Genomic DNA, 57,671 nt, shown 5'->3' with positions numbered 1-57,671 from the left:
CCGCCATGCTCACCACCAACATGGGCTCGAACACACCCAGCGCCAGTGTAACATTACTCTCGAATTCCCTATCCTGGTTATCTGCAGCACGCTCAAGCATTTCCTCGAGCTGACCACTCTTCTCCCCCGAGGCGATCATATATAACATCATCGCCGGGAATAGCTTAGTGTTAGTCAACGCTGCGCCTAGGCTAGTTCCTTCCCGTACGCGTGCCGTGGCATCATCCACCGCCGCTCGCACCCGCACATTTTGCAATACTTCGCTGGCAATGCGCATCCCATCTAACAAAGGCACTGAACTGGCGGATAAAATACTCAGGGTACGCGCAAACCGTGCGGTATTGAGTCCTTTACTCACTCGGCCAATCACCGGCATTTTCAGCAAAAACGTATGGTATTTCATCTTGAAAATCGGTGACTTGAGTAGACGCTGGAACACCATCAGCAGAATACCGATCGCCAAGATAACAAACAGACCATAGTGCTGGACAAAGTCTGAGGCGGCAATTAAGAAGCGGGTTGTAGCGGGTAACTCGGCGCCCATATGCTCAAATTGGCCAACCACTTTTGGCACAACGGCGGCCAATAACACCGACACCACCCCAATGGCCACTATCGTCAGCATAATGGGATAAATCATCGCCTGTTGCAGTTTGGACTTCAGCTGCTGACGACGTTCGGTGTAATCGGCTAAGCGATTCAGCACCACTTCTAAGTGGCCGGATTTTTCACCCGAGGCCACCATGGCGCGGTACAAGTCATCGAAAATATGCGGAAATTCGGCAAGAGAGTCGGCCAGACTATAGCCTTCCACCACGCGGGAGCGCACTGCCATGATCATGCTGGCGAGACGCGCCTTCTCACATTGCTGGCCCACCGCCTTGAGACATTCCTCAATCGGTAAACCCGCAGCGACCAGTGTGGCGATTTGACGGGTGATCAGCGCTAATTCCGCCACCGAAATCCCGCGTTTAAAGGGCGAGAATCCCGCACCTTTCGCCTTAGCCTCCTTTTCGGTGACCGGCAGAATGTCCAGCGGCATCAAGCGTTGGTCACGCAGCTGACTACGGGCATGTCTGGCGGTATCCGCCTCAATCACCCCTTTTAGCTGTTTTCCCTTGGCGTCCAGCGCCTTATATTCAAATGCTGGCATAGCTTACTCCTCGCGGGTCACCCTCAGGACTTCTTCCAGAGTGGTGATACCTGAGAGCACCTTGCTCATGCCATCGTGGCGAATACTTGGCACCGACTGGCGGATATATTTCTCAATCGCCAGTTCGCCACGTCCACCGTGGATCAGCTCGCGCACATTATCATCGACCAGCAATAACTCATGGATACCCGTACGACCACGGTAGCCACTGCTACCACAGGCCTTACAGCCATTGGCGCGGTAAATATGGCGCTGATCATCCGCAGTAATACCCAGCAGCTCACGCTCACGCTCATCGGGCACATGTTCTGTTTTACATTTTGGACAAAGAGTACGAATTAAGCGCTGGGCTAATACCCCAAGCAAACTCGATGAGACTAAGAAAGGCTCTACGCCCATGTCCTGCAAACGGGTAATCGCGCCAGAGGCCGTGTTGGTATGCAGGGTTGAAATCACTAAGTGACCAGTCAAAGACGCCTGCACCGCAATTTGGGCGGTTTCTAGGTCACGGATTTCCCCGATCATTACCACATCCGGGTCTTGACGCAGAATCGCCCGTAGACCACGGGCGAAGGTCATGTCCGCCTTAGTATTCACTTGGGTTTGACCTATACCTTCTAATTCGTATTCGATAGGATCTTCAACGGTTAAGATATTGGTATCTTTAGAGTTAATTTCTGTAAGACCCGCGTACAGCGTGGTACTCTTACCCGAACCCGTAGGGCCAGTCACCAGAATAATGCCGTGTGGACGACGGATAAGCTCATCGAACTGGGCACGGATACTGTCGGTCATACCCAGTTGTTTTAAGTCCAAATTACCGGCATTTTTATCTAACAGACGCAGCACCACCCGCTCGCCATGGCTTGATGGCATGGTCGATACCCGCACGTCCACCGCACGACCCGCAATCCGCAGCGAAATACGGCCGTCCTGCGGTACACGTTTCTCGGCGATATCGAGGCGCGCCATTACCTTAATCCGTGACACCAACAGAGATGACAACTTACGATTCGGTTTAAGCACTTCCTTCAGCACACCGTCGATACGGAAACGCACGACCAATTGCTTCTCGTAGGTTTCGATATGGATATCCGAGGCCTCTTCTTTAATCGCTTCAGATAACAAGGCGTTAATCAGCTTGATAATAGGCGCATCATCATCGCCTTCGAGCAGATCTTCGGTTTGTGGCAACTCTTCAGCGAGGGTAAATAAATCCATCTCGTTGCCAATATCTTCCATCAGCTGCTGCGCTTCAGAGGAGTTGGCTTGATAAGCCTGAGTTAATTTCGCCTCAAACTTGCTTGGCTCGAGCAACACTAAAGGCAAATCCACCCCTGAGTAGCGGCGCGCTTCGAGCATGGCCGCTAATGGGGTTTTGGCGGTATAAAACAGGTTCAAGGCGCCATCATCGCCATAGGCTAAAATCACTTCATGGCGGTGGGCAAAGGCAAAGGGTAAACGCTCTTTGCTGCTAGAGCGAAATACCTCATCACCTTCGGCTTCAAGACCTAGTTCGTTAGAAACTAGGCTTAAATCCTCGACTTGGGTTACTTGTATTTCACTCATTGTGTTTTGTCTTTGTTCTTGTTTTCATCCAGCGACTTGAGGGTCGAGTCCGTTTTACGCATCTGAGTTTCTAACCCTTTGCCTTCTTTGTAACGATCCAAAATATCGTTTACTTCCGGTGGCACGTACTCAGACTGATTCCATTCTTCCAAGATTGGCACTTGAGTATTTGGCATCAAGTTCACGCCACGCTCTTGCTGCTCAAGTTGTAATGCTCTGAAATAATTGTATTTACGGCCTGCAATTCCTTCCATAGTCACACCATCACGAATAATAGTGGGCTTGATAAAGATCATCAGGTTCTTTTTGGTCTTCTTACTAGAAGACGACTTGAATAGATGGCCAAGTACCGGAATATCACCGAGGAATGGCACTTTCTGCACGCTTTCTTGGACTTCTTCGTTAATCAAACCACCGAGCACCACGATTTGTCCTGAGTCGGCCATTACAGTGGTGGTTAAACGGCGAGTCGCGAAGGAGATATCTACACCCGTGTTACCGTTTACGCCCGAGACTTCTTGCTCAATCGCAAGCTTAACCGCGTTGCCTTCGTTGATCTGCGGCACCACTTTTAACTTCACCCCAACCTCTTTCCGTTCAACGGTTTGGAATGGGTTACTGTTGTTTGAGCTGGCGGTAGAACCCGTCAGAATCGGCACTTCGTCACCGACGATAAACGAGGCTTCTTGGTTATCCAACGTCGTAATCGAAGGTGTTGCCAGTACGTTTGAGTTGGTATCGGCCGACACTGCTTGTATTAGGGCGCCAAAGTCGCCCATGGCCACGCCCCACGCCATACCATTCACTTTCCCTAAGGCTTGCGCCAACAAGGTCACATCACCCTTAGTTTTTGGGTTCTGGCCAATCACCTCGCCCGTGCTTGGGTTAGTGATATAGGTTCCTTCTTTATCCTGCGCCTGCCATACACCCGCGCCAATCTCGCCTATGGTTGGGCCTAAGTTATTGAACTGAGTGCCACCATCCGCTTTCGCGGCCCATTGCACCCCAAAGCCGACGTTATCGCCTTCGGCAACTTCCACGATAATGGCTTCTACTAATACTTGGGCGCGGCGAATATCGAGTTGGTTGATCACGCTTTCAATAGTGCGCATTTGATCTGGCTCAGCGCTGATCACTAATGCGTTAGTATCAGTGTGGGCCATAATATTGATTTCATTACGACGTTTGCCACCACCCGCTGCCTGAGCGCTAGGATCTTTTTCACCTTCCAACTTTTGGGCGAAACCGGTTAGCACTTCAACTAAGTCTTCGGCCTTGGCATAACGTAAATAACGTACTTTCGTATTGCCCGTGCTGGCTTGCTCGGCATCGAGACGGTGGATCAGCTCCACCACCCGTTGACGACTCTTTTCATCACCACTGACCACTACGGCGTTAATCCGCTCGTCGGCAACAACCTTAGGCGCTTGTCCGGGAAGCTGCGCTTGGTTAGCTGTCGCGCGGTACAGGGTATCGATAATTCGCACCATTTCGCCAGCAGAAGCATATTCAAGTGGCACGACTTGAACAGAGGTATCACCCTGTTTATCTACACGGCGAATGATTTCAACTAACTTATTAACCACCGCTGCGCGGCCAGATAACATCAATACGTTCGATGGGTCGTAGTTCACTACGTTACCGCCACCGGCGTTATCGTTTAACTGGCGTAATAACGGCGCTAACTGCTTGGCTTCGGTGTTATACAACGCCACGATGCGGGTGACCATTTCATCGCCCAAACCTGGGTCGTTGTCGTTGGCAACACGAATCGCAGCGGTTTTCGCATCTTTGTCTTTAATGACCTTGATGACGTTGTTTTCCATCTCGACGATGGCATAACCGTAAACTTGCAGCACGTTGAGGAAGAATTGGTAATACTGCTCATCGTTGAGCAGATCATAACTGCGCACGTTGATCTTGCCGCGAATGGTCGGGTCAACAATGATGGTTTTATTCAGGTTTTTACCAACAATGTTGATAAATTCTTGGATATCAGTGCCTTTAAAGTTGGCCGCATATTGTTCAGACCAAACAAATTGCGAGGTCAGCATAGTGGCGCCAGCCACAACTCCAGCAATCAGTTTGCGTCGAATCCGTTTGTTATTCATTATTTTACTTTCCTCTAACGCGTGTTATTGCGGCAAACTAAACATGATTTCAACCAATTGTCCTTCCCGTTCCACCATAACAGAAACTTCAGTTAATTCAGGCAATTGGCTCATCATTTCTAACGCCTGACTCATCACAGTCAGGTCGTATCCATTAATCGATTTCGCAAGGTCATTGGGTTTAAAGCCCGCTTGCTTAAAAAGGTTCACATCTTTACCCGGGTTTAGACGGTAACCCACGACGCTTTCGCCCTGTCTGACGGGAGAAATCGCGATGTAATCGGTGATTTTGCTGGGGTCGGCTAAGAGTTCGCTGCGGGATTCGGCCAGCTCTTGGGAAATTTCAGCATTTTTGCGCTGATCCACGCGGCTAACCACCTCGGCTTTTTCACTCTTAGCCTTTTGTAGTTGCTGATTCGCCGGGCTTTGGCTGGTGTAAACCAGACCATCGAGCATCAGGGTCTCATAACGGCCCGCGTTGGTGATGATAATCCGGTCAGCGTAGACTTCTTTTAACGAAGCCGAAGTGCCTTTAATCTTATCGCCTAGGCTGTAGGTTTCTTGGCTGCCGCTGGACTCAATAATCGCGAGGCCTTTTTGATCGGCGGTCGAGGCCACCACACCCGTTAATTGAATCGAGAGTGACGTCTTAGGCGCATCGGTCACAGTCTCAACCACTTCCACTTTCGGTTTATCCGTTTTGGCATCGGCTCTGCCAAACAGTGCAAGCTGCTGTAATCCCGCCAGATCAACTTGCCCAGCCCCTTTACCTGTCGTGGTGACAGCCGTAGGAGACCAAGCCGTTGGGGATGAAGTGCTAGGTACGAGTTTCCATGTAATTTGCGCGGCTAAGAGTAAACACAGAATAAAACCAAACCAGAAAACAACCTGACTCAATGGCTTATGCGGGATACTTGCAGCTTTAGCGATAACTTTATCTAATAAATCCATATTTATGTGGACCCTCAATACAGGTCTCTGTTCTGATTATAAAAATTAGAATGTTCGCCACATGCTAACCTAGGCCGCATTTGGCAACAACCCCATAACAGTATTGCAATTGGCGAAAATTGGCCATTTATGCTAACTTTGCCCGCCTCAAAAGGGTGTGAAGCGCACCACCCTTTAACATAATAGCAATGCGGCTTAGGCATTTTATTGTTCAGCATGTGAACTCATCGATCTTTTATCTTGGAGACACTATGACACAAAGTTCAGGCGACAGTGGCAGCGTTCGACTCGATAAGTGGTTATGGGCCGCACGTTTTTATAAAACCCGTGCCATTGCCAAAGAAATGATCAACGGCGGCAAAGTACATTACAACGGTGCTCGCACCAAATCTAGTAAGAATGCTGAGATAGGTGCCGTCCTTAAGATACGACAGGGATATGACGATAAAGAGATCGTCATAAAAAAATTATCTGAAATGCGACAAAGTGCATCGATTGCGCAGGAATTGTACGAAGAAACGGCCGCCAGTATAGCCAAGCGTGCGGTAAATGCCGAAGCAAGACGATTGAATATTCTCAATAATCCTGCGCCCGACCATAAACCGGATAAAAAGCAACGACGCCAACTTATCCGTTTTAAAGAATGCTAAGAATTACGTAAAAGTTACCTAACAGTGAGATACAAGATGATACAAGATATTTTAAACCGCTACCTGTTCGACAATGCCGATGTGCGTGGCGAACTCGTACAGTTACAAGACAGCTATCAACAGGTGATTGGCTCACACGCTTACCCACCCGTGTTGCAAATCCTGCTGGGTGAATTGCTGGCGGCGACGTCTCTGTTAACTGCCACCTTAAAATTCAGTGGCGATATCAGCGTGCAGCTGCAGGGCAACGGCCCAGTATCACTGGCGGTGATCAATGGAAATAACCAGCAGCAATTACGCGGTATTGCCCGCTGGGAAGGCGAGTTAGCCGACGATGCTAGCCTCGCCGATCTGTTTGGCCAAGGTTATATGGTTATCACCCTGACGCCAGATGAAGGCGAGCGTTACCAAGGCGTGGTCGCCCTCGACAAACCAACCTTAGCCGCCTGTGTCGAAGACTACTTTAACCAATCAGAGCAATTACCTACTGCACTCTGGTTATTTGCCGACGGTAAGCAAGCTGCGGGTATGTTCCTGCAAGTCTTGCCAAGCCAAGAAGACCACAATGCCGACTTCGAGCATTTGTGTCAGCTGACCGCGACCATCAAGGCAGAAGAGTTATTCACCTTAGATGCGCAGGACGTCTTGCACCGCTTATATCACCAAGAAGAAGTGCGTCTGTTCGATCCTATCGAAGTCAGCTTCAAGTGTACTTGCTCACGTGAGCGCAGCGCAGCCGCGATCAAAACCATTGATCAAGCCGAAGTCGAAGCCATTCTGGCCGAAGACGGTAAGGTCGAAATGGGTTGTGAGTACTGCAATGCCAAATACGTATTCGATGGTATTGATATCGCAGCTATTTATGCCAACGGCACGGCTTCAAATACCCAGCAGTAAGTCAAAATTGACTGTTAAAAGGGCACCTTAGGGTGCCCTTTTTTGTACCGCCTCAATGATCCAGCTCACACTTTACCCGCGGATAGGATACAATCGGCACACTTTGTCCCCTAGCACGCCTCGGGCGATAAATAAAAACAAATCGGCAGACGATCGATAAAAAAATAACCTTACAAATACAAGTCAATGGAGACCTCACTATGGCGGATGGATTAAACCGCGTTCATTACAACCCCTCAACAGCACAACTGGTCGAATTTGCCCTGCTACGCGGCGAAGGTGAATTGACTGCAAACGGCGCACTGGTCGCTAAAACCGGTACCCGCACCGGTCGCTCTCCTGGCGATCGTTTTATCGTAAAAGAAGACAGTTCAGCGGCTGACATCGAATGGGGACCCGTCAACCAAGCATTTGAACCCGGTGCTTTTGAAGGATTATGGGCGCGCGTAGAAGCATTCCTCGCCGATAAAGAGTTGTTTGTATCTGACCTCGAAGTCGGTGCAGACCCAGAACATTACCAGCCAGTGCGCGTGACGACTCAATACGCTTGGCACCAACTGTTCGCCCGCAACCTTTTTATCATCCCAGAAGAATTTAACCGTCAAGACAAGCCTGTATGGCAAATCATCAACGCGCCAGACTTCGTCTGTGTTCCTGAGCGTGATGGCACCAATTCAGATGCGGCGGTGATCTTAAACTTTGCCGAGCGCAAAGTGTTGCTAGCGGGCCTGAAATACGCTGGCGAAATGAAGAAGTCGATGTTCTCTGTACAAAACTTCCTGCTGCCAGCCCAAGGCGTATTGCCAATGCACTGCTCGGCTAACGTAGGTAAAGACGGCGACACTACCCTATTCTTCGGTCTGTCAGGCACGGGTAAAACCACCCTGTCTGCTGATCCAAAACGCTTCCTGATCGGTGACGATGAGCACGGCTGGGCACCGGGCGGCGTATTCAACATCGAAGGCGGTTGCTACGCCAAGTGTATCGACCTGAGCCAAAAGAACGAGCCTGTGATTTGGGATGCGATTCGCTTCGGTACTGTGCTGGAAAACGTGGTAATGGACGAGCACCGCGTGCCTAACTACAAAGACAGCAGCCTGACGGAAAACACCCGTGCGGCTTACCCACTCGAGCATATCGCTCAGCGTAAAGAAGACAACCGTGGCGCCGAGCCACACGCTGTGGTGTTCTTAACCTGCGACGTGTCTGGCGTATTACCACCAGTTTCTATCCTGAGTAAAGAGCAAGCGGCTTACCACTTCCTCTCTGGCTACACAGCTAAAGTCGGTTCGACTGAAATCGGTTCAACCTCGGCGATTCAGTCCACCTTCTCTACCTGCTTCGGCGCACCTTTCTTCCCACGTCCTGCGGGCGTGTATGCGGAGCTGCTGATGAAGCGTATCGAGTCATTCGGTAGCCAAGTGTACTTAGTGAACACTGGCTGGACTGGCGGCCCACACGGTATTGGTAAACGTTTCGACATCCCAACGACTCGCGCCATTGTCGATGCGATTGTCAGCGGTGAACTGAAAAACGTCGACACCGTACACTTAGAGACGCTGAATCTGGCCGTGCCTGTGGCGGTACCGGGTGTAGACACTAACCTACTCAACCCAGTGAATACTTGGAGCGATAAGGCACTGTACGCCGAATACGCCCAAAAACTGGCCGAAGCCTTCACTAAGAACTTCGCTAAGTACCAAGTGTCTGATGCCATCCGTAACGCTGGCCCAAAGGCATAGGCGCAGCGGATTCATTTAGATAATGTAATCAAACACATTGTTGAGTAAAAAAGCGCGGGTTCAGCGATGAACCCGCGCTTTTTATTTGCCTGTTGATTTGATGACTAAGAGCCAACCGCACTAAAGTCACTGCGGTAGATTTTTATGTGTTTTATTTCTTATCGATTAGTTAAACCAAGCTTAAATTAATGCTGCGTTTTTATAATCATCGATAACAATCATCATTTTTAGGAAGCGACACCCAAATGGAAAACCATAAACCTGTCACTGGATTCCAGCGATTTCTCAATGGCGTCGAAGTCGTCGGCAATAAGCTGCCCGATCCGGCGGTGTTATTTGCGATGTTTCTGGGCTTAGTCTGGCTGATCTCCTGGGGATTATCGGGTGTCAGTTTTGATGAAATCGACCCTCGAACAGGCAACCCCATTCAAGTCGTGAATATGCTCGAAGGCGGCGCACTGACTGCATTTACCTCGAACATAGTCTCCACTTTTGTGACTTTTCCGCCGCTGGGTGTCGTGCTAGTTGCTATGCTGGGGCTTGGCGTGGCTGAGCATACTGGCTTTATTAATGCCGGACTGCGCTCGATTTTATCTGTTACCCCCAAGATGTTACTCACCCCGGTATTGATCGCCGTGGGTATCCTGAGCCATGTCGCGGTAGATGCGGGTTATGTACTGGTTATCCCACTCGGCGCGGTGATCTTCTATGCCGCGGGCCGTCATCCCCTAGCCGGTATTGCCGCCGCTTTCGCGGGCGTATCCGGCGGTTTTTCTGCGACCGTGGGCGTGCCTTCGAGCCTTGACCCTATGTTAGCGGGCTTAACTCAGGCTGCGGCAAGATTATCCGCCGATCCCGCAGCGGCCACATTAACGATTAACCCACTGAATAATATCTTCTTTACGTCGGCTTCAGCCGTGTTAATCATCTTAGTTGGTTGGTTCTTAACGGATAAAGTGATTGAGCCGCGCCTAAAAAACACCGCGGTGAATGGCGATCCCAGCACACTCCCAACGCTTGATGAGCTGGCGCCCCATGAGCGCCGAGGTCTCAAATTCGCCATGGGCGCCATGTTGTTATGTGCCTTAGGGCTAGTGTTTACCGCCTATGGTGACAACTCTGCCTGGCGTGGTACCGATGGCGCGCTAACCAGTGCCTCGGCTCCCTTAATGCGCTCCATTGTGGCGATTATTTTTGTGTTCTTCCTCGTGCCAGGCATAGTCTATGGCTATGTTGCGGGCACGGCGAATAACCACAGGGCCATTATTCAAGGCATGAGTAAGTCCATGAGCGGCATGGGTTATTACATCGTCATGGCCTTCTTCTGCGCCCAGTTTATTTATGCCTTTGGTCAATCCAATTTAGGCGCATTAATGGCGATTAAAGGCGCGTTGGCGTTGAAAGAATTGGCCCTTCCTATGGGCGTGACTTTGGTGGGGATAGTGTTTCTCACGGCGTTCGTCAATCTATTAGTCGGCTCGGCGTCGGCCAAATGGGCTTTGATTGGAGCCATCATGGTACCCATGTTAATGGAACTAGGCGTATCGCCCGATCTGACCCAAGCCGCTTACCGCGTGGGCGACTCGTCGACCAATATCATCACTCCGCTGATGCCTTATTTTCCGTTGATTGTGGTGTTTTGCCAAAAATACGTTAAGGAATCAGGCATTGGCACTCTAGTGGCACTGATGTTGCCGTTTTCAATCAGTTTTCTCCTGCTTTGGAGCGGTTTCTTATTGGCTTACTGGGCCCTAGGTCTACCACTAGGAATTGGCAGCTCGCTGACCTTCCCCGCACTATCTTAGCCTTAGTATAAATATCGCTTGGCTGAGATCGTCGGCTGAGCGACTACAGATAAACAAAAATGGCGCCAACTAGATAAGAGCTGACGCCATTTTTATATCTATTGAATCAAACGATTGGGCTTACTTAGTATCCGATCTTAATACTAACTCGACACGGCGATTCTGCTGCTGCCCCGCCTCATCACTGTTGCTAGCAACGGGAGCATGTTCACCTATGCCTACGGCTTCCAATTGTTGAGTTTGAATACCATGACTCGTGGTCAATAACTTCACAATCGCCACCGCGCGGCGTTGGGATAGACCTTGGTTATAGGCTTGATTACCTTTGTCATCGGTATGACCCACCACATAAAATGCACGCTTAGGATTTGCCTTTAAGTAACTGGCAAGCACCTCGACAACGGGCTGCGCCTCGGGCAATAACTGGTCGCTATCGTACTCGAATAACAACCCTTCTAAGGCAACATGGCCCTTAGCTTCAATTTGGTCGGTCAGCGCCTCAAGATTGATCCCCACGCGGTCATCCTTAAGCTCAGTCTCCTCTAACACCCGCAAGTCGGTCCATAACCCGCCGATATAACCTATGGTATAAGTGCTCACATGCACATTCCCCTCGGGGCGCGTTAAGGTATACCAAGCATAAAACTGGCTGTCTTCGTTACCAATATTCACTAGAGAATCGATAGCTCTGATAAACCTGTCCTCCCTACCACAGGCCTTTCCCTGACACTCAAATTGCGTCTCAAATCCGAGTTTAGTCAATGCCACCTTGTAGTTAGTGAACACCTCATAACCCGAATATTCCTTTGGTATTGAATAGCCATTTTGAGTCAACTTACCCGCACGCTCCACCAGCACAGGCTTATTGCTTGCATCCATTGAAGACACAAATACTGTGCTCGCAAAGCCTTGGCGTTTAAAGTCCTGGATATAGCTTCCCTTTAAGCGGCTGATAAGCGGATGATCCTCGGCGCCATTCGTATCCTTCTTTTGATTATCTTTAAACTCGATTTGCTTAGGCGCTTGCTGTAAAAATGCGGCATTAACCGTGACTAAATCTAACGGCTCGGGGATCACCTCGAGCGTCGTAATATGAAGACCCGCAGAATCATTCATAACTGCCGCTTGTATAGCGGTATAAAACTCTTTTTGCTCATTCTTCACTCGAGCAAACAAGTAACCACTTTCAACACCAATAACGCCATCCAACAGGGCAATTTTCTCTCGCAATAGGCGAGAATCACCACATGCCTCAAGCAGACACTCGAATAGGACTTCGCCACCAAGCTTTTTAATCTGTTCACGGTAATTATCGAGAATATGCGCAGGGCTGTATTCGGGCGCTAATTTGTATTTTTGCTGATGGACCTGACCGAAGATAGGCTTAAAACGATAGTCAGACCTTTGTTCACCCGCGCTGATAATAAAGGGATATTCTGCATAATGGCGCGTCAATTCATCCTTTAATTTCGCCGTAGGAAAAGGCGTGAATAACCCCTCATCCGCCGCCATTAACGACAAAGGCAACAGGCTCGTCGAAATAGCCAATAACCCCGCTAAATAACTCCGCTTAGAAACACGCATCAATATTACCCTCCATAGAAATACTGCCGCGAAAAGTAACACTAAACTGATTGCGCAATAACAAATATGAAACAAGTTAATACTTTAGCGTGATTGAGGCGATGGGTTGTACAGGCAAAAATAGCTGTCGAAAATGCAGACTGATTTAAAAACAGCCGCATTTTGACCGGAAGGATGCCAAACGTTGTCGTGAAAGGGATTTCACATCAAGCCGCATGTTTTATCACAAGCGGCGTCGATTTTTATCCACTCAGACCGATACTCACGCCCTTCTTAGTCACCTTGGCTCATGCTATTTGGCTTGGCCACGAATAACACTGCAATACGTTGAATACTCGACGTTATCAGATGACTCCGCGCTAACTCAGTGCAATGGAAATTGCCGAATTGATGTAAGGACACAAGATGTTTAAACCTAAACTGCTCTCTTTGCTGATCGCCACCAGTTTGCTGACGGCATGTTCTGGCTCAGACGATAAAGATGACACCACCACGACGCCAGAGCCGACGCCTCCAACTGAATACGCCCATAAAGTCACAGGTCAGGTCACTTATATCGGCGCTATCGCCGGGGCCAACGTGTGCGTGGATCTCAACCAAGACTTAAGCTGCTCAGAGGGTGAACCGAGCACCACTACAGGCACTGACGGTAAGTATCAAATCGATTGGAAAAGCGCGACCGAAAAACCTAACTATTACCTGCTGGCCGACTGGATTGATAACGCGCCTTCATCGGCACGCTCAGCATTGACGGTGAGCTCCGCCGCTGCTCACACCAACGCCACCACAGGTGGCATGAATATCGTTGCCCTGCCCGATCATGCGGGTCATATCAACGCGCTGACTAATATTGAGTTTTCACGCTATCGCAAGATGATTGAGGCAGACTTAACGCCACAGCAAGTGATTGAGTTCCGCGCCAAACTCAAAAACCTATACGCCACTGGATTTAAACAAGTCGAAGCCGATTTATTTAGTCTTTCGCCCGAAATCACCCTGCAACCCACATTTATCGACACCCTGCTGTTACACGATTACCTGTTAAACCTCACCAACGAGCGCACGGTGGAAATTTTGGCGGCTATCGAAGTGTTAATCGCCGCATTTGAAGCCTTCGAGAATTTAATCCTAGGGTACGGCTTTGGCACTGAGGCTTATCTGCAAACCAATCCGATTGCCGTCACCAATAAGGTGGAGAGCACCTTAGTGCACTTCGGCTATATGGAGGCGCCGGTTGATCGTAAGGCGATGAACAGCACTGACTGGGATACAGTGTTTAGCAGCATGCTCAATCATACCGACGAATCTCATGTGCTCAATATCGCCACCGTTCGCAACAGCCACTTTGTCAGCTTAGATTATGGTACTGCTGACCAAACTCTTACTGGGGTATTTTCAGGTGACGCTGTGATGATCTTCGACAACACGTCGGGAGAGGAGGTCCCTACCGAATGCTGGAATGAGCCAATGAAAAAATGGATCAATGCCTCGCGTAACGACCAAGGGTATGTCCTGAAAGAACCTGTGATTGAAGGTAACAAAATAAAGACCGTTTATGCCGGCACTGAAGTCCCTGTCGAAATGAATTTCCATAAGTATCAAAACACGGCCGCTGACTGGCAGGATTTGCTGGCAAACCTCCCAAGCGACCTTAAGCTGGCGTCACTCAGTTGGCCTTCGCAAATCTATCGCATGGATATAAAACAAACGGCTGATGTGCTTTGCCGCGAAGAAGATCCCATCACCTATGAAACGGGCGTTGAAACCGCGAGCCAGCTTTCCTCTAGCGTGATCGTGGAACTGTTGTGGCCCTTCGCTTACCCCGAGAGTTACGTTGAGGACTCAACGAATAAATTCACCATTCTCGATAGCTTCGGTCAGCCTGAAAGCCAACATGAATGGAGCATTAGCACCAGTCCGAACGGCGGCAAGCTACTAACTATCACTGAAATTGTGGCGGACCCGATTGCTAGCCAGATGGTGCAACCAAGCTACTACCTTGTGACCTCAAACTTGCTGACTGAAGTTGAGCTAAACACAGCATTTGATACGACTGAAAATAAACAGTTATATCGCTTTACCTACGACCAAAGCTTCAGCAATACCCTGCACAACCACTTTAAGTCGCTAGCAAAGTAAAGCTTACTCCCTCCGCGCCCCTGAGTTGATTCCTCGGGGCGCTTATCTCAACTTAAGTCGCGATGCACCGTAAAGAGCCCATTAGAGGCTGATAAACGCATCTCGCTCATAGTAAAAGATAATCGCTTCAAGCAGTTCCTGTTCACTGGGCTGAGCTTTTTGCTGCTTAAGATTATCAATCACATCCTCGATTTGATCCGTATTTAGCAGGTAACCATAGTCACTGTGGACTAAGCCATCCTCAAAGGCATCGATTTCGGCATCCGATAGCTCCCTCATATTAGCCACTATCGGGAATAATAATGTGGTCAGCTGTAGGGATTCACCGTCATCAAGATCTTGATAAACCAGCCAATAACTTAATCCGGGTTGTTCGATGCACTTTCTTATCCAGCGCTGTAACGACTCGGGCTGGCCGAAAAATGTGCTGATATTCATAATGTCCTCGAATGGCGTTGTCATAGTAAAACCGAGTGAGTCACTAAGTTGCATGGCCATAGAAGCAATTCACCACTCCCAAGATGCATACAAGTAACAGATGGGAGTTCTCGCGACTCAACCCGCCCCAAGAATACGAGAGGACATCTGCGTCCATCAAAGCCAAAATCACAATTCATCAATTCGATGGACAAAAAACCAATCAAATTTAAATAAACATTATTTTACCACATGCATTTTTGAATATTATTCATTTAGACGTCACGTTATTTAGATTTTGGTTATTTTCAAACCAAGGTTGGTGATGTTTCACAAAACCCATAACAGCAACTGTGGTACCTTAAGCGCCCAAAAAACGTGTCAGGGCTGCGCTTTTACGCCAAAAGCGAGGGCGGGCCTGTAAATAGATAACTAGTCTTAAGACACAAAATGCCGCGGTAATTGGGGAGTTTCGCAAGAATGAAGAGCAAGAGTTTATTAGGCAACATTGGTGTGCAAGTGGTTATTGCCATGATTATTGGCGCACTGGTTGGTTTTACCATGGGCGAAAGTGCGAGCATCTTCGCCCCACTGGGTACCATCTTTATCCATTTAATCAAAATGCTAGTGATCCCACTGGTACTGGTGTCTATCATCAGCGGCGCAGCCAGCTTAGGCGATAGCCCCTCGGCGGGTAAGATTGGTGTCGGCACCTTCGGTTTCTTTATTGTCACCTCGGGGATTGCCGTGGCCTTGGCATTAGTCATGGGCAAGGTGTTTACGCCAGGCGCGGGGGTAGACTTTACCGCCCATAGCAGTAGCGGCCTGATGGAAGTCACCGCCGAACACGGCGCACTGCCAGGAGTAATGGACACCTTTATTGGCATGATCCCAACCAATGTGTTCGAGTCATTAACTGGCGGGAATATCCTTCAAATTCTAGTGTTTAGTATATTTTTCGGTATCGCGCTGACCAAGGTCAAAGGCGATGGCGCCAAGCCCATCATGGCAGCGTTAAATACCGTCGTCGACGCCTTTGTGTGGATGATCAACTGTGTGATGGTGATTGCGCCCATTGGGGTATTTGGTTTGATGGCCGATTCCGTCGGCACCTTCGGTTTCGATGCCTTAGAAGTCGTGTTTAAGCTGTTTGCCGTGTTTGTGGCCGCGATTCTGATCTACGGTTTTGTGTTCTTCCCCTTAGTGGTACAGCTGTTTTCTAAGGTATCGGCACGCCAATTTATTTCGGCGATGAAAAAACCTCAGGTGATGGCACTGTCGACAGCATCGTCTATGGCCACGCTGCCAGTGAATATGGAAACCTGTGAAGAAGATCTTAAGGTTTCTAAGGCAACCACCGCCTTTGTGCTGCCTTTAGGTGCCACCATCAATATGAGCGGCAACGCGATTTACTATGGTTTAGTCGCCATGTTCTTCGCGCAAATGTACAACGTCGATCTGTCGATGACCGCCTATGCCGCGATTATCTTTACCTCAACCTTGGGTGCCATTGGCCAAGCGGGTGTCCCCGGTCCGTCATTTTTAGTGGTCGCTGTACTACTGGCCGCAGGGATTCCTATTGATGGTTTACCACTGTTATTCGCCCTCGACCGAGTGTTTGACATGATCCGCACCGCGCTCAACATCACGGGTGATGCCGCCTGCGCCATCATTATGGATAAGTACACCGCAGAGCCAAACTCGAACTAACAGCATAAATACATTGATATACCAAGGCTTGAATAGGCTTACTTATTCAAGCCTTTTTTATACCTAAACCCTCGGGATACCGCATCTTATCCCTCTGATTTTGTATCACTTAATGCAGATTTATGTGATCTTGGCGACGCCTTGGTCTAAGCTCAAACGGCGCCGTCTCGCAATTCGTATTTCTTTATCCGCCAAGCCACACGGACACAGTGCCTTTCTGCGATAATGGCTTGGCTACCATCAGTCCAAAGGAGTGTTGCATTATGTCCGTATTTGCCCCTGCAAGCCCTTTTGCCGACTTTATCTATCGTCATTTCCGTGCCATTCACGCCCTTAAACTCGGCCTCGCCCTGCTGATTGCCGTCACCATTAACGCCATTTGGTCGCCGCCGCATTTTATTTGGAGCATGGTGACCATAGTGATCATTATGATGAGTCTGCCGCAGGTGGGCGGCGCAATTGAAAAGTCCCTGCAACGGGCGGTAGGCACCTGTTTAGGGTCGGCTTATGGCGTGATGTTAGTGGCCACTATCGACAGTTATTGGCTGATTATGGGGCTGCTGATCTTAGGGGTCACGCTGATCTGTTTTATCTCGGCGGGACGCTACAGCTATGCCTATTTGGTGGCGGGATTCACCATTATTATCGTGGTGGGCGATGCGAACCACGACACCTCAGAGGCACTCTGGCGCACGGCGAATATTCTGCTCGGTTGTGTTATCGCCATTCTGGTGTCGCTGTTTATCTTCCCGATTAAGGCCAAGCAGGACTGGCGCAGCCAGCTCGCCAATGCCATAGACAGTATGGCCAAAGTGCTGACCCAACATCTACAGGCTCCCGCCAACCATGATTTAGACTTTCGCGCCGAACTCGAGGCGGCCATGAAGGCGGTATTAACCCAGAAGAAACTGTTTTTCTCCCTCGAGTGGGAAAGCCAAACCCTGAAAAAACATAAAGTGCTGCTGGCAGAATTAGTTAATAAACAGGTGCGGCTGATCACTCTACTCGAGCTATTACCTTTGAGTCGCTGGCAGGAGGCCGACAAAGAGGCATACCACCAAATCAACCGTGTCGCCGCCGAGCTTACGGCTTATCTTCACAGGCTGAGTGAATTTGTTGCGGGCAAAACAGCCACATTGCCCACACTACCAAATTCATTAGAGCAGGAGTTGCAGCACAGATTACAACTCAGCTTAGCCGCCCAAACGCCAAATTCGGCCCCTTTAGCCAATGAAGTCGCGCAGGGATTTGCCCTCACGGGATACGGCTGGCTTATCTATCAACTCGCCATTGCCGTCGAAGCGCTCTACGCCGATATCGAGATTATCGAAATCGCCTATAGCGGACAAACCGTGTTACATAAAACCGCCAAACCTTCATAGACTGTTACCACGGGGCATGGCAGCGAAAATCACTCACCCGAACCAAGATAAACCCTTGGCAGCCCTTGCACTCGCAGGGGCTTAATGAAAAGATACCGCCCTAATAAAAATTCGATGTGTGGACTGTTTTCATGCGCTTGTTTTCCCCTTCCGTTATCGCCATTGCCTGCTTATCGGCGGGTTCACTATTCACCGCCCAGTTAGCCGTTGCCGCGAATACCGAAGTCGCGCAACCCGAAGTGACAACGACTGGAGCTGCCAACGCTGAAGTTGCCAATACTGAAGCCGCTAAAACTGACGCGGTTAACGCCAGCGCCGACAGCAGCGCTTCGCCCGCGGCTGTAGCCACTCCCTCAGCCGCAGTAACAGCAACACCGACTCGCGCCAATACCTTTGTGAATGACACCATTCTCCCGCCAAGCATCACTTGGCACGGAGGCAGCGAAGCCCTGTTACTCAGCGCCGATAACGAATGGGCGACGCCCTTTGAGCAAAGCAACGGCACCGAAAGCCCAAGCTATGACGATACCATTACTTGGCTCGACCGATTGGCGGCCGAAACCACCAAATTGCAGAAAGTCAGCCTAGGCAAGAGCCCTCAAGGGCGCGACATTTGGATGTATGTCGCCAGCAGCGAAGGCATTAACGAATCGGCAAGGCTAAAGCAAAACACTAAGCCGACGATTCTGGTGCAAGCCGGGATCCACGCGGGCGAAATCGACGGTAAAGACGCCGGCATGATGCTGCTGCGGGATATCATAAAAGGCGATAAAAGCGACCTACTCGAAAAGGCTAACTTGCTGTTTGTGCCTATGTTTAGTGTTGATGCCCATGAGCGCAGCGGCGAATTTAACCGCGTAAATCAGCGCGGCCCGGTCAATATGGGTTGGCGCACCAATGCCAATAACCTCAACCTGAACCGCGACTACGCCAAGGCCGACACCTTAGAAATGCAGCATATGCTGCGGGCAATCAATGTGTGGCAACCAGATTTGTATATCGATGTGCATGTCACCGACGGTATCGACTACCAGTACGACATCACCTTCGGCTACAACCTTGCCCAAGGTTTGAGTCCCGCCAGTTTCCGCTGGCTCGAAAATAGCTACCGCCCAGCGGTCGAAGCGGCATTAACCGCCCAAGGTCATATCCCAGGTCCGCTGATTTTTGCCGTCGACAATACCGACATCACTAAAGGCATGTCACTGTGGAACCCTAGCCCACGCTTCTCTAATGGTTATGGTGATGCCCGCCATCTGCCCACCATTTTGATTGAGAACCACAGCTTAAAACCCTTTAAGCAGCGCGTACTTGGCACTTATGTGATGCTAGAGCAAACCTTGAAAACCGTGGGTGACCAAGCGACTAAGTTAAAGAGTGCGATTCAAGAGGATAAATACCGCGCCTCGCCACTGATCACATTAACGTGGAAATCGGCGCCACTGGCTAAAGGCTGGGATTTTAAAGGCATAGATTACAAGCTTGAGCAGAGCCCGATTAGCGGCACCGAGGTAGTGCGCTGGACAGGCGAGCCTAAGCTGTACCCGAACCTAGCTGTGATTGCCGAAACTGTGCCCGATATCAAAGTCACTCGCCCGAGTGCTTACTATATTCCCGCCCAGTGGACACAAGTGATCGACCGCTTAAATCTACACGGTATTCGGATGACACGTTTAAGCAAGCCAACTGAGCTTAAATTGCAGCAATACAGCTTGAGCAATCCGGTGTTTAATACCAAGGCGTTCGAGGGACGACTCACAGTGAAGGCCGACTCGACACTGGCCAAACTGACCACCACCTTGCCCGCGGGCACAGTGAAAATCAGCACAGATCAACCCTTAGGCGATCTGGCGATTTTACTGCTCGAGCCACAATCACCGGACTCGTTACTGCAATGGGGCTTCTTCAACCCTATCTTTACCCGTACCGAATACATTGAGGACTACGCCGTAGAGCCGCTGGCCACCAAGATGCTTAAGGAAGATCCCAAGCTGCAGGCGGAATTTAACAAAGCACTGGAAAACCCAGAGTTTGCCGCCGATCCCGAGGCACGCTTGCGCTGGTTCTATGAGCGCAGCCCTTACTACGATAATCAATATCTTAAGTATCCGGTCTACCGTAGCCGTTAATCCCGCAGTTAAAAACGGCAAGGATTAAGCAGGCTTACGCGCGCTAATGCTATACACCAAGGGCACCTGTTGCCCTTGGTGTTTTAGTACATAACGGCCATCGGCTCGCGCCTTTAGCCCTTCGAAACAGTTATAGGGGCTAAACGCAAACTCGTGGAAGAACTCCAACACTAAGCCCGCCTGCAATAAGGCATTGATCACCTCAGACAAGCTATGCGACCAACACATTAAGGTTTGCTGCTCATCACCGGCGTTCTCGGTATAGGTTCCTTCCTGCTCAATGTCTGGCTCACCGCGATTAAAATAGCTATATCCATCGAATAGCTGCTGCGCCGGATGAAACTCAGCCATATAAAACTGTCCGCCGGGCTTTAAACACGCCGCAATGGTCTGCGCCCAGAGTGTTAAGTCCGGCAACCAAACAATCGCGCCATAGGAGGTAAATACAATATCTTGCGGCTCAATCTTGCCCGCGACGCTGTAGACATCGCTACAGATAAACTCGGCGGACAACTCCGTCTGCAGCGCCAGCTTGCGCGCCTCAGCAATCGCCACCTCGGATAAATCGACCCCAGTCACCTTTGCGCCCATTCGCGCCCACGACAGGGTATCTAAGCCAAAATGACATTGCAGATGCAATAGACTTTTGCCCGCCACCGCAAGCTCACTCAGCTCGATTTCGGTTAAGGATGTGTTGCCACTCAAAAAGCCTTCAACATCATAAAAATCAGAGGTTAAGTGCACTCGAGTGCGGGCATCCCAAGCGATTTTATTGGTCGTTAAGTAATCCATATGAATCCTTTCTGGTTATGCTTTTTATCAAGCTGGAATGTTGGACACACGCTAACTGAATAAGTGAGTAATTTCACCACTCTTTGGGAAAAATCACTCATTCAGCGGACATGTCCGCCTGCGCCCAAGCGGACACATTTACAGTATTTAACTGATAATTAAGGAATTTAAAAGTTGGCATAGGATGTGCTATCTCTCGACATAGCACTTATCGCCATAGACTCCGCACTCTGCAGTTTATCGAGTGTCGATAACAAGGAAGAAGAAAATGTCATTACGCCCTTTTATATTTACCCTCGGATTTGTCGCCGCCTTTACCGTTGGCGTGTCACTCACTGGCTGCATTATCAATGTGAATGCCGCCGGCATGCCGGATTTAGATCACCAGCAACGTGAACTCAGCCTCGATGCTCAAGACCTGCAGGAGCTCGTCGCCGAAACGGGGGCGGGCAGCCTTGAAATTATCGGTGTCGAAGGCCTAACCCAAATTAAGTTAGTCGCTGATATTTATAGTAATGACGATAGCAAAGTCATTCTCACCCTTGAGAAAAAGGCCAACAAAGCCCAGCTTAAGGCCGACTTTGAATCCCATAGCAGCTTTAGCAATTACTCACCCTATATCGACCTTAAGTTACAAGTGCCTGCCGGATTAGCGCTGGACATTGACGATGGTTCGGGTGCGATTTTGATCAACAAGATGACCGCGGATATCAAGGTCAAGGATGGCTCGGGCGAACTGGTTATTCATGGCGGCAATAATGTCAGCATAGACGATGGTTCTGGCGCGATTGAAGTCAGCCAAGTGAACGGCAACCTAGCAATTGTCGATGGATCTGGTGGCATCCAAGTCAATGATATTAAAGGCAGCATCACCATCGATGACGGCTCTGGCGAAATCAACGTCGCCAATGTGCAAAACACAGTCACCATCAACGATGGCTCAGGCGATATCAATGTGGTGAACACTAAGGGCTTAACCATTCTCTCGGCAGGTTCAGGGGATGTGAGCTTCGATAAAATCGATGGCCCAGTAAGCAAACACTAAGCCCGTTAGATTAACAGCGTTACCGCTCAACCAACTTCCCGGCGTAGAGACTGATGTTGCAGTACCCAACCAAATGTCAGTCTTCTACCCACCCCTTTTGCGTTACCGTTCCATGGACATTCTTATGCACTTTATGCCACTAACCCCTTGTAGTGGCATCTTTTTTTACGTCTGAGACTTTCTCAAACTCAACTCAGGTAAGCCTTTGGTAACGTTTTACCTATTTGTTTTTCGGAGCAAAGTTTGACAATGATTATCTAGATAAACTCGCTCGGTGAGCCAGTGCTAGTTTCGGTAATGGTTCGAGTTGCTAATAGGCAACATCACAGCTTCTGGCTATCCTATTCCCTAATTGCCTGCCGCAGGCTTTCGCACTGTTACACCAGTGACTCGCCGTGGATACGTCCTTGTAGGCTCTACTAAAACATCCATGTTTTAGAAGGTCACTGGCGCAACAATGCTTGATTTGGTGCAACCATTGATAGCCGAGTAATACCTGATCTAACCTTCATTATTTCGTAGCCGAGATTAATAATGGATGTATCATTACACTCGCGAACATAGCTCACAATCCATTTTGAGGAATACTTAGAATGGGATATCTATCAGTGCAATCAATCTGACGCAGAATAAAAAACGCCTTAGGATAAACTATATGAACATACGTGGGTAACCCAAGGGGAAAGTAGAAGCTAAGTTGTTTTAAGTTACTATTAGGTATATGTTTCATATAATTAAATAGACATTAATTAGGATCAGAAATGCCGTCATGGTTAACAGCAGAAATAGTAATAGCCATCATGTCAATGTTCGTAGCGATACTGGCTTTGGGAACAACAATTTGGCAAGGTAAAGTCACCCAAACTCATAATAAACTTACAGTAAGACCCTATTTATCATGCCATGTATTAGTTTCGACACATCAAGATAGTGCTGGCGTTTACATCAATAATGATGGAATTGGACCAGCTATAATAAAAGCAGTCTCTTTTGAAAAAAACGGTATTGTTTTAAGCCTTGATGACTTCGATTACAAAGAAATATTTCCACAGCTTAATTTTGGTCATTTCCATTTCAATATTATTGGTATACCTGGATCAATTTTACCAGGACAAATGCAGTGGATTTTTTCAACAACTAAACACAAAGAAAATGCAACACTAATAAAAGACATCCTCAGTAGTTTGAAAGGCACTACATTAAAAATTGAATATGAATCTATTTATAAAGAGTCATTTGTTTTTTGTCAGACATTCTTCCCGAATATGTAATTCAGCGCTGAATTGATCGAAGCACCAGCTATTAAAATTTGCTAATTAACAACAGAATCGAGGCATGTACAAGCTAAAGGATACTCCGTGCTTAACGGGATTAAGCACTGACATGGAGGTGACCGTTGGCGGCATGGATGCCGCCGTCGAGCATACAAGGACGTACTTGCTGCGTGTCACTGAAATGACTGTGCTTAATCGTTCCCCACTATCATTCCAAACTCAATCATTGCCAGCTTTTGACTGCGGCTTAACTTCTTAACCGCGATTTCACGCTTTAGAGCATCGCTGCGGGTGCCGACTTGTTCTTGATACATTAGGGTTAATGGCCCTTTGCCGCGCAGGTACTTTGCTGCTTTGGGGCTGCTTGATTGATGTTCGTTAAAGCGGCGTGCGACATCTGTGGTGATGCCTGTGTATAAGTGGCCATTGGCGCAGCGGATAAGGTACAGATACCACATCGAGACTTGTTCTATCTCTGACGTCGCACCTTGTTCGGAAGTAACAGCTTGCTCAGCTCCTAGCGCTTCTGGCTTGCTAGAAAGCTGAGTTTGGTTAGCAGCTTGAGTTTGGCTAGCCCCTTTTTTGGGGCTAGCCAAGAGAGTTGAATTAGCGGCTTCAATCACTAAATCGGTCACCCGTTGGTGCCTACTTAGTCATGCCGAGCAGGCTTAGGAAGAAGGCATATTCCTGCGCAGTGTCTTGGTACTGGCGGTAACGGCCACTCTTGCCACCGTGTCCTGCATCCATATTCACGTCGAATAACAACACCTTATCGTCCAGTTTGTACCATTTATTTTGCACTTCACGCAGTTTCGCTACCCATTTCGCTGGCTCGAAATACTGCACCTGTGAATCATGCAAACCTGTGGTGACCAACAGGTGTGGGTACTCATGGTCGGCAACATTGTCGTAGGGCGAATAGCTGAGCATATAGTCGAAATAGGTCTTCTCGTTTGGATTACCCCATTCATCGTACTCATTGGTGGTGAGCGGAATCGACTCATCGAGCATGGTCGTGACCACATCCACAAAGGGCACGTGCGCCGCAATGGCAAAGTACTTTTCAGGCGCCATATTGGCAATCGCGCCCATTAACAGCCCGCCAGCACTACCGCCCGAAGCCACCACTTTATTCTTGTCGCCATAACCTTGCTCGGTTAAGGCTGCGGTGACATCGATAAAGTCATTAAAGGTATTCTTTTTATTCAGTAACTTACCCGCATCGTACCAAGGGCGACCTAACATTTCGCTGCCGCGTACATGGGCGATGGCATAGACAAAGCCACGGTCGAGCAGACTGATAACCGACGAAGAAAAGTCAGGCTCTACCGTGTAACCATATGAACCATAACCATATTGATATAGAGGGTTAGTGCCGTCTTTCTTGAACTTATCCTTACGATACACCAAGGACACTGGCACCTTAGCGCCATCGCGGGCGGTGACAAATAAACGTTCGGCGCGATATTGACTGGCATCGAAGCCGCCAAGCACTTGTTCCTGCTTAAGCAAATCGCGTCTATCGGGATTACTTAAGTGGTACTCATAAATCGCCTCAGGCGTGGTCAGGCTCGAGTAGAAAATACGTAACTTATCGCTATCTTGCTGGGCGTTCACATCTAAACCGAGCACATAGGCGGGTTCATCAAAACTCAGCTCAAAGGGCTTTTGACCATTGAATGGCATCACTTTAATGCGCGTTAGACCATTCTCGCGGGTTTGAATCACCAAATAATCCTTCAGCACCAGCTCGTCTTCGATGCGCGCATTAGGATTGTGGGCAACCACTTCCTGCCATTTAGATTTATCGGCGGCATCCTTAATCGCCACTTTCATCAAACGGAAGTTAGTCGCCTGCCAGTTGGTGAGAATGTAATAGCTATCGCCCAGTTTAGAAACGCTGTATTCATGGCCCTCTTCCCGCGCCAGCACAGGTTTGAACAGGCTTAGGGGATCGTTAGCATCCAACACTGACACTTCGCTGGTTGTGGTGCTCTCGTGGAACAGCACAATTTGCGACTCGTCTAAACTCTTACCGAGGGAGATGTAGTAAGCATCGTCTTGCTCCTCATACACCAACACATCGCTCGATTGTGGCGTGCCGAGTTCGTGGCGATATACGCGGTAACCCAGCAGGGTTTGCAAATCCTTGGCGATATAAAACACATGGCGATTGTCATTGCCCCAAACGATGCGTCCCTCTGTGTTTTCAAGCACATCGGTGATCATGGCGCCGGACTCAATATCTTTAAAGTAGATGTTATACACGCGGCGGCTTAACACATCTTCACCGAAGGCCAACATGGTTTCATCTGGGCTGACGCTGACGCCACCTAAACCATAAAACTCATGGCCCTTGGCGCGCTCATTCACGTCCAGCATCATTTGCTCAACCCCGTCACTGCCTTTGCGGGCGATCAGCGGATATTCGCCGCCCTCTTGGTAGCGGCGGTAATAGCTGTGCTGGTGCCATTGATAAGGCACGCTCGACTCGTCGGCCACTAAGCGCCCGGTCAGTTCGTTAAACAGCCCATCCTGCAATGACTTAAGCGGCTTAAAGTAGGCTTGGGTATAACGGTTTTCGGCATTCAGATGCGCCAATACCTTAGGATCTTGGCGTTTATCGTCACGCATCCAGTAGTAATTGTCGGTGCGCGTGACCCCGTGCAAGGTCATCACATGGGGAATTTTTTCCGCAACGGGCGCAGAAACTTGCCCTTTTGGAGTGGAGCAACCGGGTAATAGCATAGCGAGACCTAAAGTAAGCAGCAGAGTGCGCATTTATACGTCCTTGTGACGTTCAAACACCATCGTGGGGCACGACGGCAAGCCAATAAGTTAATGTGCCGGATATGATATACCCAAGCTAGCGCTTGTTGCGAGTTTCCTAAAGATGATGCTGGTTTAAGCTTGGCGGCCAGTTGTGCGCTTGCGCAAACATTGCCCAATTTATGGCGCGATTTTATTGCCATTCCAACTAAATAGGCGCAACATAACCGCGTTTTTAGGCTAAGGCCTAACAACAATTCTCAGGGCGGGGTGAAACTCCCCACCGGCGGTAAATAGTGTCGTGAGCCGTTTTCACTCCCACTAAAGCCCGCGAGCGCCCGAATGCAATTTCGGGGTCAGCAGATCTGGTGACTTAGCTTGTCTCGTTTTGGTTAACGCCTATCGAGCGCTACTATTCCAGAGCCGACGGTAATGGACTGTTTGCCATCATAGCAACGGTACTGAGTCCGGATGGAAGAGAATGTAAGACAACATTAGGATGCAGGCGCTTCGTTTCAGCCAATGAGCGAAAGCCATCGCCATCTGAATGTTAGCCTCATATTTTGCAATTAGCCTACGTAAGCCTCTGAGCTTAAATGGGTCTATTGCTACAGCTCAATCCCCTTTGGGGTAAAGGCTGTATTTCTGCACGCCCTGATTCTGGAAATTCCCATGTCGTATTTTTAAAGGATATTAACCATGAATCAGTCTTTACTTGCTCCTTTTGGTACTGCTATCGAACGCGTTGAAGCGGGTCTTGAAGCCCTGCGCCAAGGCCAAGGTGTGTTGGTCGTCGATGACGAAGATAGAGAAAACGAAGGCGACTTAATTTTTGCCGCCGAGTCACTGACCAATGCGCAAATGGCCATGCTAATCCGCGAATGCAGCGGTATCGTGTGTTTGTGTTTACCGGATGAAAAGGTCAAAGCCCTCGAGCTGCCCCCTATGGTCGAAAACAACTCGAGCCAATATGGCACCGCGTTTACTGTGAGTATCGAAGCCAAAGTGGGAGTCACCACTGGCGTTTCGGCCGCGGACCGCGTCACCACCATTAAAGCTGCTATCGCCGACAATGCTAAGCCGAGCGATTTAGCTCGCCCAGGCCATGTGTACCCACTGCGCGCCCAACCCGGCGGCGTATTAACTCGCCGTGGCCATACCGAAGGCACTATCGATTTAATGCAACTGGCCGGCCTCAAGCCTGCGGGCGTGTTATGCGAAGTCACCAATCCCGATGGCACTATGGCGCGTCTGCCAGAAATTATCGCCTTTGGTGCAGCGCACAATATGCCAGTGCTGACGATTGAAGATATCGTCATTTACCGTAAGTCGTTATTAGCCAACGTTGGCTAATTAACCCCACAAGCGGAATTCGATTTAAAGGACGTCGGCCCTGCCCACGTCCTTTTTTATTTGCCGATTATCCTTGGCACAAAATCTTAGCTTTTGTATCAAATCCCATCGGATATCACAGACAGGCAATTTATTTGTTTGCTAGGTGAGTAAATACACTAATAAAAATAGTATGTTAGTTATATATAATAAATAACTGAATTTCGTGAGCTAGATTAGATATCCATAAACTAGGGGTCGCGACCCTCTTGCTTCTATGTTAAATATCCACACCCAGTGTCTGGTTTTTTTCGCTTTCAACACATCAAGGTTATGCCTTGATTTTTTATGTCTCCAACCAGGCAAAAGTAGGAGTAAGTTTACATGCCATCCACGCTACAGCATCTCAGCCTGAAGCAGAAGTTGATTCTGTTTTCACTGCTACCTTTGCTGATGATGAGTATTTTTGTGTTGTCGCGGATGTATGTGCTAGTGAAGGAATATCGCTCCGCCAATCAGAATCATCTGGCAATCCAAGCGACCGCCCAAACCACCGAACTACTCTACCAACTGCATAACGAATATGGCCTCAGCGCCCAGCTTTCTGCCCCCGCGCTCCCCCAAGAAGAAACTCGCCTCCTACAGCAGCAACAGATTACATCCAATGCCTTAGACACCCTGCTCAACGGCTCAGCCTTAAGCAACTTGATGTCCGCATTGGGTCGCAATCAACTCGCCGCCGTGCAGTTGCAGGAGCAACTCAATACCCTAACACTGCTGAGCCATAAGCTGGCTTCGGGTCGCCAAGAGGCTTTAGACCAACATCCCAAGGCATTTATCGATTTATACAACCAGTTCAACACTGAATTGGTCAAACTTATCCAGCAATTACAGCTACAAACCAGCAATATCAGCCAATCTAGGGCCTACACGGATTTGCTCAACATACTCATGGTGCAACAGCTGGCGGTAAAAGAGCGCGATGCAATTAATCGGATGTTACAGTCGCAGACGCTGAGCATTAACGACTACCGCGCGATCAGCACCATAATGTACGAATATGGCCAAGCAGTTGAACATGCGAGCAATGCCTCGATTTCCGACCGTCAATCCTTAATCCGCAAGGTACAAACCTCCCCCGAAAACCTGCGTATCCTCAAGATAAGCCAACGCATCGAACAGCAAATCCGCGTCAGCACCTTAGTGCAAAATATCAATGCCCATTTAGGCTACGGTGGCTTGATTGACAGTTTTCAAGACTATTTGATTAAGGGAAACAGTGCCGCGCTGGAACGATTTACTAAGGCGCTATCGATTATTCAGCTGAATCTCGACGAGTTAAACCATGAGATCCGCAATATTCCTGAGCTTAAGCCTGCGGTAAAAACCATCGAGGACAGCATAGATCAATACCAATTCTGCATGACCCAGTTGCAGCAGTTGAAGCATCAACAGCTCTCACTCGAAGAAATCAGCGCCCTTATCCAAGTGGATGATCAGGATCTAAGTGCCGCCATCAATAAATTGCTTATGCCGCCACATCCCGTCAGCAGCAAGCACTGGTGGTCACTCACCAGTGATAGGATCAATAAGTTGCACGCCATCAGTGATGAAATCACCGAAAAAATGGCGCATCAGAGCGAGGTTGAGCAGACTAAGTCACTCAGTTTGCTAGGGTTATATCTATTCTCCGCGATTTTTACCGCGGCAATTACCCTCTGGCTCGGCCGCAAAATCATCCGCAGCTTTATGGTCAAAATCACTAAGATTGCCAATGATATGCAGCAAATGGCCGCCGATCCGCTGCTCAATATCAATATCGATGCCTCTGGCACCGACGAGTTGGCTCGCATGGCACAAGCCATGAATCGGATGATCAGCGAGCGCCAAAAGGCCAACCATGCCCTAAGCCGCGCCGCCGCCGTATTTAACTATTCTGCCGAAGGCATTATGGTCACGGATGCCGATAACCATATCGAGTTGATTAACCCGGCCTTTAGCCAGATCACCGGCTATAGTCTCGAAGAAGTTAAAGGCCGCAGCCCCTCAATTTTAAGCTCGAATCGCCACCCGCATCATTACTACACCGCCATGTGGGAAGCGCTGCATAAAGATGGCAAATGGGAAGGCGAAATCTGGAATAAGCGCAAAGATGGCCAAGTGTATCCCGAGTACCTCGCCATTACTGTGGTGCGTAATGAACAGGGCGAAATAATCCAACATATTGGTTTATTTATGGATATCAGTAAGCGCAAGCAATACGAACAAGACCTCTGGTATCAGGCAAACTTCGACACCTTAACTGGTCTCCCCAACCGTAAGCTGTTTAACGAGCGCCTGCAGCATGAAATCCAACTCGCCCAACACGACTCCCGCAAGCTGGCGATTCTGCTGATCGACTTAGACCAATTCAAATATATCAATGATGTACAAGGCCATGCGACGGGCGATCTCTTGTTGCAAGACGTGGCTAAGCGGCTGGAAAATATTGCCGGTAAGAACGACTTTGTCGCCCGCATCGGTGGCGACGAATTTGTGCTTATTCTCCCCCGCGTCACCAATGAGTTCGCGATTGAGCATATGGCAAGCCGGATCATTGAAACCTTAGCCGCGCCCTTTAACTTAAATGAGCGGGAAATCCAGATCTCGGCCAGCTTCGGCATCGGCGTCTACCCCGAGGACGGGCTCGATGTGAGTTCGCTGACCCGCAATACTGAGATGGCCATGTATCAGGCCAAGGATGCTGGGCGGAATAACTTTAAGTACTTTACCTCGGGCATGAACCAAGCCATGTTTGCCCGCATGGAGCTGGAACAACGACTGCGCCGCGCCGTGGCACAGGATGAATTTACCCTCTTTTATCAACCGATTGTCGATATGAAGACGGGGCAAATCTGCAGCGTTGAGGCGCTGATCCGCTGGCAAGATCCCGACTTAGGGCTGATCCCGCCAGACCAATTTATCGCTATCGCCGAAGAGACTGGGCTTATCGAACCTATGGGCGAATGGGTGCTCAACCAAGCTATGCACGATTTAAGACAATGGCAACATATGGGGCTCAACCTGAATGTCGCCATCAACGTTTCCAGCCGTCAGTGCATAAACACCCGGGGTATTGGCTTCGACCAAGTGCTGCAGGAATGCTTTAACCGTCACCATATCAATCCTAGAAACGTGCATATCGAGATCACTGAGAGCATGCTGATGGGCGATGCCAGCCACTGCTTAAGCACCCTTGAATCCATCCGTCACTTAGGCTCACAGATTTATATCGATGACTTTGGCACTGGCTATTCATCCTTGAGTTATTTGAAAAAATTCCCGATTTCGGTGATCAAGATTGACCGCAGCTTTGTCGAGCACGCCCTCGAAAACTGCTCTAACGCCAATCTGGTCAAGGCCATTGTGATGATGGGGCAAAGTCTTGAGATGGAGCTTGTCGCCGAAGGAATCGAAACCGAGGCCCAATGGCAGTTTTTGCGTGACTTAGGTTGCCACTATGCACAAGGCTATTTACTTTCGAAACCGCTGCCATTCGATGAAATAACCCCATTACTCGGCCAGACCTTGCCGAAAATGTTGCACTTAGAGCAGCGTGAGAAATGCGTAAACAGTTGATATAAAGGCTCATTAAGCTGAATGATCGCCAATAAAAAAGCAGCCTAGGCTGCTTTTTTATCATCACAATGGCGCTTAGGCCTGTGGCTGGCTTTGGGGGTTCATAATGCTCTCACCGCCCTTTGATGCCAACTTAGCTAAATCTTTATCGATAAAGAACAGTGCTTTACCATCTTCGCCCACTAAACGGATCTTATCGACAATCGACTTAAACAGCTTTTCTTCTTCGTGCTGCTCGGCCACATACCATTGCAGGAAATTGAAGGTCGAATAATCTTGGTTTGAAAAGGCAGCATGAGCCAAGGCATTGATCTTACTAGTGATCAGTTGCTCGTGTTCATAGGTCAGTTCGAATAACGCCAGCAGCGAATCAAACTGCGACTGCGGCGCTTCAATTGCACCCAGTAGCGGTAAGCCGCCGGTTTCGCTCACATAAGTGAACAAACGACGCATATGGCCCATCTCTTCATCCGCATGTTCGCGCATAAATTTTGCTGCGCCTTCAAAGCCTTGATCTTCACACCATGCACTCATTTGCAGGTATAAATTAGAGGAGAAGAACTCCATATTAATTTGTTCATTCAACTTTTCGATCATGGTTGCAGACAGCATAGTTAATCCTCTTGGGCATTCGAACTGAAATCTTGGCACACATTGTCATGAAGGGCGTCACCAAAAGCAACAAAATTTACCTTTGTTTATTGAGCTAAGTTAATGATTAGTTGATAAAAATGATTTTCATTTGTTCATCGACTCGCGTTTAGCGCCGCCTGAACTGTAGTGCAAAATCACAGAGTAGAAGGATTCACCTTAGGCAACACTTAAGGGGGAAACTGTCTGACAAATCACATAAACTCCTATGCAGATCATAGCCAAGCAAGCACAGCATGGCATAATAGCCCCCATATTTGCCCAATCTTTTGCCCATAAGGAAGACCCGATGTCCGTGAAAGCCGATCCTTGTTCGCAACCTAGCTTAATGCATCCAGATCAAGCCATTCCCCTTCTGCTTGAGCAGGTTAGCCCAGTGTCAGACACAGAAGTCGTTACTCTTCCCCACGCGCTTGGCCGCGTTTTAGCGGAGGATTTGGCCTCTTGTATCGATTTACCGCCCTTCGATAACTCTTCGATGGACGGCTACGCCTTTCGCTTTGCCGATTTAGCGACTGACACCAATCAAACCACGCTGACACTGATTGGCAGTTCCTTCGCGGGCCATGGTTTTGAAGGTGAAATCACCCCTCACTCCTGCGTGCGCATTATGACGGGCGCGCCGGTGCCAGCGGGTTATGACACAGTGCAAATGCAGGAAGAGACTCAAGCACAGGGCAACCAAATTCAAATTAATCACCCTAAAGCTAAGGGCGCCAATGTTCGCTGCCGTGGTGAGGAATTGCTGCAAGGCACTAAAGTGCTGAAAGCGGGCATCGAAATTAAAGCCGCAGAACTGGGCGTATTAGCCACCATTGGCGTGAGTCAGGTGCGGGTATACCGCCAACTCAAGGTGGCGTTTTTCTCCACAGGTGATGAACTACGCCCCGTCGGCAGTGACTTAGCGCCAGGACAAATTTACGATTCGAACCGTTATTCCATCCAAGGTTTACTCAGCCGTGCCAATGTGGAATGGCTGGATTTAGGTGTGATAGCCGACGACCCAGAGGCGATTCGCCATGCATTTCGCCATGCCGCAAGCCAAGCGGATATGGTGTTAACCTCGGGCGGCGTCTCGGTCGGTGAAGCTGACTTCACCAAACAAATACTTGATGAAGAAGGCAAAATCACCTTCTGGAAACTCGCGATTAAACCGGGTAAACCCTTCGCCATGGGACGTATAGGCAAGGCGGTATTCTGCGGCTTACCGGGCAATCCTGTGTCTTCCATGGTGACCTTCTACAAGTTGGTGTGGCCTATTCTGAATAAGATGCAGGGCTTAACCCCAAAAGCGCCACTGATGCTATCCGCCACCCTGACAACCCCAGTGCGTAAACAGCCCGGCCGAGTCGAGTATCAGCGCGGCATTTTATCCCGCAATGCACAGGGCGAATTGGAAGTGGCCATCACGGGCAGCCAAGGTTCGGGCATGTTGACCTCTATGAGTCTGGCGAATTGTTTCGTGCTGCTGGAGCAATTCCAAGGTGATACCCCTGTGGGCACGCAAGTGACGGTTGAACCTTTTAATTCAGTGCTCTGCTAAGGTACGCCTCGATGAATGAACAACTAGAGATCCTCAGCGACGGCGAACTCACCCGCTACAGTCGCCAAATCTCAATCAAAGCGATGGATATCGATGGCCAAGAGCGCTTAAAACTCGCCAAAGTCTTGATGATTGGCGCCGGCGGTTTAGGCTGCGCGGCGGGGCAATATCTAACCGTTGCAGGCATTGGCGAGCTAACTTTAGTGGATTTCGATACAGTCGAACTCTCTAACCTGCAGCGCCAAGTGCTGCACCAGGATGCCACTATCGGCCAACCTAAGGTCGAGTCGGCCAAACAGAGCCTTAATCGGCTCAATCCCCACGTTAAAATCAATACCATTAATGCGGTATTGGATGACCATGAGATCGATGCCTTAGTCGCCAGCCACAGTATCGTGGTCGATTGCACCGATAATGTCAGTGTGCGTGAGCAGTTAAATCAAAGCTGTTTTAAGCACAAGATCCCGCTGGTCTCAGCCGCCGCGATTCGTATGGAAGGCATGGTTACCGTCTTCGACTATCAAGCACAAACACCTTGTTATCATTGCTTTAGTTCACTTTTCGGCGAGCAACAACTCAGCTGTGTCGAGTCGGGCATTCTCGCCCCCGTAGTGGGCATGGTCGGCTGCTTACAGGCCGTCGAAGCCATTAAAGTTATTGCGGGAATGGGCAAAACACTCGCCGGACGAATCTTGATGATCGATGCCATGACCATGGAATTTCGCGAAATGAAACTCCCTAAACAACCCCACTGCAAGATTTGTGGTGAGTAACAGAGTAACCTTCACCACTTAGCACGCTTTCTACAATTAAGGATATAAAAATCAATGGATTCTGAAAACAGCGTATTCGACCGCCGTACAACCGATGACACTATCATAGGGGCGGGACTTTATAATTTAGTGATTGGCTTAACCCTGCTTTGGGGTTTTGCCGTGAACTATATGATGGTCAGCCATATCGACCCCGAAGCGATTGCCAGCGTTAACCCGTGGATTTTCTTTATCGGTTATTTCGCCTCCTGTTTCTTTGGGATTTACTTATTTCAAAGTTCGAGCAATCCCCTCGTCAGCTTTATCGGCTACAACTTTGTGGTCGTGCCCTTCGGTTTGATCATTAATATGGTCGTCAGCCAGTACGACCCCGAGCTGGTGACCGAAGCGATTCGGATAACGGGCCTAGTGACTATCGCCATGATGTGTTTGGGGACGCTATTCCCGGCCTTCTTCCAAAAAATTGCTGGGGTGCTGACTATGGCGCTCTTGCTGGTGATAGTAGTTGAACTGATTGAAATATTTATCTTTAATACCCATCACGGTATTTTAGACTGGATAGTTGTGGTTATTTTCTGCGGCTATATTGGCTACGACTGGGGACGCGCGAATCAGATCCCTAAAACCGTCGATAATGCCGTCGACAGCGCCGCCGCGTTATACATGGATATCATCAACCTATTTCTGCGTATCCTACGGATTTTAGGACGTAAATAAGTCACTCAACGACAAGGAAAACAGCATGAAGTTAACATCACCACTGTTAATCGGCCTGATTATGTGCGGCAGCTTAGCTGGCTGCGGCGACAAAACCGAGCCTGCAACCCAAGCGCCAGCCGAAGTAAAAACTGAAGCTAAAGCAGCGACTAAAGTGAAAATCGCCAATCCAGCCGCCGAATATTGCATCTCACTGGGCGGCACTTCGGAAATCCAAAAGACTGCTGAAGGCGAGCAGGGTGTCTGTACTTTGCCAAGCGGTGAAAAAATTGATGAGTGGGCGCTATTTCGCCGCGACCATCCACAGGAAAAAGCCCAGTAATTGAGGCTGACTAAAAACACAGGCGCTCTCGGCGCCTGTTGTTTTATGTCCCGCTAACTATCTGATTTCGCCACTGCAAACGTTTAGCCTGCGAATGGAAACTCCATGCGAGCACCCGAGTGACCTTATTGCCCTGCTGCATCTCCATGGTTTTAACGGTATCGACACCTAACTTTTCCAAAGCCTGATAACAGGGCTTTAGATTCTCCTGCTTCGACACTAAGCTGGTAAACCACAAACACTGCTCGGCAAATACTTGGCTCTCGCGGATCATAGTAGCTAAAAATTGTTTTTCTCCCCCTTGGCACCATAACTCCGCCGCCTGACCACCAAAGTTTAAGGTCGCGCTGGTCGCTTTAGGCTGCTCACCACGATTAAGTTGCAGATTACGCACCTTGCGCAGCGAGCCTTCACTCGCTTCTTTTAACGAGCCATGAAAGGGAGGATTGCACAGGGTTAACTCGAAGCGATCTGAGGCTTGAATAATCCCCTTAAAGACCGCCTTGTCATCCTGCTGCCGCCTTAAGGATAAGTGCCCCTGCAAACTCGGGTTATTGTCGATAATCCGCTGCACATTGGTAAGCGACTGAGGATTAATATCCGAGGCAACAAACTGCCAGTCATACACTTGATGCCCTAGGATGGCATAAACGCCATTCGCCCCAGTGCCTATATCTAAGGCACTGATTGCCGCTGCGCGCTTAACTTTGCCGCCCTCAAATAACAGATCAGCCAAGTAATGCAGATAGTCGACCCGCCCTGGAATTGGCGGGCACAGCGCGCCCTTGGGAATATCCCAAAATGCCAGCCCATAATGATGTTGCAAGAGAGCCGCATTCAGAGTTTTCACCGCCAAGGGGTCGGCAAAATCGATAGACAAGTCGCCATAGGGCGTGGGCCGAACAAAGGCTTTTAGCTTGGGATAACTCGCCATCAGGGCCGGAAAGTCATAACCATTAATGTGCAAATTACGCGGATGTAAGCGCTTCTTCTCGCCATGCTTCGCCTTGAGCTTAGTCGCCGTTTTAGATTTGGTGGTTTGACGTTTAGCTAGCGATTTTGGCGTGCTTGGCTTGCCCCGTTTACCTGCGGATGACATCGCGGGTTTGGCGGCAGTTTTAGTGGCGGGTTTAGGCATAATGACTTATCAACAAGGGCGGGCTAATCCAAAGATCAGCCCTCAAACATATTGGCGGAATTAATCGTAAAGATAGGAGGTAAACAGTAGGTTGACCACTAAGGGTTTACCCGCCTCTTTGGCCAGCAGATTATTCACCATATCGAAGCACTCACGGCGGATTTCTTCACGGCCAGTGAGGGACTTAATCTTTTCTTCGGCCTGATTACCCAGCACTTCAATAATCGCGGCGCGCAGCAGCGGATCATGGCGCTCGACGATGACGAGATCATCGGGATTTTTTACCATCAGCTCGACACTGATCTTCACAAACCCCAGTTTTTTGCGGTTTGAAATATAGTTAGTCACGATTTCGGGTTCGAAACCGTAGTAAGCGTAATCCCCTGCGGGAGTCGCTTCTTTCTCGTCGGCCGCATATGCACTCAATACAACACTGAATAAGATCAGGCTGGCTGATAATAATTTTTTCATCGCGGTTTACAGCTCCCTAAAAACAATAATGGTCAATGGAAGAAACTTCCCAATCTATCTGTTAGACTGCCGACGTTTGCTTATATTGTAACGAGTATTTAATGAATGTGACCAGCTTAAGCTTCCCCTATGGCGAATCTATTCAATGGTTTTGTGCCGATAACGCCAAAAATCTTCCCTCATCTCCCCTTAAAGAATGGTTACTGGCACCGGGAAGCCTGACACAAAAGCTCAAGGGCTGTTGTGATAAGTTCGAAGTCAAAATCCTCGGTGAAGGCCAATGTGCGCCGCTCGAAGGCGAATACCCCAAGCAAAACGCCGTTTGGGTGCGAGAAGTGCTACTCTGCCTCGATTCCGTGCCTTGGGTATTTGCTAGAACCTTGATCCCGCAGTCTTTACTATCGACCCGCCAAGCCGATTTTTTAGGCCTAGGTACACGTCCACTGGGCGAATTATTGTTTAGCCAAGACAGTTTTGTGCCCGGTCGCATCGAAATCGCCCGCTTTACCACCGACAGTCGCCTCGCCCAACTCGCTCAAAGCTTAGCGCAAAACGTCGAACACGAGCTCTGGGGACGCCGCCGATATTTTCACCATGACGAGGAGGAAATGTTTGTCAGCGAAATGTTCCTCCCAGCCGCAGTACAAGCTATGGCCAGGCTACAACCCTAACCTCTAAGCTAAAAAAATGCCTCTATATCAGAGGCATTTTCGTTAACACATCCGCTTATTGACGCTGGCGACGCCACGCAAAACCACCGAGCAACATCAGACTCAGCCAGCTAAGGCTACCACCGCCGCCACTCGACGTTTCAGTTGGCGTCGTTGGTACCGTCACGGTAACGCTTGAGCTGCTGCTTGCAGTAGCGTTTTGAGTATCTTTCACCGTCAGCGTGACAGTGTAAGTGCCCGCGCGAGTGTAAGTGTGGGTTGGCGATACCGAAGTGCTTGAGGTGCCATCGCCAAAGTTCCATGTATAACTTAGGCTACCAACGCCACCTGCCGAGGTGTTGCTAAAGTTCACCGTGAGCTGGTTGGCACTGGCACTAAAACCAGCGGTTAAGGGCAAGCTCACCACAAGCGTTTTCGTGGCAGTTGCGATTGTGCCTTTGGCATCGGTTACCGTTAAGGTCAGCGTATAGGTTCCTGCATTTGCGTAGGTATAAGTCGCCGACGCTGAAGTGCTGGTCGCTCCCGCAACACCAAAATCCCAAGCATAAGTGTATGCGCCTTCGCCACCATCAACCACAGCAGCCACAGTCGCAGTTAAGCCACTTTGACTCAGATTGATTGTCGCGGTTAAGGGCGTTAACGCAGGATCGGCATTCGCATTGGCTAAACGGATCACCGCTGTGCTGTTATCACTGGCTTGAGAGACCACTTGCATCGTCAAGCCCAGCCTTTGCAGCACCATCCCCGACTGAGGTTGGAGCGGCGCACTGTAATCGAAACTATCGTCAAACAGGCTCACAGGCTCAAGATTAGTGTCGCCAAGATATGCCGTTTGTCTTACCGTACTAAAGGCCGCATCACGGATTTGCACATCGGTAGAATTAGTACCAATCATATTCTGATCCGCATCAATCACCCCAATCAAACTATGGCCAGGATGATCAGACACGTTGTTATCGTAGTAACTAAAATCCTCTAGCCACAGGAGTACGCCGGGATCAAAACCTTCATTCTTTAATCCGGCATCCACACCATTGTGACTGCGTAGTTGGATTAAATAGCGGGATGCTGCACCTGGGCGCGTGTTGGTGATCCGGCTGTAACCTGCCAGAGTGGCCTTACCCGCAACCTCGGCATTATCGGCATACAGCTCAGTTGCACCTTGTTTGATACTAATGTTGTCGATAGTGATTCCCGACTCGATAGCGGCCTCATCGGTCACATAGGTAAACTCAATCGTCACAGCTTTACCAGCGTAGGCTGATAAATCATATTCCAACCCCACCCAAGCATCACTGCCTACTGCTGTCGAAATACTCGATGATTTACCCGTAATAATATGTCGAGCACTGTTAATCGCGTTGACGGACTTAGTGTAATTGCCCGCAATCGCCACACCGTTCACTTTGACCTGCATATAGTCGTAGTCGGCTTCAATTTCCCAACTCGCCTGCATGGCAAGCGTGAGTTTATCACTCGTCGCCGGCAAGTTTGCCGTAAAGCTCATGCTATTGCTCAGCATATCTCCTTGGCCCGAATAGTACTGGTAACTCCCTTGATAGGGTGCTTTAAAGGCTATAGGTGCTGCTGGGAGAGGAATCGATATCTGGTTTACTACGTCTTGATTTGACGCCTGATTCAGTGTCACTTCCATGCCAGATTTAGGAATACTGTCTAAGCTGATTTCACGCTCATTCAGCCATTTACCTTTATATTTTTCCTGTAAATAGGAGCGCGCGTAGGGGCTAAAACCGCTAGGTTTAGTACCAGGGATGGCCCCCGTCCAACTACCCGAAGACATTAAAGACCAAGCGCCCACGGGAGAACCATCTTTATTGGTGTTATCCATAGTGTCATATTCATCGGGCAAGCCCAGATCGTGGCCAAACTCATGGGTACAGACCCCAGTCGCCGCATCGATTGGTTGAATGGTGTAACCGAAGAGTTTTTTGGTCGACCCAGGTAGGCTATAACCTTGCGTGCTCTGGTCAACATAATAACGGTGCGACCAAATCGCGTTGTCCCCTAATTTACCGCCCCCTGTTTCTTCCCCAATACTCGAGTGGAAAATCATCACATGGTCAATAATGCCATCGGGCTCGTTTAGATTGCCGTTATCATTTAAATCGTATGGATCTTCAATATCATAGGTTGCGAGTTCCGCCGCAGACATATTGGCTACCGCTTGGCTCACCGCCTCTTTAACCAGCTCAGTCACATGGGCATCGCTACCCGTATCGGCATCATTCGCGCCATAGTAATCGGCATTTTGGCTTGCGGTGTACCAACCTTTAACATCGCCCGTGAAGAAGAAGGTCTTGCCTGAAACCGCTTGGTAATACTGATAGGCCGAGTCTAAATTCTGGTTTTGCGGACCCGTAAAGCCAGTGGTGGAGAAGAGTAAATTTTTATAGTGAGACGCAGGGTAACTTGAGTAATACATGTCGGTATCACTCGCCGTTAAACCATTGTTGTTATATTTTAAATCAGGAAAATCAATCAGTACGGTTAATACCTTCACCGTTTTGGTCACGTCAGCATCCGCTAACACCCGCTGTGCAGGCGCGCGCATCATCGCCGTCGACTTCACTTTTTGCAGCCTGTCATGCTCGGCTTCAACCACCATTCTCGGATCTTTGGGCTGGGCTAGGCTGGCACGGGCAATATAGGCTTCAACGGCCGCTTGCTTAACGCTGTCGCTGGCATCTGCGGAGACTTCGCCCCGCTTGATCAACCAATAAAGGATCCTTTCTTTATTAATGACCCCTGCATCCGCTGGCGTATGATTGGGCGCCGCAATACTAGCGCCACTCAGCAAGGCCAACATCAATCCTAACGCTGTGATACTTTTTGAACTTCGCATTACTCTTCCTTCCGTCACAATGTGCGCTGTAGCCAAGCTATTTTCTAAGGCTAGTGCCTATTTGCTCTATGGCAAGTTTGTTTTTAGCGGCTCGCTATCTTGAATACCCTCCCCACTTTTCGAGGGATGTAAAAACATATCAGGACTACTTTTACGTAACAACTTGATACATTCAGGGATGGGATTCTTTTTATGTTTTGTCAGCCGTTATTCAGCAAACAGGCCTCATCGCCCCTTAGGCATAAAAAAACCGCATTAACGGGCGTCAATGCGGTTCTTGCAAAACAGAGCTGGGTTTAGCTGGCGGTTTTCATATAGTTTGAAACCCCATCGAGGAACATTTGCACTGATATCATCACCAGTACCATCCCCATCAAGCGCTCAACTGCCGTTAAGCCTTTTTCACCCAACATCCGAGTAAAGAGCTTATAGAACATTAGGATAACCGCACTCGCGCCCCACGCAGACACTAGCGCTATCGTCCAGTCACCCATGCGAGTGCTGTCGGTGTGCGCGAGTAAAATAAGCGCAGCCAGAATCGATGGCCCCGCCATCAACGGAATGGCCATAGGGACGATAAAGGGTTCCTCTCCCGCCGCAAGACCCACCACACCGCCCGGCTGAGGGAAAATCATTCGAATGGCGATCAGGAATAGAATAATCCCGCCAGCAATACTGACTGACTCGGAACGCAGATTTAAGAAACTGAGGATGGCTTCGCCGGCATACAGAAAGGCCAACATGATCAATAATGCGAAAATCAGCTCGCGGATCAAAACCCTACGACGTTTTTTCGGGTCGATATGCCTTAAAATCGACGCAAAAATCGGTAAATTACCGAGGGGATCCATGATCAAAAACAACATTACCGCAGCAGAAAATATATCCATTTAACGTTATCAACACCCAAGCCAACATGAGCCGATATTGTATAACTTTTTCGCGTTACAGATGTGAAAAATTATCTATAAAATTCCTAATGATGGCCCTAAGCCAGCATGCCATTGTCAATTTCCCTCCGACAAATACCAAGCGCACTGAGATTATGCCCTCAAGCATTAAATGGATTTCTGCGCCTGCAATGAGAGGTAAATGTCACTTTAGTAAATTGCCAGTAAGTCGCTGCTCATTTTGATTACAACTGGTATACTATGGCGTTTTTTCAGCAAAATTCGTGGAATCCATGCTCTATCTTCTCGCTAGCTGTATCGCACTATTAATCGGGCCACTGTTTTATCGCTACTTTTCATCGGGCAGCGGCTTACAGAAGGGACTCGATGGCTTTATCTTCGTCTCTTTAGGCGGGCTAGTGCTGATCCATATTTTGCCTGAATTGCTCGAGCATGGCGGCCTATTGGCCATCGTCTTTGTCGTCCTCGGCCTCTGGGGACCGACCGCCAGCGAACGCTTATTCCATCGCTACTCAGAGATCACCCATAATCTCACCCTATCACTCGGGATTGGCGGTCTTTTACTGCATACCATCACAGATGGCGGCGCTATGGTGCTGGCGCAGCAAGATGGCAATTCCAGCCTATTAGCGCTCGGGGTGATATTGCATCGCCTGCCCGTAGGTCTCGCCATTTGGTGGTTACTCAAACCTCAAGTCGGCACCCGTTGGGCGAGTTTGGTATTAGTCGCCATGATGCTGCTCACAGGCGTGGGTTATTTCGCGGGCGAGCAATTATTATCCCAACTCAGTTTAGATAATACCTTTTATTTACAAGCCTTTGTAACAGGTTCAATCCTGCACGTTGTGCTGCATCAACCCCATGGTCAACACGATACCGATAAGCAAGGCCAGTATGAATATCAGGCTGGTATCGGCAGTTTACTGGGGATTGGATTGTTGATGGTGCTGTTACTGATGGATTCTGGCGGCCATGAACATGCCCACCACGATCACAGTACCGAACAGCTAACCACTTGGTTAATGACCATAGCTCCGGTACTTTTACTCAGCTATGCCGCGGCCGCGCTGCGATTCCAACTAGGGTTAACTCCGCAGGATAACAGCCTCGCTCGCCGTTGGTTCCAACGCTTAGCGGGCCCAGAGGCGCTTGTGCTCACCGCGCTACTGCTTGGCCCTTGGCTGGCATTATTCCAACTACTCGTGGTGTTTATTATGAGTGCTTATCTGGCTCATGCTCGGGTCGAGATAACCGATCCCCACAGCAAGTTGCCCAACAATGCGCTGCGCTTTGGCTTTGCCCATCTGGTTGATCGCAGTGCCCCTTGGGTGCTCCTCAGCCTAGTGCTAGTCAATCTGATCGGCCATCCTTCGGTACCGTTAAGCAATCCTATGTTGCAGATTGCCGTACTCTTGTTGGTGTTTTTACCTATGCGCTTCTGTAATTTAGGTGCAGCAGTACTGTCGATTGCCCTCGCCTACAGCGGCTGGAGCCCTATTGCCATCATACTGCCTCTGATTGCAGCGCCCGTACTGAACATCGCCCAACTTAAACTCATGAGCTGGCCACAGCGCGGTGTTTTACTGGCGATAATTGCCGTCGCACTCGTTGCCGCTATCAGGTTACCTATGTGGTTCTCTTTAATCACCTTGCCTGAGGCGATTAACTTGGCCGCCTTGCTGGTTCTATCAGGCTTATTTGCCGCGAGCTTACTGCGCCTAGGGCCACGTAAGTTCTTACGCCGCTTGATGATGTTAAAACCGGCTACCCATGGTCATAAGCACGGCCATGACCATGCACACGCGCATGCCTCGGCAGCAGAAAGCGCCCATAGTCACAGCCATACACACTCTCATTCACATCAGAGTGGCGGCCACAGCCATAGCGATGCCAATAAGCACCATCACTAGCACTGTTCATTTGATCACAGACAGGCTAAGTTAATCCTACTCCTAGGATAAATTTAGCCTGTTATGTGCATACTCTTTGTCGCCCTTAAAACTCATCCCCAGTATCCGCTGATCATTTGCGCCAATCGGGATGAGTTTCACCACAGACCCACAGCACCAGCACAATTTTGGCCACCGGAGCAAAATATGCTCGCGGGCAAAGATTTGCAGGCAGGGGGCACTTGGTTTGGGGTGAATAAACAGGGGCAAATTGCGGGAGTCACTAACTTGAGGGTGGCGCAAAAGTCCCAAGAGCCAATGCGCAGCCGCGGCGAGCTGATCATTAAAGCCTTAAGCTCGGGTTCGCTTATCTGCCCAAATTGGCTTGAGGAGCACGCCGAAGATTATCGGCCATTTAACCTCGTATTTGGCCAAGGCACTAATCTCTATTGCTTTAATAGTCTTAAGCAAGAAACGGTAAAACTCACGGCAGGATTCCACGCCATAAGCAATGGCGCGCTCGATGATATCTGGCCGAAAATGGCTAAAGGTCAACGCTCGCTAGAGGCCCTCATCCAACAATCAGGACCGCTTGAGCTGGAGTCGCTCATTCAGTTGATGCAGGATGATTCGCGACCAGAGGATAACGAGCTCCCCGACACTGGCGTCGGGCTAGAGTGGGAACGCCGACTCGCGGCAATTTATATTCGTCACCCCGACTATGGCACCCGCTCCACTAGCATTTTACTGCAAAATGCCCAAGGGGAAGTCCAGTTTACCGAGGTAAGATATGACGGTAAGGGCCGACGACTGGGACAGCAGGATTTCCACTTTACCCTGCCGTCGCAATTACCTAAAGAGCCGGACTGTCTCGCCCACTTTTAGCTTGCTAGTCCGAGATCAGTTTATCAGTCCGAACTGTGGTCCATAGTGATCACCCAGCGGTCATCAATTTTTTCCACCAGCAGGGTAAACACCCCCGTGGGCGCATCCTTTTGCCGCTTTAAATCCCAGCGCCCAACTACCATAGCTGCGTAGTTACTAAGCATTTTGATTTCTTTAATGGTGAACTTAAGCTCACCTAAAGCCTCTTTATTCGGATAGTTTTTCTTGTAGGCGGCAAGGGTTTCATCCCAGCCGTAACGAAACTTTCCATTAGAGACAAATCTAAGCTGTTCGCTCTTCCAATAACCCTGCATGTAAGCGTCAAGATCGCCGCGATTCCACGCATCTTCCTGACCTTTTAGCATTTGGGCAATGTCATCCGTCGGCACCGCACTCACCTGCCCGACAAACAGCAACATCAGTACCGCGAGGCACTGTAAAATGTGTTTTTTCATCAATCCCTGTCGCAACATAGTATCGCTCCCCAACTATCAGGTTAGACTGTACTATAACCAAATTGGCGCAGACTATCTTGTCAAAGCCGATTTATAATTAAAAAAAGCTGATGATATTATTCATTTTTCGACTCTGAGCACCAAATTATGTTTACACATTTATGCCGCTGGCTACTCAAAATTTCAGGCTGGCAAATCCAAGGGCAGTTACCCTCTCAGGCCAAATACATTGTGATTGTTGCACCACACACCAGTAACTGGGACTTTATCATCGGCGTGCTCGCCCGCGGCGCCTTAAACACCCGTATACACTTCCTCGGTAAGCATCAGTTGTTTATTCCGCCTTGGGGTTGGTTCTTCCGCGCTATCGGTGGCAGCCCTGTGGATAGGCGTAAAAACAATAATTTAGTCGATGCTGCCGTGCAGTTGTTTGCCACTCAGCCCGACTATAAACTCGCGCTCGCCCCCGAAGGTACTCGCAGCCCAGTGACCCGCTGGAAATGCGGCTTCTACCATATCGCCTCCAAGGCGCAGGTACCCATAGTGCCAGTGGGCTTAGACTTTGCCCGTAAGGCTGTGGTGATCCAACCGCCACTGCAACCAAAAGAAATAGAGCAAGATATGGCGGAAATCCTCCGTTTTTACCGCAGCATTAAAGGGCGTCATCCCAAAACGATCCCCGACTATACGCCAGACAACAGACGTTAATGCTTGAGGAATTACGGAGTAAAACATGCAGACCGAAACTTGGTTACTCTATCTTTTTCCGATTGTTTTGATTGGGATTTCCCCCGGGCCTATCGCTATGTTATCTATGTCCCACGGCATTCATTTCGGCAAAAAACGTAGCATAGCCACAGGGCTTGGCAGTGTCAGCGCCGCGCTGGTGCTGATGGCGGCTTCGGCGGCAGGATTGGGCGCCATTATCAGCGCCTCGGAATACGGCTTTAGCTTGCTCAAATGGTGCGGCGCCGCCTATCTGGTGTTTTTGGGCATTAAACTCGTGCTCACCAAGTCGCAGGGGCAAAAGCTGGAAGTGACGAAAACCGAAGGAAAAGGGACTGCTAAACAACTCTATAAACAGGCATTTTTAGTGGGGATCAGCAATCCTAAGGACTTACTGTTTTTTGCGGCGTTATTTCCACAATTTATCGATTTAACCGCCCCACAAATGCCGCAACTGACGATTCTTGCCCTCACTTGGGCGCTGGTCGATTTTAGCTTTGTAATGCTGTACGCCTCTATGGCCAATGTGCTGGCCCCGAGCCTAAAGACCAGCAACAAACTGCATTGGTTTGACCGTACCAGCGGCGGCGTGTTTCTCACCCTCGCCGCCATCTTAGTCAGTCGGGATTAGCCCTCGACTTTCACCGATTTTAGACTGCGGATATCGTTGCCCGTTGGCGCTTGGAAGGCTTGCAAACCAAATTCGGGCAACACGGCAAAGATATGGTCGAAGATATCCGCTTGTATCGCCTCATAAAAAGCCCAACGTGTATCATTGGTAAAGATATAAATCTCAATCGGCAAACCTTCGGTCGTAGGAGCCAGTTGGCGCACCATCAGGGTCATATCTTTGTGCACTTTATCATGGCGTTGCAGGTACTCCTGCAAATAGGCGCGGAAGGTGCCAACGTTGGTCAGATGGCGGCCATTGACCTTCATATCCAGATCCGACACTTTGGCATTCGACTCTTGGATCTCGCTGATTTTGGCTGGGAAATACTCCTTCAAGCAATTGATTTTACTGAGTCGACTACGCTCTTCCTCGGTTAAAAACTTAATGCTGTTGATATCGATATTGACCGCACGCTTGATACGGCGACCACCGGATTCCGACATACCACGCCAGTTACGAAACGCATCCGACACTAAGGCATAGGCGGGGATCATAGTGATGGTCTTGTCCCAGTTACGCACTTTGACCGTAGTTAAGGACACTTCCTCTACCGCACCGTCGGCGCCGTACTTGTCCATCTGGATCCAGTCGCCTTTGCTGACCATACGGTTAGCCGCCAACTGGATCCCCGCCACGAAGCCTAAAATGGTGTCGCGGAACACTAACATCACAAAACCCGTTGCCACACCTAAACCGCTGAGGAAGTACACGGGTGATTGATCCGCCAGTACGGAAATCGACACGATCAGACCGACAAAGAACAGGAACAGTTTAATCAGCTGCACAAAGCTTTTTACCGGCAAGCGGCGGCTGACCAAATTGACATCGGAAATCTCATTAACCGCATCGAGCCCTGCGTAAATGGCGCGGATCATCAGGATCACCAACCAAATACTCAATAGACGGTCGACCAAACTGCTGAGAACGGGATGCTCGGTTAAGGTGATTGGCACCAGCAGGTTTAGCACGATAGCAGGCACTAACATTGCCAACTTTTCCAGCACCCGGTAACGCATAAATACGTCGTCCCACGTTGCTTTGGAGCGCAGGATTACCATGTTGACCGCACGGATCACCCCGCGGCGCATAATAAAATAGGCGATGGCCGCCACCAGCACACAGGCAAGCAGCATAATGCTGGTCGATATGCCGTCGGATGGTTGGCTGTCGATCCCGATACTCGATAACCAGTTCGAGATTTGAAGGCGAATTTCTTGATCCACAATCTACTCCTAGAAAAACGGCTGGGTTATCTGCCCAGGTCAGCCATGCCAAGATAAGGGCTCAAGGTTGCGAGCACATGACGTGCGACTGCGGCATCTGTGCAACAAATATTTCACAACCATATATTTTTAAAACGATTTTAGCATCCGAGACCCAGTGCTCAAAGGGCGTATCTATGTAAAATGCCGCATGAGTCGACAATGGCTCCCTTTCGGCTCGGTTTTACTGCCGTTATTGCTCTAATTCGGCCTCGGCTTGATGCAGCTCAGCCTGCGCCTCTGCAACCTTTTGGCGTTTTCTGCTGATCTTCTCCATAGACTGGCCACTAGCGATGGCTTCGCTGAGTTCATTTTGGCGCTCGACTAATTTAGCCTGTTTGGCCTCGACCTTAGCTAAGCGCTCGGCGTATAGGGCGTCATCCTCACAATCGGCGACAACCGCCTCCAGTGCTGTTGTTAATCCATTGACCTTATTTTGATTTCCCGCCGCTTTAGCCTCAATAAGCTGTGCCTCAATTGCCGCCAATTTTGCTCCGCAGCCCTTGGGCGCATCCTCCGCGGTGGCAATCCCGCTACACAATAATGCGATTAAACATCCATATCGACAAAACATGGCAATCTCCTTTAGCGGACTTAAATGCTGCTCTTGGGTTGATAGTGCCACAGCCAACAAGCACAAGCTGTATTGTCGGGATTTAAAATCGATTTTATTGGTACAAATGCGACTTAGACAGTGACTTAATGGCAGTAAATTGTTTATGTTAGGGCAAAATATTGACTCAGACGGATATCGGAGCCAGAAACCATGCCCAGTTCATTTCGCCTCAGCGCGCTCAGCTCATTATTGTTGCTCTCTTCATCTGTGATGGCTGCCGATGTGGCGACCATCACCCTAGAGAATGGCGCTCAAGTCAGATTGAAAGATGACTTCACTTGGGAATATATCATCACAGAGACTAAAGTCGCCGAAGCGCCTGCGGTAGCCACAGTTGCAGCCGCGCCCAGCGTTGCAGCCGTAGCTTCAACCCCTGTGGCCGTTGAAGCTGCCCAACCTGTCACCACGCTAACGGCGAACGCCATTGCGCGCCCTGAGCTCTTAGGCTCTACAGCTAAAGATGGCATTAAAGTCACCTTCAGTGAGAGTCAATGGAAGGGCGATAAACTCGGCCTGACCTTCGAGCTTGCCAGCACCAGCGGTGAACATGTGACCTTAGTTGAAGTGGAAACCAGTTTCTTTGCCGACGATGGCACCCTGCTCAAAACCGAGAAGCTCGACGTCTGGGAAGCGATTTTCCGCATGCCAGAAACTTACCTACGTAAAGGCGAGCAGCGTAAAAGTCCGGTCATTTGGGTTGAAGGTGTCGATAAAAGCCGTTGGCAAAAACAACTGCTCAACCTCAAAATCACTGAGATTAATTCACGCTAATGAAAGATACGGGTAAGGAATTGAGCATGAGTTTCAATTCCTTGCCATCTCACTCGGCTGTGGTGGGCAGGATAAGCTAGACTCTCCACCAGGCCTTAATTTCCCATGTGAGCCAGATGCAAGATGCCCAAACGCGACCTCAATCTCAGCCTTGCCCTCTTGCTCTGTGCCCTGAGCCATCCGGCGATTGCCGATACTGTGTTTCTTACCAATGGCGATAAAATCACAGGTGAAATTAAAGCGCTAGACGAACAGAATCTAGTGATTAAGCCCAGCTACGCCCCTAAAATCACTATCGAACGCAGCGCGGTTCGCAGCTTTGAAACCCGTGAGTCACAGCACTGGAGCATCAACCGCTCGATAGAGGAAGTCACGATCCAAGCCTCTGACTTAGAGAGCTTTGTGATAGTCAATCAACGGCAAATACCCATCAGTGAATTAATCTATTCCGAGACCCTAAACCAGTCAGAATGGCGCTACAGCGGCAGTGCCGAGGCGGCGATAGATGTCACAGATAACAGCAAAAACACCCAAAAGCTGCATGCCAAGGGCGATGTAACCGCCGAAACCTTAAAGTGGCGCCATAATTTAAAGAGTGAAGTCCGCTACGAGACCGAAGAAAAAACCACCAAACGTAATACCCTCGAAGCCCATTACAGCGTCGACTACTTGATCAGTGACCATTGGTTAGTGCGTCAGGAGGATTACTTTAGGGAGGAGAACCTCGAACTCGATATTCGCAGTTACTATGCGGCCATAGGTCCCGGTTATCGTTTCTGGGGTGTCAACCGCGACAAGCTCGACTTTGTGCTTACTTACAACCATTTCTGGCTAGATTATCAAGTATTTACCTATGAGCTAAACGCTTGGGCTGCAACCATCAACTACAAGCAGTATTGGTTCGACGGCGTGTTAGAAACCTATGCGGATCTGCAAATCGCCTTCCCCGATATTCCCACCATTGAATATATTTCGGACTCCACATTTGGACTTAAATATCTGCTGACACAGCAGATTTACCTCTCATTCAAATACGACATCAATGAGACTAAATCGACTGTGCAGCACTCGCGGGATATCTCCTACACCCTAGGTCTGGGAGTCAACTTCTAGGCTTATTGGGGCTTTACTACGCAGGTCATCTCGGGCGCTTCGTATCCCCAGACGATTTTGGCTTCGCCATGGTGTTCCCATAGACTCTCATTTCGGCCCTGATACTTAGCACCGCTGCCGCTGGGCTGAACAAACATCAAGGACGTTTGATCGCCACGCTCGGCAATTAACGTGGCAGGTTCAGTCTTAAAGTAACTGACCACCACCTCATTGGCGGGGTTGCCATCGCAGGCATAAAACACCGGGCCTGTCATTTCCACCAAACGATACTGCGCCTGTAACTCGGCAATCCGCGTCTGGTAAGTCGATTCAACACAGGCGCGTTTATCTTCGCTCTTCCAACACTCATCACGCCCCTTCACCCAACCTCGCTGCATGGCTTTGAGGGTGGGCGGTTGTTCGTTTTGGGCTTTTTCCGTGGCCTTGGTATACACCTCGGCAAGTTGTTGATCGAGCTTAATTAAGCCCTCATCCTGACACACCAGCTCCTCGATACTGCCGGCGCGCACTTTGCTGCAATCAAAGGACGGTTTTTCTGCAGCCATCGCAGGCGTGCCTAGCGTCATGGCGAAAAGTCCCGCCACTGCAGCGGTTTGCATATTGATTATCTTAGTTAATTTCATTGTTTCATTCCCTTTATCTGGACCCCGAGCGATCTCTTGTCCATAGCTAACCCTATCTCGGCTTAACCTAAGCTGACTTAAGCAAAATACCCCTCAATAGCAGCTCTACATTTCATAAACCCGAATAAGTGTAGTGCAGCCACAGACGTTATCCCAAGAGTGTCCACTCAACGGACAATCGCGCGGACACATTAACAGCCAAAGTGCGGACACTTTAGGCTTATCAAGCGGACACGGATTTTTATTTAATTGATAAATAACGAATATTTAGTTGGCACATATTCTGCCTAGCCAGTAGGTCATCACACTTATCCCTATACAAGGAAGCATTATGAACACTCACACCAAAATATTCGGCGGTTTATTGATTCTCGCACTTATCCCCTGTGGGATTTGGGCAGCACAGCAGGCAAGCACCAAGTCATCTAGCGACACCCAAATCTCGATCAATAGCCGCAATTATCCTGACTTTTCGTGGATTTATGTGCGTCAAGATGGTGAGCTCACTATCGGCGCGGGTGAGAGCCAAGATTGGAACAAACTCAAACGCCAAGGTAATGCGTATCAAACGGACTATCTGTGGGTTAAGACTGGCGGAAACCGCTATGTGATTACCGATCCGGCTCTCGTTAATCAGGTGAAAGAGGCCGTAAGCCCAATGCAAATCCAAGGAGATAAGATGCAGCGTCTGGGAGAACAAATGCAGGTTAAGGGCGATGCCATCAGCGCCGAAACCAGCAAACTCGTCGCCAATATCGCCTCCGGGGAAAAAGATGCTGAGGTTAACGCGCAAATTGAAAGCCTAAGCGCATCGATGGATGTGATGGGCAAAGAGATGGAACAACTCGGCGAAGAGCACCAAGCGTTAGTCGATGTGGCCGAGAAGCAGGTTTACGAACTGGCGCAAAACGCGATTAAAAATGGCACCGCCGTATTGGCACCTTAAGCCATTTTTAGCACTTAAAGGTAAATTATCGGTTATTCCAGTTATAGAGATTGAATTTCCTAGTGAAATTGACTATTTTCACGCCGCTTTGTTATTTCACTAGGAAAAGGATCAACATGGAACAAGCGATTAGTACAGGGAACGACAACCCCATTCAAATGGCCGATACCGTCTATTCGAAAGAAAAGTCACTGTTTACAATTTTAGCGATTATTTCGGGACTGATTTGGGCCGTGCTGATCTTAGCCACCAAAGGTCTCGCCCTGATTTATGTGCTGATGTTTTTTATCATTTATCTGTTCACCCACTCGGCGTTTATCAGCTATTTAAAGGGCACTGCGGTTGAAATCAGCCCTGAGCAGTTCCCCGACTTACACAAGCAATACCTCGCCTGCTGTGAGCGTTTAGAGGTGAAAGAACCGCCCCGCGCCTACCTGTTAGCCGCCGATGGTATGCTAAATGCCCTCGCCACCCGCTTCCTGCGCCGTAACTACATAGTGCTGTTCTCCTCGATTGTGGATGCACTCGAGTCCGATAAAGACGCCCTTAACTTCTATATCGGCCATGAGCTTGGCCATATTCGCCGTAACCATATTGGTAAAGAGCCACTGTTAGTGTTCGCTACTTGGCTGCCGTTAGTAGGCGCCGCCTACGCCCGCGCCTGCGAGTACACCTGCGATTTACACGGCTTGCGTTGCTGCAATAGCTTACGTTCGGCTACCAATGCGGTTGCCGTATTAGCAGCTGGGGTTGAGCAGTGGAAACGGATGAATGTGGATCAATATATTCGCCAAACCCAAGAGTCGAGCGGATTTTGGATGTCCTTCCATGAGCTGAACAGCAGCTATCCATGGCTGACAAAACGTATGGCAAGAGTACAAGCGACCGCGCAAGGTAAAGTATATTCAGCGCCTTCTCGCAGTGTATTTGCCTACCTATTTAGCCTGTTTATGCCACGTATGGGTACGGCGGGCGGCGGGATTATCATCCTTGCCGCGATTATCGGTGTGGCCGCTGCGGTCGCGATTCCCGCATATAAGGAATACCAAGAGAAGGCGGGCGCAGCCAGCATTAACTATGATGATGCCAACTACGCTACCAGTACTCAGCAAATGAACACAGAGCCCGCTAACGTGCCCGATGCTGCACTGGCAATCGAGCATATAGACCAGTTACATCAATCATTAGCGCCGATTACCGGGGTGCTGGCTCAGTACTACCAAAGCCATAAAGCCTGGCCAACCGAGTTAGAGCCGCTAGGTTTTAGCGATGAGCAGCTAACCACCTTTAACCTTTATTCCGAGGGGATTGTTGGTTTTGTTGCCGGCGAAGCCTTAGGAGATTATCAAGGTTATGAGGTGTATCTGTCGCCCCAAGTTGACGACCAAGACAATGTCACTTGGGTATGTAGCAGTAACGGTATTCCCGACGAATATCTACCTGCCGATTGCCAAGGCTAAGATCAAAAAGCGCTGCCAATGCAGCGCTTTTTCTTTGCCGTGATGGCCTCGAATGGTTCAATTAGCGCTGGATAAGATAACGAATCGTTGGCCCGTTTTGCTCAATTTCTAGCACTTTATAGCCATGATTCTTGGCATCGAGTGGAATGTTATTGATTGATTGTGGGCAGTCACTGATCACTTCTAATATCTCCCCCGGTTTCAGTGTTGGCATGGCCTCAAGGGTTGCCACGGCAGGATAAGGGCAAGGCTCGCCCACCATATCGAGTTGATAATCTGGAATATATTGACTCATTACGCCGCCTCCGCGATCAGTTGTTCATCCCGCTTCGCCTTACGGGCAAAGAAACGTTTTTCCCACAGCAACATGGCCGCAAACGACAGCGCCAGCAGCAGATAGGTCAGCAATAAACCGCCCTTATCGCCAAAGCTTGAGAGCAAGTTAACCTTGTCCCAACTTGTGGCTAATGGCTGAGCTAAATCATCCCAGTAATAGGCCAGCAGGGTTGAACCCAGCACGTTACCTAAACCAACCCACCAGAAATGCACTTGGCCTTCGACGGCGCGATACATCCAACCCGTCTCACAACCACCTGCCAGCACAATGCCAAAGCCAAACAGCAGACCACCAATCACCGCATTCGGGCCAGCCCACATAATTTTCGGCGGCACACCTAATTGCACATAGCTATAAATCCCGATGGCACTCACCGCCATACCGAGAATAATCGCCTTGGCCATATGGGTGCGTCCGGTGATCCACATATCGCGAAATGCCGAGGTAAAGCAGATTTGTGCCCGCTCAATCAACAGGCCGAAACCGACGCCGCAGAGCATGGCGATACCCAGTTTAGGCGCGTTGAACATAGTCAGTAATCCCCAGCCGATAATGGCCGCAAACACTAACATGCCGATACGAAACCGCCGTCTGGCTTGGTTTTCATCCTGTTTAACCGACGTCGCCTTATCGACTTTCTTCAATTTCACTGGAATGCGGAACATGGGCAGTAGGGTAAAACGCGCGCCAAAGTAAGAGCCCGCCGCCGTCGCGAGAGCAAAAAACCATGCGTGTAAGGAAAACTGTGGGATCCCGGTAAAGAAGGCCGCTAAGTTACAGCCCATCGCCAAACGCGCACCAAAGCCCGCAATAATGCCGCCGATAAGTGCCTGAGCGATGCGGATACGGCTCTGTGGCATACGCAGCTTAACGTTATTCGCCCACAGCGCCGCCGCAATACAACCACCAAACATACCGATGATCATCATGCCGTCGATACGGTCTAAGGGCGAGCCCTGCAAACCTATCACTTTGAAATAACCCCAAGTTTCAGGATTTGCCCCTACCAGTTGCAGTAAGTGCCCGCCCCAGCGCGTAAATTCACCCGTGACCGCCCAAAACGTGCCAGTTAACCCAAAATAGTAAGTAGAAAGGATACCAGCGGCGATAACCGCAGGCATAGGAGCCCAAAAACGGACTAAATATTGTTGTTTAAATTGTTGCCATGTCATGTCATTACCCTAATGAACGAGACTATAAAAAAATAAGCACAAGGCTTATACCTGTTGCCACACAAGCAAGGCACAATCCCTTAAAAATAAGGTGCTAAAGAATCTTAATTGTGTGGCGACACGCTTTAGATGGCTTTCGCTAAACAGCCACGATTTATCCCCAACAGTCGATAACTATGGGTGTAGAGCGTGGCTCTGCCATTACGGCAAAAACCGATAAGCGTGATGTTGCTTTTCTCTGCTAATTCCAACGCCAGTGAAGTCACGGCGGACATAGCAAACAGAATTTGGATATTGGCACTAGCGGCCTTTTGCACCATTTCGAAACTGGCACGGCTGGTGAGCAACACGGCGACAGGTCGCTCTGCCTGACGCATTGAAAATCCACCGATTAATTTATCCAGTGCAATGTGCCGCCCTATGTCCTCAAAGGCGGCGATGATTTGTCCTTCCTCGTCTAAACCCATGGCGGCGTGGGTTGCACCCGTGAGCTTAAAGTGATGTTGATTCTCTTTGATCTGCTCAAGGGCAAGCTGCAGATGATCGATATTAAATCTGGCGTCCGAGTCGACGCGGATAACGGGTTTAACCGCCTCTTCTAGCTGCGCTACACCACAGAGTCCACAGCCCGTGCGCCCCGCCATATTGCGCCGCTGCTGCTTGAGTTCCATAAAGCATCTTTGGGTGATCTCCACCTGAATGAGCACGCCTTCGGGGGTGAACTCCAGATCCACCCCTTTGATTTCATTCACATGGGAAACAATCCGCTCCGACAAGGTAAAGCCAATGGCGAACTCTTCGAGATTTTCTGGGCTGGCGAGCATCACAGTGTGGGCGATGCCGTTATACACCAGCGCCACTCGTACCTCGTTAGCCACATAATCGGTTAACTCGGAGGCCTGTCCCTGCTCTAAAAGGGTCACCTTTCTTTCAGTAACCACGGCGTGTGAATGATATTCCATAGCGACCCTCTAAACTCATTAATTCAAATAAAAACAATTGGTTTGCCAGTAAAGTTCGACTCAAGTCACAAAGCGACTAACGAAATACGAATGCGCTTGATTCAGGTTTAAGCATTTTCTACTATCGGTCTGTCTTCGAATGGAAGAACGTCGTCTCCGGTGAGGCGTCCGGATTTCAAATCCGGGTAGGGCTGCCAGCAGTCCTGGGTAGGTTCGACTCCTATGTTCTTCCGCCAATTCTCATGGGAATAAAACAGTTCCCCATCCCGGATCTCCCGACTGTTACTGCGATACTTCCTACGGGTAAAACCACTGCGGTCAAAAAACTCCAACAGCTGAATACTGACCTTACGACCTAGGCCAATCAGATCCTTAAACTCTGCGGTTTCGAGCTTGCCGTGGGTTTCCACATGTTCACGCACCAGATTGGCGTAATGGCACAACTGCTCACTCAGCAGATACCTATCCTTCACTACCGCGGTAATAAAGCCCTGTTGCACCAGTTGAAAACACAGCAATCTGAGTTTGGCGGGCTCGAGTGCGAGATATTCCCCCATCTCAGTTACCCACACGGGCGAGGTTTGTAGCGCCAACCAAGGGGCCAAGCGTTGCCAACACCGCTGCGCCTCGCTATCGAGGACAATTCTGTGATCCGCCAACTGCAGCAAGGCGCCGCGCAGCACCATCTGACCGTCTTGGCAGAGGCTATCGAGCACTTTATTGGCCAGCTCGTTGGGTAATATGCTGTGGCTCATGCGTTGCAGACGATTACGCCCCAGCCCTAGTTGGTCGGGATGCTGTTGGTGATACTCACGTAACAGCTCGATAAACTGCTGTTTTTCTTGCTCAAGTAGCTGGGTAGATAGTCCATAGGCGCCGAGGCGAGTCAGCCCCGCCTGCGCCAGCATGGCGGCCAGCCCTTCATCGGTTAGCTGCCAACGCCAACGGATTTCATCAATACTGAGCGCCTCACTCTGGCCGAGTAGCGCCAGCACATTCACCGGATTGGGGAGCTTGGCCAGCTGTTGCAGCTTACTGACACGCTCCGGCGTACGCTTCTTACGATTGGGGACTTTTAATGCCAGCACTCGCCCTGCACCCAGGGTTTGCTTACCGCCAATATGCCTGAGCACTATCGGGTCGTCCTGACATAGCAGCAGCGGCTTATCGAGCACTATTTCGGCCAGATAATGCCCCTGCTCATCGGCTTCATCGAGTAGTGACACTCGACCCAGGGTATGGTCGGCGCCGTGGTGACAATGCACATTTTGCCAATGGGTTAAGGGTTCAAAACTGCGAATTTGCACTACGGGTCTGGCGCACAGCTCAGCCTGAGGCAGGCTGCTTAACCAGTCACCGCGGGCGGGCGCCCTATGGTTATCAACACCGGTAAGATTCAACGCGACCCGAGTGCCACTGAGTGCTCGATGGACTTCCATCCCTTGGCAGTGAATGCCGCGCACCCGTAATTTTGCTTTTTGCCCAGAGCTGTAGAGGCTATCGCCGATACACACACTGCCGCTAATCACAGTGCCAGTGACCACACAGCCGGCGCCTTTAACGCTAAAGGCGCGATCTAGCGTCATCCTAAAGCTACTGGCATCTTCCGCTTGGGTCCATTGCTGCTCGGCGATCTCTAAAATATGTTGTTTAAGGGTTTCTACCCCCGCATCGCCTGCATCATTAGCGCAGACCTCAAATACGCCACAGGCCTCGATACCGTATTCGGCAAGCAGCGCCATCCCTTCTAGGGTCAACTTGGCGGCGGTTTGGTCATCGACCAAATCCCGCTTGGTCAGCACTAAGGTCAAACTATTGAGCGGTAAAAGCGCAAGGATTTGCAGATGCTCGCGGGTTTGCGGCATCACGCCGTCGTCACAGGCCAACACCAGCAGCGCGTGGCGCACATGACTCACGCCCACCAGCATGTTATTGATGAATTTTTCATGGCCGGGCACATCGATAAAGGCTAAACGAGTGCCATCTCGCAGTGGCATAAAGGCGTAACCAAGATCGATAGTCATGCCACGGCGTTTTTCTTCGGGGAGCCTGTCGGTGTTCATCCCCGTCAAGGCACGGATCAGCGTGCTCTTGCCGTGGTCGACGTGGCCCGCGGTGACCATAATCATAGCTGCACACCTAAAGTGCTGAGTTCGGCCAATAATTCGGCCTCATCATCGATACCGCGCAAGTCGAGGCGAAGTTGATCTTGGGTCATTCGGCCAATCACAGGCCGCTGCGCCTGCTTAAAATGCTGCTCGAGCAGCGTGAGACTGCCACCCGCTTGCGCGTTAAAGCACAGGGCGATTGAGGGCAAAAAGGTATCGGGCTGCGAGCCGCTACCGACTTGGGTTTGGCACGCCACTAACTCGATGCCATAGCTCGGGGCAAACAGCGGCGCTAAGGCGCGCTGCAGGCGCTCACCGATTTGGCGTAACTCTGCTTGGCTGCGGGCAAACTTAGCCATAATCGGCAGTTCCCGATCCAAGGTTTCGGGGTTCAAATAATGGATCAGCGTCGCCTCGAGCGCCGCGAGAATCAGCTTATCGCAACGCAATGCACGCTTTAGCGGATGACTTTGAAGCTTATTAATGAGCGCCTGTTTACCGACAATCAAACCCGATTGCGGGCCGCCGAGGAGTTTATCGCCAG

At 49.6% G+C, this 57,671-nt stretch carries 49 protein-coding genes, 1 tRNA gene and 1 riboswitch (2 of these 51 cut by a window edge); of the genes, 28 read left to right on the top strand and 22 right to left on the bottom strand.

Annotated elements, in window-relative coordinates; all coding sequences use genetic code 11:
* The 4 genes in view from gspF to gspC are tightly spaced (at most 24 nt apart) and all read right to left on the bottom strand, a layout consistent with a single transcriptional unit that may run on beyond the window.
* Nucleotides 1-1,153, bottom strand: partial view of a type II secretion system inner membrane protein GspF gene (gspF, locus tag N7386_RS00780; RefSeq protein WP_279766765.1) — the 5' portion only. 71 nt of this gene lie to the left of the window's left edge; the window shows 1,153 of its 1,224 coding nt (coding positions 1-1,153); its start codon is at nucleotides 1,151-1,153; its stop codon lies beyond the left edge, outside the window.
* A gap of 3 nt (nucleotides 1,154-1,156) precedes the next feature.
* Nucleotides 1,157-2,722 (bottom strand): type II secretion system ATPase GspE, encoded by a 1,566-nt coding sequence (gene gspE / locus N7386_RS00775; RefSeq protein WP_089066679.1) that lies wholly within the window; start codon nucleotides 2,720-2,722, stop codon nucleotides 1,157-1,159.
* Nucleotides 2,719-4,833 carry a type II secretion system secretin GspD gene (gene gspD / locus N7386_RS00770; RefSeq protein WP_279766764.1) on the bottom strand — a complete coding sequence of 705 codons (2,115 nt, stop codon included), beginning with the start codon at nucleotides 4,831-4,833 and terminating at the stop codon, nucleotides 2,719-2,721. The genes gspE and gspD overlap by 4 nt, the downstream gene beginning before the upstream one ends.
* A gap of 24 nt (nucleotides 4,834-4,857) precedes the next feature.
* Nucleotides 4,858-5,784, bottom strand: coding sequence for a type II secretion system protein GspC (gene gspC, locus N7386_RS00765; protein ID WP_279766762.1), 927 nt, complete (start codon nucleotides 5,782-5,784; stop codon nucleotides 4,858-4,860).
* A gap of 251 nt (nucleotides 5,785-6,035) precedes the next feature.
* On the opposite strand from gspC, the gene hslR reads away from it, so the two are divergent.
* The 4 genes from hslR (at nucleotide 6,036) to N7386_RS00745 (ending at nucleotide 10,878) form a co-directional block, all read left to right on the top strand.
* Nucleotides 6,036-6,434: a ribosome-associated heat shock protein Hsp15 gene (gene hslR / locus N7386_RS00760; protein WP_279766761.1), complete on the top strand. Its 399-nt coding sequence runs from the start codon at nucleotides 6,036-6,038 to the stop codon at nucleotides 6,432-6,434.
* Between the two features lie 36 nt (nucleotides 6,435-6,470).
* Nucleotides 6,471-7,331, top strand: a complete 861-nt coding sequence (gene hslO / locus N7386_RS00755; RefSeq protein WP_249552975.1) for an Hsp33 family molecular chaperone HslO — start codon at nucleotides 6,471-6,473, stop codon at nucleotides 7,329-7,331.
* Nucleotides 7,332-7,531: 200 nt separating this feature from the next.
* Entirely contained in the window at nucleotides 7,532-9,073 is a 1,542-nt protein-coding gene (locus N7386_RS00750) for a phosphoenolpyruvate carboxykinase (protein WP_089066674.1), read from the top strand.
* Between the two features lie 245 nt (nucleotides 9,074-9,318).
* Nucleotides 9,319-10,878, top strand: a complete 1,560-nt coding sequence (locus N7386_RS00745; protein ID WP_279766760.1) for an AbgT family transporter — start codon at nucleotides 9,319-9,321, stop codon at nucleotides 10,876-10,878.
* Between the two features lie 120 nt (nucleotides 10,879-10,998).
* Here the strand turns inward: N7386_RS00745 and N7386_RS00740 are convergent, their stop codons facing one another.
* On the bottom strand, nucleotides 10,999-12,462 hold the full coding sequence (locus N7386_RS00740) for an OmpA family protein (RefSeq protein WP_279766759.1): 1,464 nt from the start codon (nucleotides 12,460-12,462) through the stop codon (nucleotides 10,999-11,001).
* A gap of 405 nt (nucleotides 12,463-12,867) precedes the next feature.
* Between N7386_RS00740 and N7386_RS00735 the strand changes: the two genes are divergently transcribed.
* Nucleotides 12,868-14,601, top strand: a complete 1,734-nt coding sequence (locus tag N7386_RS00735; protein WP_279766758.1) for a hypothetical protein — start codon at nucleotides 12,868-12,870, stop codon at nucleotides 14,599-14,601.
* An 81-nt stretch (nucleotides 14,602-14,682) separates the two neighbouring features.
* On the opposite strand, the gene N7386_RS00730 is transcribed toward N7386_RS00735, so the two are convergent.
* Complete coding sequence (locus tag N7386_RS00730; protein WP_279766756.1) at nucleotides 14,683-15,099, bottom strand: hypothetical protein; 417 nt, start codon at nucleotides 15,097-15,099, stop codon at nucleotides 14,683-14,685.
* A 399-nt stretch (nucleotides 15,100-15,498) separates the two neighbouring features.
* Between N7386_RS00730 and N7386_RS00725 the strand changes: the two genes are divergently transcribed.
* From N7386_RS00725 to N7386_RS00715, 3 genes are all read left to right on the top strand, one after another.
* Nucleotides 15,499-16,728, top strand: a complete 1,230-nt coding sequence (locus N7386_RS00725; protein ID WP_126512248.1) for a dicarboxylate/amino acid:cation symporter — start codon at nucleotides 15,499-15,501, stop codon at nucleotides 16,726-16,728.
* A 263-nt stretch (nucleotides 16,729-16,991) separates the two neighbouring features.
* Complete coding sequence (locus N7386_RS00720; protein ID WP_011624770.1) at nucleotides 16,992-18,110, top strand: FUSC family protein; 1,119 nt, start codon at nucleotides 16,992-16,994, stop codon at nucleotides 18,108-18,110.
* Between the two features lie 131 nt (nucleotides 18,111-18,241).
* A complete protein-coding gene (locus N7386_RS00715) occupies nucleotides 18,242-20,239 on the top strand; it encodes a M14 family metallopeptidase (protein WP_126512247.1) in 1,998 nt (665 codons plus the stop codon).
* Between the two features lie 24 nt (nucleotides 20,240-20,263).
* Here N7386_RS00715 and N7386_RS00710 read toward each other — a convergent pair whose 3' ends face one another.
* A complete protein-coding gene (locus N7386_RS00710) occupies nucleotides 20,264-21,031 on the bottom strand; it encodes a class I SAM-dependent methyltransferase (protein ID WP_126512246.1) in 768 nt (255 codons plus the stop codon).
* 268 nt (nucleotides 21,032-21,299) lie between these two features.
* Here N7386_RS00710 and N7386_RS00705 point away from each other — a divergent pair, with 268 nt between their 5' ends.
* Both N7386_RS00705 and N7386_RS00700 read left to right on the top strand, forming a co-directional pair.
* On the top strand, nucleotides 21,300-22,076 hold the full coding sequence (locus N7386_RS00705; RefSeq protein ID WP_169548431.1) for a hypothetical protein: 777 nt from the start codon (nucleotides 21,300-21,302) through the stop codon (nucleotides 22,074-22,076).
* 761 nt (nucleotides 22,077-22,837) lie between these two features.
* Nucleotides 22,838-23,347, top strand: coding sequence for a hypothetical protein (locus N7386_RS00700; protein ID WP_249552954.1), 510 nt, complete (start codon nucleotides 22,838-22,840; stop codon nucleotides 23,345-23,347).
* Between the two features lie 194 nt (nucleotides 23,348-23,541).
* On the opposite strand, the gene N7386_RS00695 is transcribed toward N7386_RS00700, so the two are convergent.
* Entirely contained in the window at nucleotides 23,542-23,985 is a 444-nt protein-coding gene (locus tag N7386_RS00695) for a GIY-YIG nuclease family protein (RefSeq protein WP_279766754.1), read from the bottom strand.
* A 10-nt stretch (nucleotides 23,986-23,995) separates the two neighbouring features.
* Complete coding sequence (locus N7386_RS00690) at nucleotides 23,996-26,131, bottom strand: S9 family peptidase (protein ID WP_279766753.1); 2,136 nt, start codon at nucleotides 26,129-26,131, stop codon at nucleotides 23,996-23,998.
* Nucleotides 26,132-26,371: 240 nt separating this feature from the next.
* A riboswitch (FMN riboswitch) is annotated at nucleotides 26,372-26,606 on the top strand.
* Nucleotides 26,607-26,818: 212 nt separating this feature from the next.
* Here N7386_RS00690 and ribB point away from each other — a divergent pair.
* Together ribB and N7386_RS00680 are read left to right on the top strand one after the other, a co-directional pair.
* On the top strand, nucleotides 26,819-27,472 hold the full coding sequence (ribB, locus tag N7386_RS00685) for a 3,4-dihydroxy-2-butanone-4-phosphate synthase (protein WP_279766752.1): 654 nt from the start codon (nucleotides 26,819-26,821) through the stop codon (nucleotides 27,470-27,472).
* A gap of 363 nt (nucleotides 27,473-27,835) precedes the next feature.
* Complete coding sequence (locus tag N7386_RS00680) at nucleotides 27,836-31,069, top strand: EAL domain-containing protein (protein ID WP_279766751.1); 3,234 nt, start codon at nucleotides 27,836-27,838, stop codon at nucleotides 31,067-31,069.
* Nucleotides 31,070-31,144: 75 nt separating this feature from the next.
* On the opposite strand, the gene ftnA is transcribed toward N7386_RS00680, so the two are convergent.
* Nucleotides 31,145-31,681, bottom strand: coding sequence for a non-heme ferritin (ftnA, locus tag N7386_RS00675; RefSeq protein WP_011620966.1), 537 nt, complete (start codon nucleotides 31,679-31,681; stop codon nucleotides 31,145-31,147).
* Nucleotides 31,682-32,009: 328 nt separating this feature from the next.
* On the opposite strand from ftnA, the gene moeA reads away from it, so the two are divergent.
* The 4 genes from moeA to N7386_RS00655 are packed head-to-tail and all read left to right on the top strand — an operon-like array spanning nucleotide 32,010 to nucleotide 35,075.
* Nucleotides 32,010-33,263, top strand: a complete 1,254-nt coding sequence (gene moeA, locus N7386_RS00670; RefSeq protein WP_279766750.1) for a molybdopterin molybdotransferase MoeA — start codon at nucleotides 32,010-32,012, stop codon at nucleotides 33,261-33,263.
* Between the two features lie 11 nt (nucleotides 33,264-33,274).
* On the top strand, nucleotides 33,275-34,036 hold the full coding sequence (moeB, locus tag N7386_RS00665; RefSeq protein ID WP_088212691.1) for a molybdopterin-synthase adenylyltransferase MoeB: 762 nt from the start codon (nucleotides 33,275-33,277) through the stop codon (nucleotides 34,034-34,036).
* 54 nt (nucleotides 34,037-34,090) lie between these two features.
* The gene (locus tag N7386_RS00660) at nucleotides 34,091-34,753 is read left to right on the top strand and encodes a Bax inhibitor-1 family protein (RefSeq protein WP_279766749.1); all 663 of its coding nucleotides are present in this window, start codon (nucleotides 34,091-34,093) and stop codon (nucleotides 34,751-34,753) included.
* A gap of 25 nt (nucleotides 34,754-34,778) precedes the next feature.
* A complete protein-coding gene (locus N7386_RS00655; protein ID WP_279766748.1) occupies nucleotides 34,779-35,075 on the top strand; it encodes a DUF333 domain-containing protein in 297 nt (98 codons plus the stop codon).
* Between the two features lie 43 nt (nucleotides 35,076-35,118).
* Here N7386_RS00655 and rlmF read toward each other — a convergent pair whose 3' ends face one another.
* On the bottom strand, nucleotides 35,119-36,213 hold the full coding sequence (rlmF, locus tag N7386_RS00650) for a 23S rRNA (adenine(1618)-N(6))-methyltransferase RlmF (RefSeq protein ID WP_279766747.1): 1,095 nt from the start codon (nucleotides 36,211-36,213) through the stop codon (nucleotides 35,119-35,121).
* 60 nt (nucleotides 36,214-36,273) lie between these two features.
* Nucleotides 36,274-36,684: a flagellar basal body-associated protein FliL gene (locus tag N7386_RS00645; RefSeq protein WP_279766746.1), complete on the bottom strand. Its 411-nt coding sequence runs from the start codon at nucleotides 36,682-36,684 to the stop codon at nucleotides 36,274-36,276.
* A 101-nt stretch (nucleotides 36,685-36,785) separates the two neighbouring features.
* Between N7386_RS00645 and N7386_RS00640 the strand changes: the two genes are divergently transcribed.
* A complete protein-coding gene (locus tag N7386_RS00640; protein WP_086902881.1) occupies nucleotides 36,786-37,355 on the top strand; it encodes a chorismate lyase in 570 nt (189 codons plus the stop codon).
* Between the two features lie 55 nt (nucleotides 37,356-37,410).
* Here the strand turns inward: N7386_RS00640 and N7386_RS00635 are convergent, their stop codons facing one another.
* Complete coding sequence (locus tag N7386_RS00635) at nucleotides 37,411-40,218, bottom strand: immune inhibitor A domain-containing protein (protein WP_279766745.1); 2,808 nt, start codon at nucleotides 40,216-40,218, stop codon at nucleotides 37,411-37,413.
* Nucleotides 40,219-40,514: 296 nt separating this feature from the next.
* The gene (locus N7386_RS00630) at nucleotides 40,515-41,108 is read right to left on the bottom strand and encodes a YhgN family NAAT transporter (RefSeq protein ID WP_089066652.1); all 594 of its coding nucleotides are present in this window, start codon (nucleotides 41,106-41,108) and stop codon (nucleotides 40,515-40,517) included.
* 293 nt (nucleotides 41,109-41,401) lie between these two features.
* Between N7386_RS00630 and N7386_RS00625 the strand changes: the two genes are divergently transcribed.
* Both N7386_RS00625 and N7386_RS00620 read left to right on the top strand, forming a co-directional pair.
* The gene (locus N7386_RS00625) at nucleotides 41,402-43,039 is read left to right on the top strand and encodes a metal transporter (protein WP_279766744.1); all 1,638 of its coding nucleotides are present in this window, start codon (nucleotides 41,402-41,404) and stop codon (nucleotides 43,037-43,039) included.
* 63 nt (nucleotides 43,040-43,102) lie between these two features.
* Entirely contained in the window at nucleotides 43,103-43,903 is an 801-nt protein-coding gene (locus N7386_RS00620) for an NRDE family protein (RefSeq protein ID WP_086902885.1), read from the top strand.
* Nucleotides 43,904-43,926: 23 nt separating this feature from the next.
* On the opposite strand, the gene N7386_RS00615 is transcribed toward N7386_RS00620, so the two are convergent.
* Nucleotides 43,927-44,376, bottom strand: a complete 450-nt coding sequence (locus N7386_RS00615; RefSeq protein WP_086902886.1) for a nuclear transport factor 2 family protein — start codon at nucleotides 44,374-44,376, stop codon at nucleotides 43,927-43,929.
* Between the two features lie 129 nt (nucleotides 44,377-44,505).
* Here N7386_RS00615 and N7386_RS00610 point away from each other — a divergent pair, with 129 nt between their 5' ends.
* Nucleotides 44,506-45,066, top strand: coding sequence for a lysophospholipid acyltransferase family protein (locus N7386_RS00610; protein ID WP_086902887.1), 561 nt, complete (start codon nucleotides 44,506-44,508; stop codon nucleotides 45,064-45,066).
* Nucleotides 45,067-45,091: 25 nt separating this feature from the next.
* Nucleotides 45,092-45,715, top strand: a complete 624-nt coding sequence (locus N7386_RS00605; protein WP_279766743.1) for a LysE family translocator — start codon at nucleotides 45,092-45,094, stop codon at nucleotides 45,713-45,715.
* Here N7386_RS00605 and N7386_RS00600 read toward each other — a convergent pair.
* Complete coding sequence (locus N7386_RS00600) at nucleotides 45,712-46,980, bottom strand: mechanosensitive ion channel domain-containing protein (protein ID WP_011620950.1); 1,269 nt, start codon at nucleotides 46,978-46,980, stop codon at nucleotides 45,712-45,714. The two genes, N7386_RS00605 and N7386_RS00600, sit on opposite strands and share 4 nt — an antisense overlap.
* 232 nt (nucleotides 46,981-47,212) lie before the next feature.
* Nucleotides 47,213-47,593, bottom strand: a complete 381-nt coding sequence (locus N7386_RS00595) for a DUF1090 domain-containing protein (protein WP_126512234.1) — start codon at nucleotides 47,591-47,593, stop codon at nucleotides 47,213-47,215.
* Nucleotides 47,594-47,785: 192 nt separating this feature from the next.
* Between N7386_RS00595 and N7386_RS00590 the strand changes: the two genes are divergently transcribed.
* Both N7386_RS00590 and N7386_RS00585 read left to right on the top strand, forming a co-directional pair.
* On the top strand, nucleotides 47,786-48,406 hold the full coding sequence (locus N7386_RS00590) for a DUF3157 family protein (RefSeq protein WP_109286633.1): 621 nt from the start codon (nucleotides 47,786-47,788) through the stop codon (nucleotides 48,404-48,406).
* Nucleotides 48,407-48,529: 123 nt separating this feature from the next.
* A complete protein-coding gene (locus N7386_RS00585; RefSeq protein WP_126512233.1) occupies nucleotides 48,530-49,519 on the top strand; it encodes a DUF481 domain-containing protein in 990 nt (329 codons plus the stop codon).
* Nucleotides 49,520-49,521: 2 nt separating this feature from the next.
* Here the strand turns inward: N7386_RS00585 and N7386_RS00580 are convergent, their stop codons facing one another.
* On the bottom strand, nucleotides 49,522-50,142 hold the full coding sequence (locus N7386_RS00580; RefSeq protein ID WP_089066645.1) for an MliC family protein: 621 nt from the start codon (nucleotides 50,140-50,142) through the stop codon (nucleotides 49,522-49,524).
* A gap of 331 nt (nucleotides 50,143-50,473) precedes the next feature.
* On the opposite strand from N7386_RS00580, the gene N7386_RS00575 reads away from it, so the two are divergent.
* Together N7386_RS00575 and N7386_RS00570 are read left to right on the top strand one after the other, a co-directional pair.
* Nucleotides 50,474-51,088, top strand: coding sequence for a hypothetical protein (locus tag N7386_RS00575; RefSeq protein ID WP_279766742.1), 615 nt, complete (start codon nucleotides 50,474-50,476; stop codon nucleotides 51,086-51,088).
* A 116-nt stretch (nucleotides 51,089-51,204) separates the two neighbouring features.
* On the top strand, nucleotides 51,205-52,548 hold the full coding sequence (locus tag N7386_RS00570; RefSeq protein WP_089066643.1) for a M48 family metallopeptidase: 1,344 nt from the start codon (nucleotides 51,205-51,207) through the stop codon (nucleotides 52,546-52,548).
* 61 nt (nucleotides 52,549-52,609) lie between these two features.
* On the opposite strand, the gene yedF is transcribed toward N7386_RS00570, so the two are convergent.
* From yedF to fdhD, 3 genes are all read right to left on the bottom strand, one after another.
* Nucleotides 52,610-52,843, bottom strand: coding sequence for a sulfurtransferase-like selenium metabolism protein YedF (yedF, locus tag N7386_RS00565; protein WP_011070517.1), 234 nt, complete (start codon nucleotides 52,841-52,843; stop codon nucleotides 52,610-52,612).
* A complete protein-coding gene (gene yedE / locus N7386_RS00560) occupies nucleotides 52,843-54,057 on the bottom strand; it encodes a selenium metabolism membrane protein YedE/FdhT (RefSeq protein ID WP_011620943.1) in 1,215 nt (404 codons plus the stop codon). The genes yedF and yedE overlap by 1 nt, the downstream gene beginning before the upstream one ends.
* Before the next feature lie 125 nt (nucleotides 54,058-54,182).
* Nucleotides 54,183-55,019: a formate dehydrogenase accessory sulfurtransferase FdhD gene (gene fdhD / locus N7386_RS00555; protein ID WP_248968729.1), complete on the bottom strand. Its 837-nt coding sequence runs from the start codon at nucleotides 55,017-55,019 to the stop codon at nucleotides 54,183-54,185.
* Nucleotides 55,020-55,160: 141 nt separating this feature from the next.
* Here fdhD and N7386_RS00550 point away from each other — a divergent pair.
* The 3 genes from N7386_RS00550 (at nucleotide 55,161) to N7386_RS00540 (ending at nucleotide 56,992) form a co-directional block, all read left to right on the top strand.
* Nucleotides 55,161-55,255: transfer RNA gene (locus tag N7386_RS00550), tRNA-Sec, on the top strand.
* A 372-nt stretch (nucleotides 55,256-55,627) separates the two neighbouring features.
* Nucleotides 55,628-55,759, top strand: coding sequence for a hypothetical protein (locus tag N7386_RS00545; protein ID WP_276207228.1), 132 nt, complete (start codon nucleotides 55,628-55,630; stop codon nucleotides 55,757-55,759).
* A gap of 1,104 nt (nucleotides 55,760-56,863) precedes the next feature.
* Nucleotides 56,864-56,992, top strand: a complete 129-nt coding sequence (locus N7386_RS00540; protein ID WP_276207227.1) for a hypothetical protein — start codon at nucleotides 56,864-56,866, stop codon at nucleotides 56,990-56,992.
* Between the two features lie 152 nt (nucleotides 56,993-57,144).
* Here N7386_RS00540 and selA read toward each other — a convergent pair whose 3' ends face one another.
* Nucleotides 57,145-57,671 carry the final stretch of an L-seryl-tRNA(Sec) selenium transferase gene (gene selA / locus N7386_RS00535; protein WP_279766741.1) on the bottom strand. It continues 895 nt past the right edge of the window, so only the last 527 of its 1,422 coding nucleotides appear in the window; its start codon lies beyond the right edge, outside the window — the gene reads right to left on this strand; the stop codon is at nucleotides 57,145-57,147.

The organism is Shewanella sp. GD04112 (assembly GCF_029835735.1).
Classification (GTDB): Bacteria; Pseudomonadota; Gammaproteobacteria; order Enterobacterales; family Shewanellaceae; genus Shewanella.
This window is presented reverse-complemented; position numbering and strand designations above follow the sequence as displayed.

What these genes read in the sequence shown, in the direction of transcription:
- gspE (WP_089066679.1), bottom strand. Translation starts at nt 2,722, where the DNA reads ATGAGTGAAATACAAGTAACCCAAGTCGAGGATTTAAGCCTAGTTTCT.
- gspD (WP_279766764.1), bottom strand. Translation starts at nt 4,833, where the DNA reads ATGAATAACAAACGGATTCGACGCAAACTGATTGCTGGAGTTGTGGCT.
- gspC (WP_279766762.1), bottom strand. Translation starts at nt 5,784, where the DNA reads ATGGATTTATTAGATAAAGTTATCGCTAAAGCTGCAAGTATCCCGCAT.
- hslR (WP_279766761.1), top strand. Translation starts at nt 6,036, where the DNA reads ATGACACAAAGTTCAGGCGACAGTGGCAGCGTTCGACTCGATAAGTGG.
- hslO (WP_249552975.1), top strand. Translation starts at nt 6,471, where the DNA reads ATGATACAAGATATTTTAAACCGCTACCTGTTCGACAATGCCGATGTG.
- N7386_RS00750 (WP_089066674.1), top strand. Translation starts at nt 7,532, where the DNA reads ATGGCGGATGGATTAAACCGCGTTCATTACAACCCCTCAACAGCACAA.
- N7386_RS00745 (WP_279766760.1), top strand. Translation starts at nt 9,319, where the DNA reads ATGGAAAACCATAAACCTGTCACTGGATTCCAGCGATTTCTCAATGGC.
- N7386_RS00740 (WP_279766759.1), bottom strand. Translation starts at nt 12,462, where the DNA reads ATGCGTGTTTCTAAGCGGAGTTATTTAGCGGGGTTATTGGCTATTTCG.
- N7386_RS00735 (WP_279766758.1), top strand. Translation starts at nt 12,868, where the DNA reads ATGTTTAAACCTAAACTGCTCTCTTTGCTGATCGCCACCAGTTTGCTG.
- N7386_RS00730 (WP_279766756.1), bottom strand. Translation starts at nt 15,099, where the DNA reads ATGGCCATGCAACTTAGTGACTCACTCGGTTTTACTATGACAACGCCA.
- N7386_RS00725 (WP_126512248.1), top strand. Translation starts at nt 15,499, where the DNA reads ATGAAGAGCAAGAGTTTATTAGGCAACATTGGTGTGCAAGTGGTTATT.
- N7386_RS00720 (WP_011624770.1), top strand. Translation starts at nt 16,992, where the DNA reads ATGTCCGTATTTGCCCCTGCAAGCCCTTTTGCCGACTTTATCTATCGT.
- N7386_RS00715 (WP_126512247.1), top strand. Translation starts at nt 18,242, where the DNA reads ATGCGCTTGTTTTCCCCTTCCGTTATCGCCATTGCCTGCTTATCGGCG.
- N7386_RS00710 (WP_126512246.1), bottom strand. Translation starts at nt 21,031, where the DNA reads ATGGATTACTTAACGACCAATAAAATCGCTTGGGATGCCCGCACTCGA.
- N7386_RS00705 (WP_169548431.1), top strand. Translation starts at nt 21,300, where the DNA reads ATGTCATTACGCCCTTTTATATTTACCCTCGGATTTGTCGCCGCCTTT.
- N7386_RS00700 (WP_249552954.1), top strand. Translation starts at nt 22,838, where the DNA reads ATGCCGTCATGGTTAACAGCAGAAATAGTAATAGCCATCATGTCAATG.
- N7386_RS00690 (WP_279766753.1), bottom strand. Translation starts at nt 26,131, where the DNA reads ATGCGCACTCTGCTGCTTACTTTAGGTCTCGCTATGCTATTACCCGGT.
- ribB (WP_279766752.1), top strand. Translation starts at nt 26,819, where the DNA reads ATGAATCAGTCTTTACTTGCTCCTTTTGGTACTGCTATCGAACGCGTT.
- N7386_RS00680 (WP_279766751.1), top strand. Translation starts at nt 27,836, where the DNA reads ATGCCATCCACGCTACAGCATCTCAGCCTGAAGCAGAAGTTGATTCTG.
- ftnA (WP_011620966.1), bottom strand. Translation starts at nt 31,681, where the DNA reads ATGCTGTCTGCAACCATGATCGAAAAGTTGAATGAACAAATTAATATG.
- moeA (WP_279766750.1), top strand. Translation starts at nt 32,010, where the DNA reads ATGTCCGTGAAAGCCGATCCTTGTTCGCAACCTAGCTTAATGCATCCA.
- moeB (WP_088212691.1), top strand. Translation starts at nt 33,275, where the DNA reads ATGAATGAACAACTAGAGATCCTCAGCGACGGCGAACTCACCCGCTAC.
- N7386_RS00660 (WP_279766749.1), top strand. Translation starts at nt 34,091, where the DNA reads ATGGATTCTGAAAACAGCGTATTCGACCGCCGTACAACCGATGACACT.
- N7386_RS00655 (WP_279766748.1), top strand. Translation starts at nt 34,779, where the DNA reads ATGAAGTTAACATCACCACTGTTAATCGGCCTGATTATGTGCGGCAGC.
- rlmF (WP_279766747.1), bottom strand. Translation starts at nt 36,213, where the DNA reads ATGCCTAAACCCGCCACTAAAACTGCCGCCAAACCCGCGATGTCATCC.
- N7386_RS00645 (WP_279766746.1), bottom strand. Translation starts at nt 36,684, where the DNA reads ATGAAAAAATTATTATCAGCCAGCCTGATCTTATTCAGTGTTGTATTG.
- N7386_RS00640 (WP_086902881.1), top strand. Translation starts at nt 36,786, where the DNA reads ATGAATGTGACCAGCTTAAGCTTCCCCTATGGCGAATCTATTCAATGG.
- N7386_RS00635 (WP_279766745.1), bottom strand. Translation starts at nt 40,218, where the DNA reads ATGCGAAGTTCAAAAAGTATCACAGCGTTAGGATTGATGTTGGCCTTG.
- N7386_RS00630 (WP_089066652.1), bottom strand. Translation starts at nt 41,108, where the DNA reads ATGGATATATTTTCTGCTGCGGTAATGTTGTTTTTGATCATGGATCCC.
- N7386_RS00625 (WP_279766744.1), top strand. Translation starts at nt 41,402, where the DNA reads ATGCTCTATCTTCTCGCTAGCTGTATCGCACTATTAATCGGGCCACTG.
- N7386_RS00620 (WP_086902885.1), top strand. Translation starts at nt 43,103, where the DNA reads ATGTGCATACTCTTTGTCGCCCTTAAAACTCATCCCCAGTATCCGCTG.
- N7386_RS00615 (WP_086902886.1), bottom strand. Translation starts at nt 44,376, where the DNA reads ATGTTGCGACAGGGATTGATGAAAAAACACATTTTACAGTGCCTCGCG.
- N7386_RS00610 (WP_086902887.1), top strand. Translation starts at nt 44,506, where the DNA reads ATGTTTACACATTTATGCCGCTGGCTACTCAAAATTTCAGGCTGGCAA.
- N7386_RS00605 (WP_279766743.1), top strand. Translation starts at nt 45,092, where the DNA reads ATGCAGACCGAAACTTGGTTACTCTATCTTTTTCCGATTGTTTTGATT.
- N7386_RS00595 (WP_126512234.1), bottom strand. Translation starts at nt 47,593, where the DNA reads ATGTTTTGTCGATATGGATGTTTAATCGCATTATTGTGTAGCGGGATT.
- N7386_RS00590 (WP_109286633.1), top strand. Translation starts at nt 47,786, where the DNA reads ATGCCCAGTTCATTTCGCCTCAGCGCGCTCAGCTCATTATTGTTGCTC.
- N7386_RS00585 (WP_126512233.1), top strand. Translation starts at nt 48,530, where the DNA reads ATGCCCAAACGCGACCTCAATCTCAGCCTTGCCCTCTTGCTCTGTGCC.
- N7386_RS00580 (WP_089066645.1), bottom strand. Translation starts at nt 50,142, where the DNA reads ATGAAATTAACTAAGATAATCAATATGCAAACCGCTGCAGTGGCGGGA.
- N7386_RS00575 (WP_279766742.1), top strand. Translation starts at nt 50,474, where the DNA reads ATGAACACTCACACCAAAATATTCGGCGGTTTATTGATTCTCGCACTT.
- N7386_RS00570 (WP_089066643.1), top strand. Translation starts at nt 51,205, where the DNA reads ATGGAACAAGCGATTAGTACAGGGAACGACAACCCCATTCAAATGGCC.
- yedF (WP_011070517.1), bottom strand. Translation starts at nt 52,843, where the DNA reads ATGAGTCAATATATTCCAGATTATCAACTCGATATGGTGGGCGAGCCT.
- yedE (WP_011620943.1), bottom strand. Translation starts at nt 54,057, where the DNA reads ATGACATGGCAACAATTTAAACAACAATATTTAGTCCGTTTTTGGGCT.
- fdhD (WP_248968729.1), bottom strand. Translation starts at nt 55,019, where the DNA reads ATGGAATATCATTCACACGCCGTGGTTACTGAAAGAAAGGTGACCCTT.
- N7386_RS00540 (WP_276207227.1), top strand. Translation starts at nt 56,864, where the DNA reads ATGCTCGCGGGTTTGCGGCATCACGCCGTCGTCACAGGCCAACACCAG.